The organism is Roseomonas acroporae, assembly GCF_023223525.1.
GTDB classification, from domain to species: Bacteria; Pseudomonadota; Alphaproteobacteria; order Acetobacterales; family Acetobacteraceae; genus Roseomonas_E; species Roseomonas_E acroporae.
This window is the reverse complement of sequence record NZ_JALPRX010000029.1, coordinates 1-57307: the sequence shown is the minus strand read 5'-3', so window position 1 is coordinate 57307 and position 57307 is coordinate 1. Positions and strand designations below refer to the sequence as shown.

General features: G+C 72.0%; 48 protein-coding genes (1 of these 48 cut by a window edge). 29 read left to right on the top strand and 19 right to left on the bottom strand.

What is annotated here, in order from left to right; translation table 11 throughout:
- On the bottom strand, positions 1-758 hold the 5' portion of the coding sequence (locus tag M0638_RS07905; RefSeq protein WP_248666426.1) for an FAD-dependent monooxygenase. The gene continues 391 nt to the left of window position 1, outside the view; the window shows 758 of its 1149 coding nt (coding positions 1-758); it begins with the start codon at positions 756-758; its stop codon lies beyond the left edge, outside the window.
- A 344-nt stretch (positions 759-1102) separates the two neighbouring features.
- Between M0638_RS07905 and M0638_RS07900 the strand changes: the two genes are divergently transcribed.
- Positions 1103-2155 carry a M29 family metallopeptidase gene (locus M0638_RS07900; RefSeq protein WP_248666425.1) on the top strand — a complete coding sequence of 351 codons (1053 nt, stop codon included), beginning with the start codon at positions 1103-1105 and terminating at the stop codon, positions 2153-2155.
- Between the two features lie 192 nt (positions 2156-2347).
- Complete coding sequence (locus tag M0638_RS07895; protein WP_248666424.1) at positions 2348-2908, top strand: MarR family winged helix-turn-helix transcriptional regulator; 561 nt, start codon at positions 2348-2350, stop codon at positions 2906-2908.
- A gap of 280 nt (positions 2909-3188) precedes the next feature.
- Here M0638_RS07895 and M0638_RS07890 read toward each other — a convergent pair whose 3' ends face one another.
- Positions 3189-8321 carry an Ig-like domain-containing protein gene (locus M0638_RS07890; RefSeq protein ID WP_248666423.1) on the bottom strand — a complete coding sequence of 1711 codons (5133 nt, stop codon included), beginning with the start codon at positions 8319-8321 and terminating at the stop codon, positions 3189-3191.
- Between the two features lie 1320 nt (positions 8322-9641).
- On the opposite strand from M0638_RS07890, the gene M0638_RS07885 reads away from it, so the two are divergent.
- The 5 genes from M0638_RS07885 (at position 9642) to M0638_RS07865 (ending at position 16051) form a co-directional block, all read left to right on the top strand.
- The gene (locus M0638_RS07885; RefSeq protein WP_248666422.1) at positions 9642-11027 is read left to right on the top strand and encodes a M20/M25/M40 family metallo-hydrolase; all 1386 of its coding nucleotides are present in this window, start codon (positions 9642-9644) and stop codon (positions 11025-11027) included.
- On the top strand, positions 11027-12610 hold the full coding sequence (locus M0638_RS07880; protein WP_248666421.1) for an AbgT family transporter: 1584 nt from the start codon (positions 11027-11029) through the stop codon (positions 12608-12610). The genes M0638_RS07885 and M0638_RS07880 overlap by 1 nt, the downstream gene beginning before the upstream one ends.
- Before the next feature lie 326 nt (positions 12611-12936).
- The gene (locus tag M0638_RS07875) at positions 12937-14769 is read left to right on the top strand and encodes an SLC13 family permease (RefSeq protein ID WP_248666420.1); all 1833 of its coding nucleotides are present in this window, start codon (positions 12937-12939) and stop codon (positions 14767-14769) included.
- A gap of 84 nt (positions 14770-14853) precedes the next feature.
- Entirely contained in the window at positions 14854-15318 is a 465-nt protein-coding gene (locus M0638_RS07870; protein ID WP_248666419.1) for a hypothetical protein, read from the top strand.
- Between the two features lie 49 nt (positions 15319-15367).
- Complete coding sequence (locus M0638_RS07865) at positions 15368-16051, top strand: MarC family protein (RefSeq protein WP_248666418.1); 684 nt, start codon at positions 15368-15370, stop codon at positions 16049-16051.
- Between the two features lie 331 nt (positions 16052-16382).
- On the opposite strand, the gene M0638_RS07860 is transcribed toward M0638_RS07865, so the two are convergent.
- On the bottom strand, positions 16383-17798 hold the full coding sequence (locus M0638_RS07860; RefSeq protein ID WP_248666417.1) for an FAD/NAD(P)-binding protein: 1416 nt from the start codon (positions 17796-17798) through the stop codon (positions 16383-16385).
- A gap of 1300 nt (positions 17799-19098) precedes the next feature.
- Between M0638_RS07860 and M0638_RS07855 the strand changes: the two genes are divergently transcribed.
- The 6 genes from M0638_RS07855 (at position 19099) to M0638_RS07830 (ending at position 25711) form a co-directional block, all read left to right on the top strand.
- Positions 19099-20166 (top strand): Bug family tripartite tricarboxylate transporter substrate binding protein, encoded by a 1068-nt coding sequence (locus M0638_RS07855; RefSeq protein ID WP_248666416.1) that lies wholly within the window; start codon positions 19099-19101, stop codon positions 20164-20166.
- Positions 20167-20203: 37 nt separating this feature from the next.
- Complete coding sequence (locus M0638_RS07850) at positions 20204-21304, top strand: LLM class flavin-dependent oxidoreductase (protein ID WP_248666415.1); 1101 nt, start codon at positions 20204-20206, stop codon at positions 21302-21304.
- Positions 21305-21315: 11 nt separating this feature from the next.
- Positions 21316-22272 (top strand): ABC transporter substrate-binding protein, encoded by a 957-nt coding sequence (locus M0638_RS07845; RefSeq protein WP_248666414.1) that lies wholly within the window; start codon positions 21316-21318, stop codon positions 22270-22272.
- Positions 22273-22280: 8 nt separating this feature from the next.
- Positions 22281-23246 carry an ABC transporter substrate-binding protein gene (locus M0638_RS07840; protein WP_248666413.1) on the top strand — a complete coding sequence of 322 codons (966 nt, stop codon included), beginning with the start codon at positions 22281-22283 and terminating at the stop codon, positions 23244-23246.
- Between the two features lie 14 nt (positions 23247-23260).
- The gene (locus tag M0638_RS07835) at positions 23261-24571 is read left to right on the top strand and encodes an O-acetylhomoserine aminocarboxypropyltransferase/cysteine synthase family protein (RefSeq protein ID WP_248666412.1); all 1311 of its coding nucleotides are present in this window, start codon (positions 23261-23263) and stop codon (positions 24569-24571) included.
- A 123-nt stretch (positions 24572-24694) separates the two neighbouring features.
- Positions 24695-25711 carry an isopenicillin N synthase family dioxygenase gene (locus M0638_RS07830; protein ID WP_248666411.1) on the top strand — a complete coding sequence of 339 codons (1017 nt, stop codon included), beginning with the start codon at positions 24695-24697 and terminating at the stop codon, positions 25709-25711.
- A gap of 188 nt (positions 25712-25899) precedes the next feature.
- Here the strand turns inward: M0638_RS07830 and M0638_RS07825 are convergent, their stop codons facing one another.
- The 5 genes from M0638_RS07825 to M0638_RS07805 all read right to left on the bottom strand — a co-directional run bounded on the left by M0638_RS07825 (position 25900) and on the right by M0638_RS07805 (position 31156).
- Positions 25900-26787: an efflux RND transporter periplasmic adaptor subunit gene (locus tag M0638_RS07825; RefSeq protein ID WP_248666410.1), complete on the bottom strand. Its 888-nt coding sequence runs from the start codon at positions 26785-26787 to the stop codon at positions 25900-25902.
- On the bottom strand, positions 26784-26993 hold the full coding sequence (locus M0638_RS07820) for a DUF1656 domain-containing protein (RefSeq protein ID WP_248666409.1): 210 nt from the start codon (positions 26991-26993) through the stop codon (positions 26784-26786). Before M0638_RS07820 ends, M0638_RS07825 begins: the two co-directional genes overlap by 4 nt.
- On the bottom strand, positions 26990-29041 hold the full coding sequence (locus tag M0638_RS07815) for an FUSC family protein (RefSeq protein WP_248666408.1): 2052 nt from the start codon (positions 29039-29041) through the stop codon (positions 26990-26992). The genes M0638_RS07820 and M0638_RS07815 overlap by 4 nt, the downstream gene beginning before the upstream one ends.
- A complete protein-coding gene (locus tag M0638_RS07810) occupies positions 29041-29502 on the bottom strand; it encodes a MarR family winged helix-turn-helix transcriptional regulator (RefSeq protein ID WP_248666407.1) in 462 nt (153 codons plus the stop codon). The genes M0638_RS07815 and M0638_RS07810 overlap by 1 nt, the downstream gene beginning before the upstream one ends.
- A gap of 391 nt (positions 29503-29893) precedes the next feature.
- Positions 29894-31156 (bottom strand): flavin-dependent oxidoreductase, encoded by a 1263-nt coding sequence (locus M0638_RS07805; protein WP_248666406.1) that lies wholly within the window; start codon positions 31154-31156, stop codon positions 29894-29896.
- Between the two features lie 86 nt (positions 31157-31242).
- On the opposite strand from M0638_RS07805, the gene M0638_RS28785 reads away from it, so the two are divergent.
- Complete coding sequence (locus M0638_RS28785; RefSeq protein ID WP_282571903.1) at positions 31243-31764, top strand: MarR family winged helix-turn-helix transcriptional regulator; 522 nt, start codon at positions 31243-31245, stop codon at positions 31762-31764.
- 268 nt (positions 31765-32032) lie between these two features.
- On the opposite strand, the gene M0638_RS07795 is transcribed toward M0638_RS28785, so the two are convergent.
- Complete coding sequence (locus M0638_RS07795; protein ID WP_248666405.1) at positions 32033-32659, bottom strand: TetR/AcrR family transcriptional regulator; 627 nt, start codon at positions 32657-32659, stop codon at positions 32033-32035.
- A 110-nt stretch (positions 32660-32769) separates the two neighbouring features.
- On the opposite strand from M0638_RS07795, the gene M0638_RS07790 reads away from it, so the two are divergent.
- From M0638_RS07790 to M0638_RS07775, 4 genes are all read left to right on the top strand, one after another.
- Positions 32770-33855, top strand: a complete 1086-nt coding sequence (locus tag M0638_RS07790) for a catalase family protein (RefSeq protein ID WP_248666404.1) — start codon at positions 32770-32772, stop codon at positions 33853-33855.
- A gap of 10 nt (positions 33856-33865) precedes the next feature.
- A complete protein-coding gene (locus tag M0638_RS07785) occupies positions 33866-34561 on the top strand; it encodes a hypothetical protein (RefSeq protein WP_248666403.1) in 696 nt (231 codons plus the stop codon).
- A 1-nt stretch (position 34562) separates the two neighbouring features.
- Positions 34563-35939: a Dyp-type peroxidase gene (locus tag M0638_RS07780; RefSeq protein ID WP_248666402.1), complete on the top strand. Its 1377-nt coding sequence runs from the start codon at positions 34563-34565 to the stop codon at positions 35937-35939.
- Between the two features lie 130 nt (positions 35940-36069).
- Complete coding sequence (locus M0638_RS07775; RefSeq protein ID WP_248666401.1) at positions 36070-37095, top strand: Bug family tripartite tricarboxylate transporter substrate binding protein; 1026 nt, start codon at positions 36070-36072, stop codon at positions 37093-37095.
- Positions 37096-37206: 111 nt separating this feature from the next.
- On the opposite strand, the gene M0638_RS07770 is transcribed toward M0638_RS07775, so the two are convergent.
- From M0638_RS07770 to M0638_RS07735, 8 genes are all read right to left on the bottom strand, one after another.
- Positions 37207-37668 carry a DUF3237 domain-containing protein gene (locus M0638_RS07770; protein ID WP_248666400.1) on the bottom strand — a complete coding sequence of 154 codons (462 nt, stop codon included), beginning with the start codon at positions 37666-37668 and terminating at the stop codon, positions 37207-37209.
- Positions 37669-38142: 474 nt separating this feature from the next.
- Positions 38143-38760, bottom strand: coding sequence for a helix-turn-helix domain-containing protein (locus tag M0638_RS07765; protein ID WP_248666399.1), 618 nt, complete (start codon positions 38758-38760; stop codon positions 38143-38145).
- Positions 38761-39062: 302 nt separating this feature from the next.
- Positions 39063-40142: an ABC transporter ATP-binding protein gene (locus M0638_RS07760; protein ID WP_248666398.1), complete on the bottom strand. Its 1080-nt coding sequence runs from the start codon at positions 40140-40142 to the stop codon at positions 39063-39065.
- A 9-nt stretch (positions 40143-40151) separates the two neighbouring features.
- On the bottom strand, positions 40152-40946 hold the full coding sequence (locus M0638_RS07755) for an ABC transporter permease (RefSeq protein ID WP_248666397.1): 795 nt from the start codon (positions 40944-40946) through the stop codon (positions 40152-40154).
- On the bottom strand, positions 40943-41890 hold the full coding sequence (locus M0638_RS07750; RefSeq protein WP_248666396.1) for an ABC transporter permease: 948 nt from the start codon (positions 41888-41890) through the stop codon (positions 40943-40945). The genes M0638_RS07755 and M0638_RS07750 overlap by 4 nt, the downstream gene beginning before the upstream one ends.
- Entirely contained in the window at positions 41887-43071 is a 1185-nt protein-coding gene (locus M0638_RS07745; protein ID WP_248666395.1) for a cysteine hydrolase family protein, read from the bottom strand. Before M0638_RS07745 ends, M0638_RS07750 begins: the two co-directional genes overlap by 4 nt.
- A 44-nt stretch (positions 43072-43115) precedes the next feature.
- The gene (locus tag M0638_RS07740) at positions 43116-44189 is read right to left on the bottom strand and encodes an ABC transporter substrate-binding protein (protein WP_248666394.1); all 1074 of its coding nucleotides are present in this window, start codon (positions 44187-44189) and stop codon (positions 43116-43118) included.
- Between the two features lie 50 nt (positions 44190-44239).
- Positions 44240-45250, bottom strand: a complete 1011-nt coding sequence (locus tag M0638_RS07735) for a Bug family tripartite tricarboxylate transporter substrate binding protein (RefSeq protein WP_248666393.1) — start codon at positions 45248-45250, stop codon at positions 44240-44242.
- Between the two features lie 505 nt (positions 45251-45755).
- Here M0638_RS07735 and M0638_RS07730 point away from each other — a divergent pair.
- The 5 genes from M0638_RS07730 to M0638_RS07710 all read left to right on the top strand — a co-directional run bounded on the left by M0638_RS07730 (position 45756) and on the right by M0638_RS07710 (position 51445).
- Entirely contained in the window at positions 45756-47066 is a 1311-nt protein-coding gene (locus M0638_RS07730) for an LLM class flavin-dependent oxidoreductase (protein WP_248666392.1), read from the top strand.
- 66 nt (positions 47067-47132) lie between these two features.
- A complete protein-coding gene (locus M0638_RS07725) occupies positions 47133-47285 on the top strand; it encodes a hypothetical protein (RefSeq protein WP_248666391.1) in 153 nt (50 codons plus the stop codon).
- Between the two features lie 199 nt (positions 47286-47484).
- Positions 47485-48906, top strand: a complete 1422-nt coding sequence (locus M0638_RS07720) for a tyrosine-type recombinase/integrase (RefSeq protein WP_248666390.1) — start codon at positions 47485-47487, stop codon at positions 48904-48906.
- 1535 nt (positions 48907-50441) lie between these two features.
- A complete protein-coding gene (locus M0638_RS07715; protein ID WP_248666389.1) occupies positions 50442-50996 on the top strand; it encodes a recombinase family protein in 555 nt (184 codons plus the stop codon).
- A gap of 71 nt (positions 50997-51067) precedes the next feature.
- Positions 51068-51445, top strand: coding sequence for an antA/AntB antirepressor family protein (locus tag M0638_RS07710; RefSeq protein WP_248666388.1), 378 nt, complete (start codon positions 51068-51070; stop codon positions 51443-51445).
- Here M0638_RS07710 and M0638_RS07705 read toward each other — a convergent pair.
- A complete protein-coding gene (locus M0638_RS07705) occupies positions 51434-52081 on the bottom strand; it encodes a YkgJ family cysteine cluster protein (protein WP_248666387.1) in 648 nt (215 codons plus the stop codon). The two genes, M0638_RS07710 and M0638_RS07705, sit on opposite strands and share 12 nt — an antisense overlap.
- Positions 52082-52086: 5 nt before the next feature.
- Entirely contained in the window at positions 52087-52482 is a 396-nt protein-coding gene (locus tag M0638_RS07700; RefSeq protein WP_248666386.1) for a hypothetical protein, read from the bottom strand.
- A 348-nt stretch (positions 52483-52830) separates the two neighbouring features.
- Here M0638_RS07700 and M0638_RS07695 point away from each other — a divergent pair, with 348 nt between their 5' ends.
- The 6 genes from M0638_RS07695 to M0638_RS07670 all read left to right on the top strand — a co-directional run.
- Entirely contained in the window at positions 52831-53247 is a 417-nt protein-coding gene (locus tag M0638_RS07695) for a hypothetical protein (RefSeq protein ID WP_248666385.1), read from the top strand.
- A 295-nt stretch (positions 53248-53542) separates the two neighbouring features.
- Positions 53543-53875 (top strand): hypothetical protein, encoded by a 333-nt coding sequence (locus M0638_RS07690; protein WP_248666384.1) that lies wholly within the window; start codon positions 53543-53545, stop codon positions 53873-53875.
- Between the two features lie 296 nt (positions 53876-54171).
- Positions 54172-54531, top strand: a complete 360-nt coding sequence (locus M0638_RS07685) for a hypothetical protein (RefSeq protein WP_248666383.1) — start codon at positions 54172-54174, stop codon at positions 54529-54531.
- Positions 54532-54651: 120 nt separating this feature from the next.
- Complete coding sequence (locus M0638_RS07680; protein ID WP_248666382.1) at positions 54652-55359, top strand: hypothetical protein; 708 nt, start codon at positions 54652-54654, stop codon at positions 55357-55359.
- Positions 55359-56081 (top strand): hypothetical protein, encoded by a 723-nt coding sequence (locus M0638_RS07675; RefSeq protein WP_248666381.1) that lies wholly within the window; start codon positions 55359-55361, stop codon positions 56079-56081. The genes M0638_RS07680 and M0638_RS07675 overlap by 1 nt, the downstream gene beginning before the upstream one ends.
- Positions 56082-56330: 249 nt before the next feature.
- A partial coding sequence (locus M0638_RS07670; RefSeq protein ID WP_248666380.1) for a DUF2067 domain-containing protein occupies positions 56331-57307 on the top strand: 977 nt, incomplete at its 3' end.

Genomic DNA, 57307 nt, shown 5'->3' with positions numbered 1-57307 from the left:
AAGGCCTCGCGCATCTCCTCGCGGCTGGAGGGGACGGAGTTGCCGTCGAAGTCCCAGGCCGGGTGCGGCACGCCGGTGACGTAGTAGTACTCGGCCCGGCCGCCGGTCGTGTAGTAGACCATCATGTGGCGGTCGTCGGACCACCACTTGACGCAGTCCTCGAAGATGTCGGCGTGCTCGCGCAGCTTCTCGCCGCGGATCAGCGCGCGGTGCGCCACCCAGCCGCTGTAGTGCGGCTTCTCCGGGCCGAGCAGCACCTCGCGGATGCGCGAGTTGATGCCGTCCGCGCCGACCACGATCGCCGCCTCGGCAGTGGTGCCGTCCGTGAAGGAGAGCAGCACGCCGTCCTCGCGCTCCTCGACCGTGGCGAGCTGCTTGCCGAAATGCACGCGGGCAGGGTCGAGCGTGCCCATCTGCAGCTCGTGCATGTCGCCGCGGTGCACGGTGACGTAGGGCGCGCCGTACTCGCGCACCGCGAAGGCCCCGAGCGGGATGCGCGAGAGGTACTCGCCGGTGGCGCCGTCGCGGCTGAACCAGAAGTCGGGGTGCGAGCTGACCGCGGCCAGCCGGTCCTCGATGCCGAGGCGGCGGAAGATCTTCATGACGTTGGGGCCGACATGGATGCCGGCGCCGAGGCGGGAGAAGCCCTCCGCCTGCTCGTACACGTCCACCGCGAAGCCGGCCTCGCGGAGCAGGGCCGCCGTGGCCGCGCCCCCGAGCCCGGCGCCCACCACCGCGACGTTCTGCTGCCTCGCCATCCCCCTGCCTCCTGCTGCCAACCACGCAATTGTAGCGTACACGCTGCAAATCAGGAAGGCGGAAATCCGGCCCGCGAGCCCGCACCGGGCATTCGGCTGCCGCTTTCGTGGGCTTGTGCGCGCCCTGCCGGCACGTTTCGTGGCGCTTCTGCCCGGCGGTGGCGCAATCGCCTTGAAGCTGGGCGATCAACCGGGTACACGCTGGGGCGGGGTGCCGCCCCTATCCCGCCCCGCCGCCGATCGCGGACCTGCCGCCGCAACCCCGCCGCGGCGCGCCGGGAGCCTTCCCGGCATCCGCCCCGGTATCCACGGTGGGGCCGCAACCCCTGGCCAAGGAAGCACCGATGCCCGTCAGCGACACCGAGCTCACGCAGATGTTCGAGCACGTGCTGCGCCTGTCCAAGGTCGACGAGACGCAGAGCGTGGCGGTGCTGAGCAGCCACTACTCGAACCAGCGCACCGTGCGCGCGGCGATGGCGGCCGCGCAGCGCCTCGGCGCCCGGGTGTTCGGCGTCGAGCTGCCCTCCTTCAACCACCCGCGCGCCATGGGCAACGACCTCACCGGCTATTGCGGCGACACGGCGCTGACCGGCCACAAGGCGGCGCAGCGCGCGCTGGAATGCGCCGACCTGATCGTGGACACGATGATGCTGCTCCACTCGCCCGAGCAGGAGCAGATCCTGAAGACCGGCACCCGCATGCTGCTCGCCGTCGAGCCGCCGGAGCTGCTGGCGCGCATGCTGCCCACCATGCAGGACAAGGAGCGCGTCGAGGCCGCCGCCGCGGTGCTGCAGAAGGCGCGCTCGATCTCGGTGACGTCGAAGGCCGGCAGCGACTTCCGCGCCACCCTCGGCCAGTACCCGACGGTCACGGAATACGGCTTCGCCGACGCCCCCGGCCGCTGGGACCACTGGCCGAGCGGCTTCCTGTTCACCTGGCCGAACGAGGAGACCGCCGAGGGCACCCTGGTGATCGACGTCGGCGACATCCTGCTGCCCTTCAAGACCTATGCGCGCGAGCGGATCACGCTGGAGATCCAGGGCGGCTTCGTGCGCGGCATCCATGGCGGCTTCGAGGCCGAGTACCTGCGCGACTACATGGCCTACTTCAAGGATCCCGAGGTGTACGGCATCTCCCACCTCGGCTGGGGCCTGCAGGACCGCGCGCAGTGGACCGCGCTCGGCCTGCACGACAAGAACGACGGCATCGGCATGGATGCCCGTGCCTACGCCGGCAATTTCCTGTTCTCCACCGGCCCCAACACCGAGGTCGGCGGCAGCCGCAAGACGCCCTGCCACATGGACATCCCCCTGCGCGGCTGCGACGTGGCGCTGGACGGCGAGCTGGTGGTGGCTGGCGGCAAGGTGGTGGCCCCGGCGGCCTCGCTGCCGCGCTGAGGCGGCGGGCGCCTCATGGCGCGACCATGAGGGGGATGACCATGAGGGGGACGCTCATGGGAGGGACGCCCGCTAGGGGGGCGGTCGCGAGGCGGCCAGGGCGGGGCGGGGACGGCCGATCATCCGTCGCCGCGCCGCCCGCATCGTGCCGGTCTTGTCCGGCCGGCCGCCTTCGCGCATAGCCGGCGCGCCATGGCACGATCGACCACCAGACACCGGACGGCGATCCGGCAGCCCACGGGCGACCAGCCCGGCAGCGGCGACCCGGTCGGGATGGCGACCCGGCCGCCGGCGGCGGTGCCGGAGGGCGCCGCGGCGCTGGAGGGATACGACTTCGCGCAGCAGATCGGCTACCTGCTGCGCCGCGCCTACCAGCGCCACCTCGCCATCTTCCAGCGCCTGAGCGCCGACCCGCACCTCACCTCGGTGCAGTTCGTGACCCTGTGCGCCCTGCACGACCTCGGGCCCGGCACGCAGACCGATCTGATCCGCGCCACCGGCATCGACCAGGCGACCATCCGCGGCATCATCGAGCGTCTGCGCCGTCGCGGCCTGCTGGCGGCGCTCGCCGATGCCGGCGACCGGCGCAAGGTGATCCTGAGCCTGACGCCGGCCGGGCGGGCGCTGCTCTCGGCGATGATCCCGAGCGTCCGGCGCATCACCGAGGAGACGCTGGGCCCGCTCAACCCGGCCGAGCGCATGGCGGCGCTCTACACGTTGCGCCGGATGATCGAGGCGGGCGGGGAGGGTTGAGCAGGCCTCCGGAGGTTCGTGCCCGGACGGATGGCCGGGGGGCAGGCTCGCATGGTGTCCCGCCGCCCTGACGGCGCCGACCGGCCTGGCCGGCGCCGGCCGATCTCGAGCGTGGCCGATTAGAAGGGGCGGGCCGCACCGTGTGTGGCCCGCCCCGATCCCGCCGCCGGCGCTCTGCTGGCCCGGTCGGCGTTCATGCCGTTCCGCGTGGGGGCCGACTTGCCGCCGCCTGCCGGTGGCGAGGCGGCGGCGCGTCAGCGGCGGATCGGACGCCGGCCCGTCACACGATGCTCCAGTCGGAGCCGATGTGCCCGGCGGCGCCGATCTGGGCGAGCTGCTGGTTGGCGAAGGTCCAGATGGCGAGGTTGCCGCCGGCGTCGCGGAGGATGAGGTCGGCGGTGCCGTTGCCGTCGTAGTCGCCGGTGGCCTGGAGGGTCCAGCCGGTGGGCAGCTGGCCGGGGCGGTAGCCCGCGGTGATCTCGTGGCCGTTCATGGTGAACAGGGCGAGGTTGCCCTGGGCGTCCTGCCAGAGCATGTCGTCGTGGCCGGTGCCGGCGAAGTCGGCGGCGGCCTTGAAGGTCCAGTCGTCGCCGATCATGGCGACGAGGCCGCCCCCGCTGACCTGGCCGTTGGCGACCTGCCACTCGGCGACGGTGCCGTCGCTGTTGCGCAGCAGGATGTCGCTGCGGCCGTTGCCGTCGAAGTCGCCGGTGCCGAGCACCGTCCAGCTCGGGTCGAGGTGGCTGAGCAGGGCGCCGCCGGTGATGGCGGCGCCGTTCATGGCGAACATGACGACGTCGCCGCTCTCGTGCTGGAGCAGGATGTCGCTGCGGCCGTCGCCGTCGAGGTCGCCGGTGCCGGCCACGCGCCAGCTGTTCTCGAGCGGGGCGACAAGGTTGCTGGCCTGGAGCTGGCCGTTCTGCAGCGTCCACTCGACCAGCGAGCCGTCGGGCTGGCGCAGCAGCAGGTCGGCCTGGCCGTTGCCGTCGAAGTCGGCCATGGCCACGGCGTGCCAGCCCTCGCCCGGGGCGCCGGTGAAGGTGCCGCTGGTGACGTGGTTGGCGTCCATGGTGAAGAACACGACGTTGCTGGTGCCCGCCTGCTGCACCAGGAGGTCGGTGCGCCCGTCGCCGTCGCCGTCGGAGGCGGTGTGGGCGGCGGGGGTGAGGACGTGCACCGCCTCGGGCATGGTGGCGGCCGAGAGGTTGCCGGCCGCGTCGACGGCGCGGGCGGTGAGGCTGTGCGTACCGAAGGCGAGCGGCGTGCCGGCGAGGTCGAGCTGCCAGTGGCCGGCATTGTCCACCGTGGCGGTGCCGAGGGTGGTGTTGCCGTCCTGGACCAGCACCTGGGTGCCGAGGCTGCCGCTGCCCTCGAGCAGCAGGCCGCCACCACGCACCGAGCCGTCGGCGCGCAGGCCGGCGATGGGGTCGAAGGTGGGCAGGCCGGGGGCGGTGGTGTCGACCGTGACGGTGTAGGCTGCCGAGAGGGCGGAGACGTTGCCCGCCGCGTCCAGCGCCACCGCGGTCAGGCCGTGGCTGCCCTCGGCGAGCGGGGCGGCGAGCGTCAGGCTCCAGTGGCCGTCCTGGCCGGTCTGGGCCGGGCCGAGATAGACCAGCCCTTCGTAGACGGCGACCGTGCTGCCGGCCTCGGCGGTGCCGTGGACGGTGACGGCGCCGGTGCTGGTCAGCCCGTCATGGGCGGAGACGCCGTTGTCGGGGGTGATGCCGAGCAGCACCGGGGCGCCGGGGGCGGTCTGGTCGACCACCACCGTGCGGCCGCTGGCGGCCGATTCGTTGCCGGCGGCGTCCCGGGCGGTGACGCTCAGCGCGTGGCTGCCCTCGGCGAGCGGGGTGGCGAGGGTGTAGTGCCACTGGCCGGCCTGGTCGGCGACGGCGGTGCCGAGCTGGGTGTTGCCGTCGCGCAGCACGACGGTGATGCCCGCCTCGGCGGTGCCCGAGAGGGTCAGCGCGCCGTTGTGGACGATGCCGTCGGTCGGCAGCAGGCCGTCATCGGGCGCGATGCCGATGGCGCCCGGCGCGGCCGGCGGGGTGAGGTCGATGGTGAAGTCGGTGTTGACGGCAGTGCCGGCGGTGTTGCCGTAGAGGTCCATCGCCACGGCGCCGAGGCTGTGGCTGCCCTCGCCGAGCGGGGAGTCGAGCGTCAGGGTCCAGTGGCCGCTGCCGTCTGCGGTGGCGGTGCCGAGCTCGGTGCCGCCGTTGGCGACGGCGACGTGGCTGCCCGCCGGCGCGGTGCCGCTGATCTGCGACAGCGCCTGGTTGCCGAGGGCGGGGATGCTGTCGATGGCGGGCGCGGCGATCGTGGTGGCGAGGACGTCCACGGCGTAGGTGGCCGAGGCGGCGGAGACGTTGCCGGCCGCGTCGGTGGCCGTGGCGGTCAGCGCGTGGAGGCCGTTGCCGAGCGGGGCGCCGGCGAGGCTGTAGCTCCAGCCGCCGCTGCTGTCGGCGGTGACGCTGCCGATGACGCCGGCACCGTCGCGCAGGATGACGGTGGCGTCGGCCTCGGCGGTGCCGGAGAGGGTGCCGTTGCCGAGGCGCGTCTGGCCGTCGATGGCGGAGAAGCCCTCGTCGTTGGTCAGGCCGGTGATCTGCGGGCTGGCCGGGGCGGTGAGGTCCACCGTCACGTCGGCGGCGGCGGCGGTGGAGACGTTGCCGGCCGTGTCGGTGGCCGTGGCGGTCAGGCTGTGGCTGCCCTCGGCCAGGGTGGTGGCGATGGACCAGTGGCCGCCCGTGGCGGTGGCGCTGCCGAGCAGCGTCTGACCTTCGTAGACCTTGACCGTGCTGCCGGCCTCGGCGGTGCCGGAGAGCGTCACGGCGCCGGTGTTGGTGATGCCGTCGCTGGCCGAGGCGCCGCTGTCGGGGCTGATCGCGGTGACGACCGGCTCGGCGGGGTTGGTCAGGTCGATCACCAGCATGCCGACCGGGTTGCCGCCGGAGACGTTGCCGGCCACGTCGGTGGCTGTCGCGCTCAGGTTGTGGCTGCCCTCGGCCAGGGTCAGGTCCAGCGACCAGACGCCCTGGGTGTCGGTGGTGGCGCTGCCGAGCAGCGTCTGGCCTTCGTAGACCCTGACCGTGCTGCCGGACTCGGCGGTGCCCTGGATGCTCACCGCGCCGGTGCTAGTGATGCCGTCATGGTCGGAGAGGCCGGTATCGGGCAGCAGCGCGGTGCCGACCGGGGCGGCGGGGGCGACGGTGTCGATCGTCACCGTGGTGGTGGCGGAGAGGCCGGAGTAGTTGCCGGCCCCGTCGGTGGCGCCGGCACGGATGTTGTGCGTGCCCAGGCTCAGCGGATGGGTGGCGAGGCTGAGCGACCAGTTGCCGCTGCTGTCGGCGAAGGTGGTGCCGAGGCTGGTGCTGCCGTCGAAGACGATGACCTTGCTGCCGGCCTCGGCGGTGCCGGTGATGTGCGGCGTGGTGGTGTTGGTGATCCGGTCCGTGGCGGAAAGGCCGTTGTCGGGCGTGACGCCGCCGATCACGGGCAGCGCCGGGGCGACGGTGTCGACGACGACGGTCCTGGTGGCGGAGATGTCGGAGTAGTTGCCGGCCGCGTCGGAGGCGGTGGCGCTCAGGCCATGGCTGCCCTCGGCGAGCGGGTGTGCGGCCAGGCTGATGCTCCAGTTGCCGCCATTGTCGGCAACGGCCTGGCCGATGTAGTTGTCGCCGTCGTAGAGCACGACGGTGCTGTTGGCCTCGGCCGTGCCGTGCACCGTGACCGCGCCCGTGGCGGTCTGGCCGTCGCCGACGGTACCGGTGTCGGGGGTGATCGAGGCCACGACCGGGGCGGCGGGGGCGGTGCTGTCGAGGACGAAGCTGCGGCTGGCGCCGGCGGAGGTGTTGCCCCACGGGTCCATCGCCGTCGCGGTCAGGGTCTGGTTGCCGTCGGGGACGGCGCCCGGGGCGAGGTCGATGTGCCAGGTGCCGTCCTGCTGCACCGTGGTGGTGAGGGGCTGGGCGAGGCCGCCGCCGCTGAGGATGATCTGCGTGCCGGCGATGCCGGTGCCGGAGACGCCGGGCAGCGCGTTGACCAGGGCGTCGACGCTGTCGAGCGTGGGGGTGGCGACGCTGGCGGTGTGCACCTCCACGTCGAAGACGGCCGAGGCGGTGCTTTCGTTGCCGGCGTCGTCGAACTCGCGCGCGGTCAGGCTGTGCGTGCCCTGCGAGAAGGCGGTGCCGGGGGCGTAGCTCCACTCGCCGTTGGGGCCGGCGATGGCGGTGCCGAGCAGCGTGGTTCCGTCATAGACGTGGACCCAGGCGCCCGAGGTGGCCGTGCCGTAGACCGTCACCGCGCCGGTGCTGGTCATGCCGTCGCTGCCGTCGAAGCCCCCGTCCGGGGAAATATGGGTGATCGTCGGCACGCCCGTGGGCGGCGTCGTGTCGATGGTGATGGGCCAGGGGCCGTCCAGGAGCGGCATCGGCGCGATGGCGAGCACCGCGGCGTTGCCGTTGGCGTCGACCAGGGTCGCGCCGCCGTCGAGGCTCAGTCCGATGGCGTCGATGGAGGGGGCGTCCTGCCCGTCGGCGACGGTGTAGTGGAAGACCAGCTGGTCGTTGCCGACGCCCGACACGCTGCCCGCGGTCACCACCGCGCCGTTCGACAGGATCAGCGTGGCGACGCCGCCGTTCAGCGTCACGGCCTCCGACATGGTGACGGTGATGTCGATCGTGTCGCCGGCGTTGAAGTAGGCCGGCCACTGCTCGCCGCTCGTGTTGGTGACGGAGACCCCGCTCACCCGCGGCAGCGCGTCCACCACCGCCGTCGGCGTGCTGGCGATGCTCTCCGCCGTGCCGCCATCGTCGATGTAGCTGGCCACCGCCCGCACCTGGTGCCCGGCATCCGCCTGCGACAGCGTGTAGGTGCCGTCCGTCGCACCGCCGATGGCCGTCCAGCCGCCCTGCCCGTCGTCGCGCTCCCACTGGTAGCCGACCGCGCCCGGCGAGATCCCGTCCGCATCCGCGATGCCGGTTGCATCCGCCGTCAGAATCTGGCCCTCGGTCGCGTTGCCGAGGAGCGTCGGCCCGCTCGTGGGAACGCTGTTGGCCAGCGTGAGGGAAATATTGTCGATGTCAGTGTAATAAGAATTCGCGAGACTGTTTTGAAAGCTCAGCACATCCCCGGCTCCGAGAGTCAGGGGGGTCGAGAAGGAAAACATGACGCCATAGGCAGTGGTTACCGGCGCGCCATTGATCAGCACATCCACTGCATCTGATGGCAAGTAAGTAAACAAATCGAAACTAAGGGTGTAAGTCCCGGCATTCGCGATGGGGGTGTTGTAGGTCAGCGATCCGCCCATGTTGAACTCGACATAGTAGCCCGGGATGTAGGTCGCCCCGGCCCCCAGGCTCCAGCCGCTGGTGTCGGTGCTGAAATCGCCGTTCGTGATGATGTTGGCGCTCATGGTCTGCCGTGCTCCTGGTGGGTTCGGGGAATGGGTCGTTCAGGGGCGTCCACCCCGCCTTCGGCGAGGGCGACGTGTGGAAAGGCGTTCGGCCCGGCGCGTTACGGTTGGCGCCCTGGCCTTTTCGCGGATGGGGATGAGCAAGAGCGGCGGAGATCACCTGGCCGGTTCGGGAAGGCGTGCCGCCGCGATTGGCCGTTGGACATATTCGGATGGCGGTTGAGCCGGAGGCCGGCCGTGTAGCTGCCGGCGCTGGCAATCAGTCGCGCGTCATCCGTGCACCGGTTGCTGGATGGCCGAACGTATCCATCCGCGTCGCAACGATGGCTTCCGTTCCAGAGGCCGGGCCCATCCGGGAGGGAGTGATGGCCAGTCGGCGCGGTATGGGCGCAGGCTGCATCTCGGCGCGCACCGGCCATTTCCCGACAGGCAGGCGATTGCCAGTTCCGGCGGGTTTTCACAGCGGCGCCCGCCCTACCGAAGGGTCCCGGATCGACAAGACCTGTCATCCTCGCTTTCTGTCGGCGGCCAGATTGCCTGCCAGACGTCAAGCGTCGGTAAATCGGGGATCATCTCCCCGTCGCAGCCCGGTTTGCCGTGCCGGGGAAACCATGCCTCCGTTCGGCTCTGGCCGATCAGGCGGCGCGGCGGAGGGCATGGGTGATGGCGCCACGGAGGGCCGGTGCGGGTTTCATACGGGGCCGCACGAGTGCGGAGCCGCATGATTCGTCGGTTCTGCGCCCGGCCGCCCCACCGATCCCACGCGCGATACCGGTCCGCACGAGTCGGGACCCGCGCGGGCCGGTATCACATGCTCGCCCGTGGTCGCGGCCGTGAGGAAACCCTGCTCGCGCCGGATCTGGCGTCGGACGGTGGCGAGGGTGCCGGAGAAGGCGGGTCGCGCCTGTGGTACCGGGCGATGGCCGGCCCGCGGCGCCGTGCCGGCTGCCCGAGTCGGGCGACGGGCAGGGCCACGATCGGGAACAGGCCGGGCAGGCAGGGCGTGGCGCGGGCGATGGCCCAGGGCATGGGCGTGCCATGCGCAGGACGCGGAACGTTCCGTGCCTTGGGACGGCGGGCACAGCCGCGGCATGCCCGGCCCATGCCAGCACCGCCCGGCCCGGATATCCTGGCCCGGCCCGCCGCGGCAGCGACGGCGGGGACCGTGGCGGCAGGCCGGGCGCTGGCGCGCCGCCGGGTACGGGAGGAGGGCGCCGGCGGAACGACCGGGCGCGCCGGACAGGCGCCGGCCGGGCCGCCGCCACCTGCCCGCGCCACCCCGCTGCCGGCATGCCGGGGCATCCCGGACGCGGAGTTCCCATGGACAAGCTCGACCAGGTGCTGGCGCGCATCGACACCGACCTCGAGGCCGCGCTCGGCCGACTCTTCGCCCTGCTGCGGATCCGCTCCATCTCGACCGATCCGGCCTACGCCGCCGAGTGCCGGGCCTGCGCGGACTGGCATGTCGCGGACCTGAAGACCATCGGCTTCGACGCGGTGTCGCATGCGACGCCCGGCCATCCGATCGTGGTCGGCCATGCGCGCGGCGGCGGCGGGCCGCGGGCGCTGTTCTACGGCCACTACGACGTGCAGCCGGTCGACCCGCTGGAGCTGTGGGACCGCGACCCGTTCGACCCGGTGATCGAGACCCTGCCGGACGGCACGAAGGTGCTGCGCGGCCGCGGCACCTCGGACGACAAGGGCCAGGTGATGACCTTCGTCGAGGCCTGCCGGGCCTGGAAGGCCGTCACCGGCGCCCTGCCCATCCCCATGACCATCCTGCTGGAGGGCGAGGAGGAATCGGGCGGCGTGAACCTGCCGCCCTTCCTGAAGTCCCACGCGGCCGAGCTGCGGGCCGATATCGGGCTGATCTGCGACACCACCATGTGGGACCCGTCGACGCCCGCGATCCAGACCATGCTGCGCGGCCTCTGCGGCGAGGAGGTGTTCATCCACGCCGCCGACCGCGACCTGCATTCGGGCTTCTACGGCTCGGCCGCGGCGAACCCGAACCACGTGCTCGCCCGCATCATCGCCGATCTGCACGACGCCGAGGGGCGCGTCACCCTGCCCGGCTTCTACGACGGCGTGCCGGAGCTGCCCGAGGCGCTGCGCCGGCAGTGGGATTCGCTGAACTTCGACGCCGCCGCCTTCCTCGGCGCGGTCGGCCTCTTCGTGCCGGCCGGCGAGAAGGGACGCAGCGTGCTGGAGATGGTCTGGTCGCGCCCGACCTGCGAGGTGAACGGCATGGGCGGCGGCTACCAGGGCGCGGGCTTCAAGACCGTGATCCCCGCCACCGCCTCGGCCAAGGTCTCCTTCCGGCTGGTCTTCGACCAGGACCCGCACGCCATCCGCGCGGCGTTCCGCGAATTCGTCAGCAGCCGGCTGCCGGCGGACTGCCGGGCGACGTTCGCCGAGCACGGCTCGGGCCGCGCCATCCGCTTCCCGATCGACGACCCCGCCTTCGCCCGCGCGCGCGAGGCGCTGACCGAGGAGTGGGGGAAGCCGGCCGTGTTCGTGGGAGGCGGCGGCTCGATCCCGGTGACGCACGAGCTGAAGCAGGCGCTCGGCATGGACGTGATCCTGGCCGGCTTCGCGCTGGAGGACGACCGCATCCACAGCCCGAACGAGAAGTACAACCTGGAGAGCTTCCGCCGGGGCATCCGCTCCTGGGCGCGCATCCTCGACGCGCTGGCGAGGGGCTGATGGCGACGGCCACGACCCCGGAAGCGGGGCAGGAGAAGGACCCGGCGCGCGGGGCCGCCACCGGGCACAGGACGGCGATGCAGAAGGTCCTCGACGTGGTCGAGCGGGTCGGCAACCGCGTGCCGCACCCGGTGATGATCTTCGTGATCCTGATCGCCGTCGTGATCGTGCTGTCGCAGATCCTCGCCATGCTCGGCGCGCGGGTCTCGTACCAGACCATCGACATCGAGACCGACCAGCTCGTCGACCATACCACCATGGCGCGCAGCCTGCTGACCGTCGACGGCATCCGCTTCATGTTCACGGGGTTCATCCAGAACTTCATGAACTTCAACGCCGTCGGCGTCATCATCGTGGCGATGACCGGCGTCGGCGTGGCCGAGGAATCGGGCCTGATCCAGACGCTGATCCGCAAGCTGGTGATCGTGGCGCCGCCGGCGGCGCTGACCTACATCCTCACCTTCGTCGGCATCGTCTCCTCGATCGCGGCGGATGCCGGCTACCTCGTGCTGATCCCGCTCGCGGCGGCGGCCTTCATCAGCGTCGGCCGGCACCCGCTCGCCGGCCTCGGCCTCGCCTTCGCCGCCGTGGCCTCGGCCTTCCTGGTCAACATCCTGATCGTGCCGACCGACGGCATCCTGACCGAGATCACCAACGACGCCATCCACCTGGTGAACCCGAACCTCTCCATCGACCTCGCCGCCAACGTCTGGTTCTCGATCGGCTCGGTCGTGATGCTCACCATCGTCATCTCCCTCATCAACGATCGGATGATCGAGCCGCGCCTCGGCCCCTACACCGGCGAGTACGAGGCGCCGGCGGATTCGGGTATCTCCGAGGACGAATCGCGCGGCCTGCGCTACGCGCTCTGGGGCCTGGTCGGCGTGGCCGTCCTGCTCGCCGCGCTGACGCTGCCGCCGGGCGCGCCGCTGCGCCACCCGGCGACGGGCGCCATCATCGGCAACTCGCCCTTCATGACCAGCCTGATCGTCTCGATCGCCCTGCTGTTCCTGGTCTGCGGCGCGGCCTACGGGATCGGCGCGCGGACCATGAAGGGCACGAACGACGTCATCGCCGCGATGCAGAAGGCGATCGCCAGCCTGGCCGGGCTGATCCTGCTGCTGCTCGTCATCAGCCAGTTCATCGCCTACTTCAACTACACCAACATGGCGACGCTGGCCGCCGTCTCGCTCGCCGACATCCTCAAGCGCGCCAACCTCGACGCGCTCTGGCTGCTGGTCGGCTTCATCGTCGTCACCTTCGTGCTCGACCTCATCCTCACCGGCGCGATCGCGAAGTGGGCGCTGTTCGCGCCGATCTTCGTGCCGCTGCTGATGCGCCTGCACGTGGACCCGGAGGCCGTGCTGGCCGCCTACCGGGTAGGCGATTCACCGATCAACTCCATCACCCCGCTCAATCCCTACTTCGCGATGATCGTGGTGTTCTGCCAGCGCTACCAGCAGGATGCGGGCATCGGCACGGTGATCGCCCTCATGCTCCCCTACGTGGCGGTGCTCTGCGTCGTCTGGACGCTGTTCTTCGCCGGCTGGTTCCTGCTGGGGCTGCCCTGGGGGCTGGGCTGAGGCAGCCAGGGTCGGCCGCCGCGCCCGCGCCGGGAAGGGGAGCGGCGCCACGACCGCCGCCCCCTCCCCCGGCCTTCTTCTCGGCCTTCTTCTCAGCCTTCCCCGTGGCTTTCCCCCAGACTTCTCGGCTTGCCCCCTCGGGCTCTCGCCCTGTCCCTCGCGCGTTCCTTTCTCCTGCGCCGCATGGCAGCCGACGCCTGCGCGCCTACCTCCGCTGCCGCCCCTCTGTTATGGGGGCATCCGCCGGCTTCCCGACGGTTCGCCGGCGCGTCTCCTCCTTCCGTCACGGGCGCCGCGTCGCGCCCCCTCTGCCGCGCGGAACCGCCATGTCGACGTCGCTGCTGATCGTCCTGCTCCTGCTCGCCGCCGCGGTCGTGATGTTCGTCGTCAACCGCCCGCGCATGGACGCGGTGGCGCTGATCATGATCGTGGCCATGCCCTTCACCGGCGTCGTCACCATCGGCGAGGCGCTGGCCGGCTTCAGCGATCCCAGCATCGTCCTGATCGCGGCGCTGTTCGTGATCGGCGAGGGGCTGGTGCGCACCGGCGTCGCGCGCCACCTCGGCGACTGGCTCGACGCGAAGGCGCGCGGCAGCGAGGTGCGGCTGCTCGTGCTGCTGATGCTGGTCGTCGCCGGCCTCGGCGCCTTCATGAGCTCGACCGCGGTGGTCGCGATCTTCATCCCCGTGGTGCTGCGCATCTGCCAGAACACCGGCACCCCGCCGCGCCGCCTGATGATGCCGCTCAGCGTGGCCGCGCTGATCAGCGGCATGATGACCCTGGTCGCGACCGCTCCCAACCTCGTCGTCGACGCCGAGCTGCGGCGCCAGGGCGCCGCGGGCTTCCAGTTCTTCAGCTTCACCCCCTTCGGCGTGCCGATCCTGATCCTCGGCATCCTCTACATGCTGCTCGCCCGCCGCCTGCTGGCGGGCGGCGCGGACCGGGCCGGGGCGGCGCGGCGGCAGGCGAGCCTGCGCGACTGGATCGGCCAGTACGGGCTGGCCGGACGCGAGCACCGGGTGCGGGTCATGCCGGGCTCGCCGCTGATCGGCCGGCGCGTCGGGGACTATTCGGACCGCCTCGCCGGGGTGAACCTGCTGGCGATCGAGCGCGGCCACCGCTTCCGCCACGAGGTCGTCCGCCCCACGCCGCGCACCGAGTTCCAGGTGCACGACATCCTGCTGGTCGACGTCATGGACACCGGGCTCGGGATCGAGGCGCTGCAGCGCGAGTACGGCGTCGCGCCGCTGGCGCTCTCCGACGGCGCCTGGTTCGCCGACAAGGCGCAGGAGATCGGGCTGGTCGAGGTGATCCTGCCCACCGGCTCCTCGCTGGCAGGGCAGACCGTGCCGCAGGCGCGGGTCCGCGCCGATTACGGGCTGACCGCGATCGGCCTGCGCCGGGGGCAGACGGTGTTCGGCGCCGAGCTGCGCGAGGAGAAGCTGAAGGTCGGCGACACGCTGCTGCTGGCCGGCTTCTGGCCCGACATACGCCGCCTGCAATCCGATACCGCCGACTTCGTCGTGCTCGCCCTGCCGGCCGAGATGCAGGAGGTGCTGCCCGCCGCAAGCCGCGCGCCGCAGGCGGTGGCGGTGCTGGTGCTGACCGTGGGGTTGATGGTCAGCGGCGTCGTCGCCAACGTCCACGCCGCGCTGATCGGCTGCCTGCTGATGGGCCTGTTCCGCTGCGTCGACCTCAACAGCGCCTACCGCGCGATCAACTGGCAGAGCCTGGTCCTGATCGTCGGCATGCTTCCCTTCTCGCTGGCGCTGCAGCGCACCGGCGGCGTCGACCTCGCGGCGGAGGCGCTGCTCGCCGCCGCCGGCAACGCCTCGCCGCGCACGATGCTGGCGATCCTGTTCGTGATCACCGCGTCGCTCGGCCTGTTCATCTCCAACACCGCGACGGCCGTGCTGATGGCGCCGGTGGCGCTGGCGGTGGCCAAGGATCTCGGCGCCTCGCCCTATCCCTTCGCCATGATCGTGGCGCTCGCGGCCTCCACGGCCTTCATGACGCCCATCTCCTCGCCGGTGAACACGCTGGTGGTCGGGCCGGGCAACTACGCCTTCGCCGACTTCGTCAGGGTCGGCGTCCCGTTCTCCATCATCGTGATGGCCGCCTCCCTGGTGCTGGTGCCCTGGCTCATGCCCTTCCACTGAGAGAGCGCAGGCGCCCGCCGGGGACAGGCCCCGGCACATGCGCTATACGGCCCGGCGGAACCATGGCTGCCCCGGAGGATGAGCGTGAAGGGACCTTTCCGTGCCGTGATGCCGGCGCTCCTGGCGGGGATGCTCGTCGCCGTCCTGGCGCTGGGCGTCGCGGCGCAGGAGGGCCGTCCGGCCCGTACCCCCGACGCCACGCTGGAGATCGAGCAGCTCCGGGTCGGGCTGCTCGCCGCCGGTGCCTCGCTGGGCGGCGGCCGGCTGCATTTCCAGGACCGCGAATACCCCTTCACCGTGCAGGGCATCGAGTTCACCGGCGCCGGCATCGCCACCCTGTCGGTAAGGGGCGACGTCTTCGGCCTCGCCCGCATCGAGGATTTCCCCGGCCGCTACCGGCCGGAGCCCGCCGAGGCGGGGGAGTCACCGACCCGGTCCAGCCAGTGGCTGTTCCGCAACGACCACGGGGTGGAGGTCCGCCTCCGCTCCGAGCGCAGCAGCGGCTCGCTGCGGATCAGCGACACCGGGCTGCTCGTCGAGTTGCGCTGAGCCGGGCGCCGGGAATCCGGCACAGGGGCGGACACGGGAGCGGGCACGCATGATCCTCGACGGCTTTCTGGTCGCCAAGCTGGTGACCCACTGGCTGTTCGGCATCTCGACGATGCTCAGCATCATCAACCCGATCGGCCTCGCCTTCGTCTTCCACGACATGACACGCTGGCTGACCGCCAGGGAGCGCGCCCGCCTCGCGCGCCGGATCGCGCTCAACGCCTTCATCGTGCTGATCGTGGCGCTGTTCCTCGGCGCCCGCGTGCTGAACTTCTTCGGCATCTCGCTGGAGGCGCTGCGCATCGCGGGCGGCCTCGCCGTCGCCGCCTCGGGCTGGCGCATGCTGGCGGCGGAACCGGCACGGGCCACCGAGCCGCCGAGTGCCATGGACACGGCGCCGGTGGACCGCATGGCCTTCTTCCCCCTCACCCTGCCGCTCACCACGGGGCCGGGCTCCATCGCCGCCGCCATCGCCCTCGGCGCCGAGCGCGACACCGAGGCGAGCGGGGCGCTGCTGGTCGCCGTGCTGTCCGCGGTGCTGGTCTCCCTTACCGTCGCGGCGCTGATCTGGGTTGCCTATGCCAATGCCGAGGCGGTGGCGCGACGGGTCGGGCCACAGGGCACCGTGGTTGCGACCAAGCTGACCGCCTTCCTGCTGCTCTGCATCGGCGCCCAGATCATCCTGACCGGCGTGACGGACGCGCTGCGACCGCTGCTCGCGGGCATGTCCTGAGCGCCCGGCTCTGATGAGACCGGTGCGCGGATGCGCCCGATCCGGCGCGGACTGGGCCGCGTGCCATGCGCCGGCCCGGCCGGGCCAGGGCAGGGCCGCAGGTGCGGCTCGCCGCGATCGCCTGCGACCTGCGCCGGAGCCTCGGCCTGCCGATTGGGCGGCGGGCGTGACCACGCGTCCGGGCCCGGATCCCGTCGGGATGGCGGCCCGCGGGACATTCGGCATCGGGGAAAAGCCGTCCGGGTAGCCTCCCCGCGCAAACCTGCCCGACAACCACCCCCGGCCCCGCCGCGCCCGCGCCCGCGCCTGAGGGCAAGCCGCGCACAGGTCCTCAACAGCCGGCCCGGGGCGCGGCGGCAGCCAGCCCCCGTGCCAGGGTGGCCAGATGCTCGGCCAGCGTCTCGCACTGGCGGCGCAGGTCGGGCACGGCCGTCATCTCCCAGAAGCGCCCCTTCGTCACCGGACCGACGGCGAACAGGTCGCGCGCCATGGCGCCGTCGCGGCCGAGCAGGGCGCAGGTATCGGTGACGTCGAGCCCCAGGCGGCAGGGATCCGGCCGCGCCAGCCCGTCGAGCAGCAGCCCGCGCAGGAGCGGATGCGGGATGCGATCGTAGTCACAGCCGGGGCCGGCAGCGTTGATCACCCGGCACACGCTCAGCCGCTCCGGCGTCGCCGCCCGCCAGGGACGGAAGATCACGACCGCCCGGTCCGGCCCCTCCGGCTCGATGCGCAGCAGCCGGCCGCGATGCAGGCGCAACTGGCCGGCCCGCCGCGTCGCCTCCACCCGGTCGGCCACGGCCGGCGGCATGCGGTGGCGATGCACGTCCCACCAGGGCCGCAGATGCCGCAGGAAGCGGGCCCGGTCCACCGCCGACAGGGCCTGCCAGAGATCCTGGGTGAAGGGCCGCAGCGCATCGATCACCGGCTGCCAGTTGCTGCCGGCCCGTTCGGCGGCCGCCGCCTCGCGCCGCAGCGTCCGCAGCAGGGACAGCAGCGTGGTCGGCAGGGCGAAGAGCTGCGCCGGCGGCGGCACGGCCGGCGCGGCATGCCGCCGCGGCAACAGACCGCGGCGGGAGATCGCGTGGATCGGGCCGCGATGCCCCCGATCCAGCAGCGACACCACGCTGTCGACCGTGGTCAGGCCGGTGCCGATCAACAGCACCGGTGCCTCGGGGTCGAGATCGGCGAAGGCCTCGGGCGCCCAGGGATCGGGGCGGAACAGCGGGCCGTTGAGCAGCGTGGCCGTCGCCGCCGCCGGCGGCTCGGGCGGGAAATTGCCGGTCGCCAGCACGACGAGATCGGCCCGCAACTCCCGCTCGCGATCGAGCCGCAGCGTCAGACCGGCCCGATCCCGCCGGAGCTCGAGAACGTCGCCGCGCAGCAGCTCCAGCCGCCCATCGGCTTCGGGGCGCTTCAGCTCCTCGTTCAGCAGGTGCCGGACATAGGCGCCGAACTGCCGGCGCGGCACGAAGCCGTGCTCGGTCGGCGCCGCGTCGGCCTCGCAGGGCTGCGTCCGCAGCCAACGCAGGAAATCGAGCGGCCGGTCGTGGAACGCGCTCATCCGGCCCGCCGGCACGTTCAGCAGATGGTTGGGATTGCCGGTCGCATAGGCCTGGCCGCGGCCGAACTGGCTGCTGCGCTCGATCAGCCGCACGCAGGTCGAGGGCGGACATCGGCGCAGCGCATGCAGCGCGAGAAGGGTGCCGCTGAACCCCGCGCCGACGATGGTCAGCGATACGTCAGTCATGCCGGCTCCGCAGGAACGTCATGCGACATCGCCCTGGTAGCGGACGGGCCGAAGGTCGTCGGCGCCGCGCCTTACGTCCGCCGGCCAGCCACCCGCTCGTCTGTCCCCGGCGCCGGCCCACGCCAGGGCCCGGATGTTGGCGTCGGGCCGATCCGATCGGCAAGGGGATTGTCGGCCGGCCGGGAGCCGCGACGCAACGCACTTCGCCGCTCCTCTGCATGCCCGTCTCCGGAGCCGGATGGGGGCGGACCGGCACCGGCACTGGCACCGTCGGCGGCATCGGTGCCGGAGCGGCGAGGGCGCGGGCCGACACCGCGCCGCCCTGCCGTCCGCGCCGATCGATCGGAAGCGAGGTGGCATTCGCCACCGGCGGCGAACGGCCGTCGGCCGGCCCGCGGGCGACATGCTGGATGCCGACCGGGCCCGGTTCCCGGCCAGGACGGGCTGCCCGAGCCGTGGTGACAACTCCCGGCTGATGGCGCGGGCGAGGATGTCGGCCGGCTCGCCAGCCGGGCAGGGACGACGAGCCGGGTCGGCCGCTCCGGCCCGCCTGGCGTGGCCGGGGTCCCGGTTCGCGCGACGCCGCCACCGGCAGCGGTCAGCGGCGGCAGGGACAGAGGCCCGGCAGGCACAGGCTGCCCCGGCGCGTCCGTGGCAACGGGGTGGGTCTTCCCGGCCATGGCGGTGCGCTGGCGGCCGGCAGGGCATGAACCACGACCGCGATCGTGCGCGGCGGCAATAACGATCGAATATCGGATAATTTGTCCCCCGCGCTGTCCGTGGCGGGGATGATTCGGTCACTGGCCGGGATCAAGGCTCGTCCTGCCCGACGGACAGCGTCGGCGGGAACGACGGGCGGGATGGAAGACCGCCTCGAATGCCGCGGCGCGAACACGCAATCCGTTGATCGGACGATGGAGTTGGCCGGCCACTCGATCATGGCGCCGGACGCCGGCGCATCGCCGCGCCGGCCACGAAAATAGCGAAATTCAATCGTTGAACTTGATAAACACTATTGACTGACGCTAAATTATGCGCGCGGATGCGGCTCTCGGTGTCGTCAGGCGCCGAGCCCGAGAGGTTCGATCCATGGCTGGCCCATCGCTGTCACGAGCATCCCTGCTGTCCCCCTGCCCGTCGGGCGGTGCCGACCGGTGCTGTCGGCAGGGGCAGGCGCCGGGACCGGTTTCCGGCCGTCCAGGCAGCCCGCCACGCTGAACCGGCTTGCCGGACCGCTTCCGATCCGACGTCGCACGCGGCGCGCCCGAACTGGCGCGCCATTCCGGGAAGACCTGACACCATGCGCTTTCCTCGCCTGTCCGTGCCTGCCGCCGGCGCCGCCGATCCCGGCCGGAAGCCGGACCTGCCGCCGGCCTCGCCTCGCCTGACGCGACGCGTCCTGATGTTCGGCGCCGCGGCCCCGTGGCCCGCCGCCGCACGCGCCCAGCCGGAGGCGGGCCAGCCTGCCGCGTTCGACCATACCCTTCGCTTCGTCGTCTCGGCGGCGGCCGGGGCCAGCCTGGACATCCTCGCCCGCACCCTGGCGCCAGCGCTCGGCGCCCGCCTCGGCCAGAGCGTGGTGGTGGAGAACCTGGGCGGGGGCGGCGGCGTGATCGCCATCAACCAGGTGGCGCGTGCCCCGGCCGACGGCCACACGCTGCTGGTGACGGGCGACTCCATCGTGCTGGCGGAGGCGCTGCTGCCGAATGCCGGCTACGCCGTCCGCACCTCCTTCGCGCCGGTCACGCAGGCGATCCGTGCGTCGCAGATCCTGGTGACGCATCCCGGCACCGGCATCCGCACCGTGCAGGACTACGTGGCGCGCGTGCGGGACCAGCCGGGGCGGCTGAATCTCGGCCTGCCGGGCTGGGGCGGCATCGCGCACGTCATCAGCGAGATGCTGAACCGCCAGCTCGGCGGGCTGCGGGTGGAGTACATCCCCTATCGCGGCGGCGCGCCGGCGGCGCTGGACCTGCTGGCCGGTCAGCTCGACGCCGTCATCATCACCCTGCCGGCCGTGACCGAGTACGTGCGGCAGGGCCGCCTCGTGCCGCTCGCCGTGACGACGGCCGCGCGCGATGCCGCACTGCCCGAAGTGCCGACCCTCGCCGAGACGGTGGCGCCGGGCTTCGACGTCGACAGCTGGCAGGGGCTGCTGGCGCCCGCCGGGACGCCGCAGCCGGTGCTGGACCGGCTCCACGCGGAGATCGCGGCCGCGCTGCGCAGCCCCGCCGTGCGGGATCGGCTGGTCGACCTCGGCTACGAAATCGTCGCGGCGCCGCCCGAGGTGTTCGCGGCCCGCCTGAACGCCGCCAGCCAGCGCTTCGGCGAGACCATCCGCTCGGCCGGCATCACGGCGCGCGGCTGAATCCCGCTCCATCCTTCATCTCAGCGAGGTTTCTCCCATGTCCCTGCACATCACGGGCATGATCTGGGCGCGCCCGACCTCCGACCTGGAGCCACCCTCCGGCGAGGCCTTCCAGCCCGACTTCATCGAGGCGATCACCCGCGCCCACGAGGATGCCGGCTTCGATCGCGTGCTGGCCGGCTACTGGACCAACGCCGCCGACGGCTTCCTCGTGCTCGCCCACGCGGCCGCGGTGGCGAAGCGGATCGGCTTCCTGCTGGCGCACCGCCCCGGCTTCGTCTCGCCGACCCTGGCGGCGCGCAAGCTCGCCACCCTGGACCGACTGACCGGCGGCCGGCTCGCCCTGCACGTCATCTCGGGCGGCGAGGATGCCGACCAGCGCAAGGATGGCGACCACGCCGACCATGCGGCGCGCTATCGCCGCACCGACGAGTTCCTCGACGTCGTCCGCCGGGTCTGGTCGGCGGCGGCCCCCGTCAGCCACCGGGGCGAATTCTACCATGTCGAGAACGCCTGGTCGGACATCCGCCCGGTCCATGGCAGCCTGCCGATCTTCTTCGGCGGCGCCTCGGAGGCGGCCCTCGGCGTGGCGGCGCGGCATGCCGACGTCTACGCCCTGTTCGGCGAGCCGCTGGCCGACACCGCGGCGGTGCTGGACCGCGTGCGCGCGGCGGCGCAGGGCCGGCCGATCGCCTTCTCCTGGTCCAACCGGCCGATCCTCGGCGCCACCGAGAAGCAGGCCTGGGACCGCGCGCACCACATCCGCGAGCGCGCCCTGGCGAAGCTGCGCGGCGCCGGCGAGGCGGGGCTGATCGCGGCCGGGCAGGCGGTGAATTCGCAGCGCCTGATCGGCCTGTCCCGGCGTGGCGAGGTGCTGGACGAGCGGCTGTGGACCGCCATGGCCGGCGTGCTGGGCGGGCGCGGCAACAGCACGGCCCTGGTCGGCACGCCGGAGCAGGTGGCGCGCGCCATGCTGCGCTACCGCGCCATCAGCGTCTCCCACTGCATCCTGCGCGGCTGGGACCCGCTGCCGGACGCCGCCGAGTACGGCCGCGAGCTGATCCCGCTGCTGCGCGCGCTGGATGCGGACGCGGGCGCCGGGCGCGTCAGCGTCGCGGCCCGGCCGGTGGCGGCGTGAGGCGGCCGGCCATGCGCCTTCCGCGTCGCACCGCCCTCCTCGCCGCCGGCGCGCTGCTGGCGGCACCGGCCATCGCCCGCGCCGCGCCGCCGGTGCTGCGGGTCGGCAACCAGCGCGGCGGGCTGCGCTCGCTGCTCGACGTCTCCGGCGTCGCGCAGGACCTGACCTACCGCATCGAATGGAGCGAATTCCCCGCCGCCCAGCCGCTGCTGGAGGCGCTGAACGCCGACGCGGTGGATCTCGGCTCGATGGGCGACCTGAACTTCTTCAGCGTCTACGCCTCCGGCGCGCCGATCAAGGCGATCGCGGCGCAGCGTTCCGACGGCGCCAGCCAGGCGATCGTGGTGCGCGGCGCCCCCGGGGGCGACGGGCCGATTCGCACCCTGGCCGACCTGCGCGGCAAGCGCGTCGCCGCCGCGCGGGGCGGCTGGACGCACTACTCGCTGCTGGCGATCCTGCGCAACGCCGGCATCGACCCGGCGGAGGTCCGCATCGCCTGGATGCTGCCGGCCGACGCGGCGCTGGCCTTCCGCGCCGGCGAGGTGGATGCCTGGTCGATCTGGGAGCCCTACACCTCGCTGGAGGTGCTGCAATTCGGTGGCCGCGTGCTGGCCGACGCGCACGGGCTGACGCCGAGCGCCAGCCTGATCGCCGTCAACCGGTCGGCGCTGCGGGAGAAGCGGCCGCTGCTCGCCGACTTCGTCCGCCGCCACGCCGCCGGCTGGGCCTGGGCGCGCGGCCACCTCCCGGAATACGCCCGCTCCACCGCGCAGCTCATCCGGCTGCCCGTGCCGGTGCTGGAGCGCGCCTACCGCGTCAACGATGCCCGGGCGATCCCGCTCGACGACGCGCTGATCCGCGAATTCCAGACCGCCGTGGACCGTGCCACCGAGTACGGCGTGATCGCGCGCCGCATCAATGTCGCCGAGGCCGTGGACACCAGCTTCCCGCCCGGCCTGGAAGGCTGAGACCGACGATGACCGACCATGCCGCCGCCCCGCGCCTCGCGCGACGGGGTCTGCTGCTCGCCACCGCCGGCACCCTCGCGGCGCCCGGTCTGCTCCGCGCGGCCGAGCCGGTGCTGCGCATCGGCAACCAGAAGGGCGGGCTGCGCTCGCTGCTGGAGGCCTCCGGTGTCGCGAAGGACCTGCCCTACCGCCTCGAATGGAGCGAATTCCCCGCCGCCGCGCCGCTGCTGGAGGCGCTGAACGCCGGGGCGCTGGATCTCGGCTACCAGGGCGACCTCGCCTACCTCACCGCCTTCGCCGCCGGGGCGCCGCTGAAGGCGATCGGCGTCGGCCGGCCCTCGCCGGCCGGCCAGGGCATCCTGGTGCGCGGCGACGGGCCGATCCGCACCGTGGCGGAGCTGCGCGGCAGGCGCATCGCCGGCAATCGCGGCGGCTGGGGCCAGTACCTGATCCGCGCCGCGCTGAAGCGCGAGGGCATCCGGCCGGACGAGGCGGCCATCACCTTCCTGCCGCCCACCGACGCCTCGCTCGCCTTCCGCTCCGGCCAGGTGGATGCCTGGGCGATCTGGGACCCGTACATCTCGCTTGAGGTGCTGCAATTCGGCGCCCGCGTGCTGGTGGACGGGCGCGGCCTGACGCCCTCGATCATGTTCGTCTCCGCGCACGAGGCGGCGATCCGCGACAAGCGGCCGCTGCTGGAGGACTTCCTGCGCCGCTTCCGCGACGGCTGGGGCTGGGCCAACGCGCACGTTCCGGAATACGCGCGCTACAACTCGGCGCTGACGCGCATCCCCGTGCCGGTGCTGGAGCGCGCCTACGCGAACGAGCGCACGCAGCCCGGCGTGCTGGACCGGGCGATCGCCACGGAGTTCCAGGCGGCGGCGGACCAGGCGGTGGAATTCGGCCTGCTGCAACGCCCCGTGGACGTGACGCGGGCGCTCGACTTCAGCTTCGCCCAGGCGCTGGCCGGCTGAACGGGAGACGGACGATGAGCGAGCAAGGGCAACGCCCCGAGACCCTGGCGCTGCATGCGGGCTGGCGGGCCGATCCGGCCACCGGTGCCGTGGCGGTGCCGATCTACCAGACCACCTCCTACCAGTTCGCCGATGCCGAGCACGCACGCAGCCTGTTCGCGCAGGAGCAGCTCGGCTACGCCTACACGCGCACCGGCAACCCGACCAGCAACGTGCTGGAACAGCGGGTGGCGGCGCTGGAGGGGGGCATCGGCGCGCTGGCCGTGGCCTCCGGGCAGGCGGCCTCGGCCTTCTCGCTGCTCGGGCTGGCGGAGGCGGGCGACAACGTCGTCTCCTCCACCGACCTCTATGGCGGCACCTGGAACCTGCTCGCCAACACGCTGCGGCGGCAGGGCATCGAGGTTCGCTTCGTCGATCCGGCGGACCCGGAGGGCTTCCGCCGCGCCACCGACGACCGCACCCGCGCCTACTACGCCGAGACCCTGCCCAACCCGAAGCTGGAGGTGTTCCCGATCGCCGAGGTGGCGGCGATCGGCCGGCCGCTCGGCATCCCGCTGATCGTGGACAACACGGCGGCGCCGGTGCTGGCGCGGCCGCTCGACCACGGCGCGGCGGTGGTGGTGTACTCGGCCACCAAGTATCTCGGCGGGCACGGCACCTCGATCGGCGGCCTCATCGTCGATGGCGGCAATTTCGACTGGGCCGCCTTCCCGGCGCGGCAGCCGGTGCTGAACCGCCCCGACCCCTCCTATCACGGCGCGGTCTGGGTGGAGCACGCGCCGCGCCTCGGCCTCGGCCCCTACATCGCGGCGGTGCGGTCGACCCTGCAGCGCGACCTCGGCGCGCCGCTCTCGCCCTTCAACGCCTTCCAGATCCTCCAGGGCATCGAGACGCTGCCGCTGCGCATCGAGCGGCATTCGGCCAACGCCGCCACCGTCGCCGCCTGGCTGTCGCACCACCCGGAGGTGCGCCGCGTCATCCATCCCTCGCTGCAGATCGGCGAGGCACGGCTGCGGGCGGAGCGGGTGCTGCGCGGCGGCTTCGGCGGCCTCGTCGGGTTCGAGCTGCGCGGCGGTGCGGCGGCGGGGGCGCGCTTCATCGACGCGCTGCGCCTGCTCTACCACGTCGCGAACATCGGCGATGCGCGCTCGCTCGCCATCCACCCGGCGACGACCACGCATTCGCAGCTTTCCCCGGCGGAGCAGGCGGCCACGGGCGTGACACCCGGCTATGTGCGTCTCTCCATCGGCATCGAGCACATCGACGACATCCTGGCCGATCTGGATCAGGCGCTGGATGCCGCCCGCCTCGCCGAGGCGGCCTGAACGCAAACGCCGGCGGAGGTCCAGGAACCTGAGGTTCCTGGCGGGAGGATCCAAGGAGGGCAGCGCCCTCCTTGGGCGTTTCCACCACCTCCCCGCCGATCGCGACCCACACGGACGAACCCCATGAGCCTCACCTTGAGCAAGCCCGCCCTGCCGGTCCTCGATCTCGATGACCTGACCGCCGACCGCGCCGACTTCCTGCGCCGGCTGCGCGCCACGGCGCGCGACATCGGCTTCTTCTACCTCGCCGGCCACGGCATCGATCGCGACGAGATGGACACGGTGCTCGCCATCTCCCGCCGCTTCTTCGCGCTGCCGGAGGCGGAGAAGCGCAAGGTGCAGATGATCCACTCGCCGCACTTCCGCGGCTACAACCAGGCCGGGCTGGAGCTGACGCGCGGCCGCGAGGACTGGCGCGAGCAGTTCGACATCCACTCGGAGCGCGAGGCGTTGCCGCGCACGCCGGACGCGCCGGCCTGGACCCGGCTGCAGGGCCCGAACCTCTGGCCCGAGGCGCTGCCCGAGCTGCGGCCGGTGCTGCTGCGCTGGCAGGCGCGGCTGACCGAGGTGGCGACGCGGGTCGTCTCGGCGCTGGTGGAATCGCTGGAACAGCCGGCCGAGGCCCTGGCCGCGATCTACGCCGACCGGCCGAACCAGACCATGAAGCTGATCCGCTATCCCGGCGTGGAGGGCGCGCGCTCCGACCAGGGCGTCGGCGCGCACAAGGACAGCGGGCTGCTGACGCTGCTGCTGCAGGACGAGCACCGGGGCCTGCAGGTGCAGGCGGAGGACGGGTGCTGGATCGAGGCCGATCCGATCCCCGGCACCTTCGTGGTGAACATCGGCGAGCTGCTGGAACTGGCCTCGAACGGCTATCTGCGTGCCACCATCCACCGCGTGGTCAGCCCGGCCCCGGGCACGGAACGGCTGTCCGTCGCCTTCTTCCTCGGCGCGCGGCTGGATGCGACGGTGCCGCTGCTGCAATTGCCGCCGGCGCTCGCGGCCGAGGCGAAGGGGCCGGCGAGCGACCCGGAGAACCCGCTGTTCCGCGAGGTCGGGCAGAACTACCTCAAGGGCCGGCTGCGCTCGCACCCGGACGTGGCGCAACGCTACCACGCCGACCTGCTGGCGCCGCGCTGAGGCAAGGGAGAAGCGCCCCCGCGCGCCTCTCCCTCTCCGGCCGCCCCGCCAGCCGCGCGCGCGATGCCGGCCCGCGCCGGTCAGGAGGGTGCCGGGCGGCAAACCCGGGCGCCTGGGAAATCCGCGCCGCGCGTCGCCTTTCCAGCCCCGGGAGACAGCTTCCGTCGGCGGGAAGTCCTATCGGGCGATCACGGCGCCCGTGGCGGCGACGTGCCGAGGATCTCCACCGTGACGGTGCGGCCGGCGATCAGACGGCCATCCGCCCGGTCGCCGGCGAGCGAGATGCGCACCGGCACGCGCTGCGCGAGGCGGACCCAGCTGAAGGTCGGCGTGACATTGGCGAGCAGGCTGGCCGTGTCCGCGCGTTCGCGGTCCTCGATGCCGCCGGCGATGCCCGCAACCCTGCCCTCGATCGTGCCGTCCTCGCCCATGATGGTGATGCGCGCCGGATCGCCCACATGGATCCGGCCGAGCTTGGTCTCCTCGAAATAGCCGAGGACGTGGAAGCTTTCCTGATCGACCAGGGCCGTGACCGCCCCGCCCGCCGCGACGTAGTCGCCCCGGCGGAGGTGGAGATTGGTGATCTTGCCGCCGACCGGGGCCCTGACGGTCGCCCGCTCGAGGTTGAGCCGTGCCACGTCGCGGTCGGCCAGCGCCCGCTCATAGGCCGCCTGCGCCTGCGTCACCGACGTCTCCGCCCGCTCGCGCCCCTGCTGGCTGACCGCGACGTTCATCAATTGCCGGGCACGGTCGCGGTCGCGCAGCGCCATCTCCAGGGCGGCGCGCCGGTCGACGAGGCTGGATTCCGCCTGCCGCAGCGCGAGCTCGAAGCGCCGCGGATCGATCCGGAACAGTACGTCGCCCGCCTGCACGCGCTGGTTGTCCTCGACCAGCACCTCGCCCACGAGGCCGGAAACGTCGGGGGCGAGGCGGACGACCTCGGCGCGCACCCGGCCGTCGCGGGTCCAGGGCGCCTCCATGTAGTATTCCCACATGTGGCGGCCGAACAGGAACGCGCAGCCGACCATGGTCGCGGTCAGCAGCAGACGGCCGGACGACGCGGCGAGACGCTTCATCGTGGCACTCCCCGCGCCAGCATGACCAGCGCACCGAGCAGGCAGGTGTAGAGGGCGAGGTTGAACAGCGGCGGATGCCAGACGAGGCGGTAGAACCCGACGGCGTGCAGGAGCCGGCGCAGCGCCGCGAGCGCCATGAACGCCGCGAGGGCGAGCACGCCGAAGGTCGGGATGAAGACGCCGTGGAGGTCGATCTCCTGCATCATGCCGCCTGCCTCCCCGCGAGGGCCTCGCGGTACCGCGGCGCCGGCGCTGCCGGGTCGAGCGCCTGCCGCAGCCCCGCCAGCGTGAGGACCGCTTCCCGCGCGGGCCTGCCGGCATGCGCCGCGACGGCCGCGAGGCAGGCGTCGACGGCCTCCACGAGCTCGGCCAGGCCGGCGCCGGTCACCGCCCTGGCGCCGCGATAGTGGTCGGCGAGCTGCGCGAGCAGCGCGTCGATGCGGGCGCCCGGCGGGCCGGGAAGCTGCCGCCGCTCGCGCTGCAGCGTCGTGATGTTGAGGCCGGCCCTGAGATCGCGCAGGAGGTCGCTGGCCAGGAGATCGGATTCCCGCGTGGCGGCGGCGAGGCGGGGCGCGAGGAGGCCGAGCGTATCGAGCAGCCGCTGCTGCAACCGGGCATGGTCGGGTGGCCGCCGGCGGGAGGCGGCCTCGGCGATCCGGGCCCAGCCGACATGCAGCAGCCGCCGCGCGCTCGCCGCCGCCCCCACCGAACGCACCAGCGAGGCGGTGAGCATGGCGAGCATGATCGCCAGGACGAGCGCGATGTTGCCGTTGAGGAAGGCGGCGGCGTCCAGGGTCAGGCGGGATTGCAGCGTCAGCATGAACGGCACGTTGACGCATATGCTCATGCCGACGAGGTAGCGCGCCGGGATGGCGAGGAGCACGCCGGCCGGGATCAGCAGCACGCCGAGCGAGGCCGCGAGCGGCAGGAAGCTGTCCACCATGGGGAAGACCGCGAACTGGTAGACGAAGGAGACCGCCGCCGCCAGGAGCACGAACACCATGAATTTGCGCATCGCCGGCACCGGGTCGTCCATGCCCGCCAGCAGGCAGCAGAAGACGCCGGCGATCTGGGGCACCGTGACGCCGTCGGCCCAGCCGGTCGCGATCCAGAGGACGCAGCCGATGAGGACCGCCAGCGTGGTGGCGAAGCCGGAAAGCGCCGCCATGCCGACATCGAGATGCAGGTCCGGCCTGCCCGTTGCCGCGACGGCGCGCCGGGCGCGCGGCGAGCGCATCGCGCCGCTGGCGAGGTCGGCGCGCAGGGCGCGGCAGTCCTGCCAGAGCGCGACGAGGTCGCGCAGCCGGCGCGCCAGGTTGGCCAGCAGCAGCCCGGCCCAGGCCGGGTGCGCCGCCCCGGCCGCCTCCAGGCGGTCGATCGACCCTTGCAGCCGCTCCGCCGCCGCCTCGGAAGCCTCCCCGGCCGCCAGCCAGTCGGCGGCTTCCCGCAGCACCGCGAGCGTCGCCGCGTCCAGCGCGCCGTCCCGCCGCAGGCCCGCGACATGATCCTCGATCGCCGAGACCAGCGGCAGCAGCAGGATCATCCGCTGCTGCAGGGCCCGCAGCAGATCGGCCATCGCGGGGCTGCCGGCGGTGTCGTAGCCGACATGGGTGGCGAAGGCGCGCATGTCGACCGCGTCCGCCGCGAGGCGCCGCCGCTCGCGGACCGCGTCGCCGGCCTGCCGCTCGCCGAGCAGCGCGTCCCGGGCCAGCCGCGCCGCGTTGCCGAGCCAGCCATCGACCCGCGCCGTGAGCACCGGCCCGGCATGCCGCGGGAACACGACGCGGCTGACCAGCGCGGCGCAGATGATGCCCAGCCCGATCTCCTCGACGCGCGAGACGGCGGTGTCGAAGGCGTTCTCCGGCGCGGTGACGAGCGGCAGGCCGGCGAGCAGCACGGTGTAGCCGCCGAGCAGGAAGACGTAGCTGCGCGGCGTCCGGTCGAGCAGGCTGACGAAGACGCAGAGCCCGACCCAGGCGGCGATGGCGAAGGAAAGCAGCTCCGGCGCGTTCACGAGGTTGGGCACCAGGATGACGGTCATGACGCCGCCGATGACGGTGCCGAGCAGCCGGTAGACCGCCTTCGAGGTGATCGCCCCCGCCAGCGGGTGCGCGATGATGTAGACGGTCCCGACCGCCCAGAACGGCCGTGACAGATCGAAGCGGAGCGCGATCCAGTAGGCGAGCATCGCCGCGACGAAGGTCTTCACCGAGAAGACGATGTCGGCGGCGCTCGGCCCCGCTTGCCCGCCCATCAGCCCTTCCGCCGTTCCAGCCGCACCGCCAGCGTTCCGGTGAGGATCCCGAGGACGCGCATCGTCGCCTCGAGATCGGCCGGCTGCGCCTCCGCCAGCAGCTCCCGGCGCAGCGCGGCGAAGGTGTTCTGCGTGCGGCGCGCGAGCCTGCGGCCGTCCTCGGTCAGGAAGACCTGCTTCGCCCGGCGGTCGCGCGGGTCCTCCTGCCGGTGGATCAGCCCATCGCGTTCCAGATTGTCGAGCACGCGCACCACCGAGGTGCCTTCGAGCCCCAGGCGCTCGGCGAGCTCGCCCTGGCGGATGCCGTCCCCCTCGCGCAGCAGCAGCGCGAGCGGCAGGGCCGACGCGTCCGACAGGCCCTCATCCGCCAGCGCCTGCGCGATCACCCGTCGCCAGGACTGGGCGACGGCCATCAGCTTGGGCCCGAGATCGGCCCAGGGATTCGGCGGAAACCGGTGCATGACCATTAGATCGCATATCATCTATCATGGCGCAAGCCCGTTCTCGTCGCCCGTTCTCGCCGCCAGCGCATGGCCGTCCTCCTCGACGCCGAGGGCGTCGAGCAGGCGCGCGCAGCGCGGCGAATTCGGCGCCGGCACGGCGGCGCGGCCGTTCCGGCGGGATCGCCACCTCGGTGGCGATGCGGCCGGCCTCCGGCACCACGGCAGCACCACTGCGGTTCGCTGCAGCTCGTTGTTCCCGGCGCGGATTCACGCCGCCGGGCGTGTCCGCCCGCCGGCGATCCGCACTAGAGCCGATCCAGCCTGACTGTATCAGGCCGGAACGGCTCTAGCCTTTTGATTTTTCGCATTTTCCGAGCCGCTGAGCGAGGACGCTCAGCTTGAAAATGCTCTAGCCGGCCGTGGAACGCAGCCGCGCCGAAAGGCTCTCCCGCGCGTTGAGCAGCGCCGGGTCGAACCCCGCCTTGCGCTTGTAGCCTTGCGAGATCGCCGTCAGTTCCGCCAGCGGCAACACCGCCTCGCGCCCGCCCAGGGCGGCGAAGCCGTCCGGTGCACGCTGCGCGGCCAGGTCCAGCACCAGGTCCGGCCCCTGCGCCCGCGCCGCCTGCACCAGCGCCGAGGTCGCCGGCCGCCGTGCCGCCTCGTAGGCCCGCAGCCCCGCCACGGCCTCGCCCTCGGTCGCCAGGTGGAAGGCGAGGGTCCGCGCGTCCAGGATGCCCTGCGAGGCGCCGTTCGAGCCGATCGGGTACATCGGATGCGCCGCATCCCCCAGCAGCGTCACCCGCCCGCGCTTCCAGGCCGGCAGCGGGTCGCGGTCGACCATCGGGAACTCGTACACCGCCTCCGTCGCCCGGATCAGCGAGGGGACGGAAAGCCAGCCCCATTCCCAGCCGGCGAAGTCCGGCAGGAAATCCTCGATCCGCCCGCGCCGGTTCCAGTCTTCCCGCGCCCAGTGCATCCCCTCGGGCATGCGCTTCTCGGCGATCCAGTTGACCAGCGCCGGCCGCTCCGCCGTCGCCTCGCGGATCGGGTAGCAGACGAATTTCAGGTCGCTCCGGCCCGCCTGCACCATGGTCCGCCCGGTCAGGTAGCCGGGATGTTCGGAAACGGCGCGCCACATCAGGTTGCCGTTCCAGCGCGGCGCGCCCTCCGCCGGGTGCCAGGCGGCGCGGATCGCGCTGTGGATGCCGTCCGCCGCCACCACCACGTCGCCGCGCGCCTCCCCGCCGCCTTCCAGCCGCAGCGTCGCGCCCTGCGCATCGGATTCCGCCCCGATCCCGCGCGAGCCGAGCCGGATCGCATTCCCCAACCGCTCCCGCGCCGCCTCCAGCAGCAGCATGAACAGCACGCCGCGATGGATGCTCACCTGCGGCCAGCGATAGCCGGCGGCGAGGCCGCGATCCTCGCGCCACACCTCCTCGCCCCGCTTCGTGGCGTAGAGCAGCTCGCGCGTCGGCACGCCGGCGGCCAGCACCCGCTCGCCCAGCCCCAGCTCCGTCAGCTCGCGCACCGCATGGGGCAGCAGGTTGATGCCGACGCCGAGCGGCTTCGGCACCGCCACCGCCTCGTGCACCTCAACCCCGATCCCCGCCTGGTGCAGGGCGAGCGCCAGGGTCAGCCCGCCGATCCCGCCGCCCGACACGATCACCTGCATGGACGCCTCCCGCCGCCTGACGCCCCGCGGCTTGCCGCGGCGCGATTTTGCCGAACAATGCCCACGTGTCCCGAAATGTTCAATCGTTGAACGATTCCGACGGCCCGCCCATGGACCCCGCCGGGGACCCCGCCAGGGAGCCCCGCACCGGATCGGACGCCGCCGATCCGGCCGCGGCCGCGCCGATCGGCCATGGCCCGCTCGCCGGCACCGTGTCCTATGGCCTCAAGCGCGCCTATCGCCGCATGATCCGCGACCTGGAGGCGGCGCTGCTGCCGCACGGCTTCACCCCGCCGCTGCTGGCCGCCCTGTCCATCGCCGCCGCCAATCCCGGCATCGCCCCGAGCCGGCTGGCCGAGGCAATGGGGCATGGCCGCTCCCGCGCCGCGCCGCTGCTCGACCTGCTGGCGGCGAAGGGCCTGCTGGAGCGCCGCCCCGGGCCGGACCGGCGCAGCCTCGGCCTGTGGGCGACGCCGGCCGGGGCGGCGGCGCTGGCGACGCTGCGGCCGGTGCTTCTCGCGCATGAGCGGCGGATCACCGCCGGCCTGTCGCCGGCCCAGACGCAGGGCCTCGCCGACACGCTGGAGGCGCTGGCGCCGGAGGGCTGATCCGCCTCCCCCGGCCCTCCCGACACGGACCGGCCGCGCCCACCGGCCCGGGGCGGCAGGTCCCTACAGCGAACCGCGGTCCGGTTGGGACTGCGGTTCGCTGTCGCGCGTTGTTCCCGGCGCGAATTCACGCCGCCGGGCGTGTCCGCCCGACGGCGATCCGCCTAGAGCATTTTCAAGCTGGGTGTACTCACCCAGCGACCCGGAAAATGCGAAAGACCAGAAGGTTAGACCCGTTCCGGCCTGATACAGTCAGGCCGGAACGGGTCTAGCCCGCCGCCGGTTCCAGCATCCGGCGCAGCACCGCGACGAAGACCGCCTCCGGCATCGCGTCCCCGCCATCGCGCAGCACCACCGCGTACCACAGGCCGAGCAGCGTCTCCGCCAGGGTCGTCGCCGGCAGGGCAGGCCGCAACCCCAGCCGGTCCGCCAGCCCCTCCAGAAGCCCGGCGAAGCCGGCCGTGACCCGCGCCTCCGCGACCCGCAGCCGCGCCGCGAAGGCCGGGTCGCGCTGGGCATGCAGACGCAGTTCCAGCGCCAGCGTCGCCCATTCGCGCCGGGCGCCGAGATCCCGCAGCCAGCCGGCGAGGGTGGCGAAGCTGCGTTCGGCATCCGCGTCGCGCAGCGAGGCCGCGACCGCCGCCAGATCGGCCTGCTGCGCCGCCAGGTGCCGCTCCATCACCTCCAGCAGCAGCGCCTCCTTACCCGCGAAGTTCGAGTAGAAGGCCCCCTGGGTGAAGCCGGCTTCCACGCAGAGCCGGCGCAGCGAGAGGCCGGGGATCGATTCCGTCACGATCAGGCGCGCGGCGGCGGCGAGAAGCCGCTCCCGCGTCGCCGCCTGGCTTTCCGCCCGCGTCCGGTATGCCGCCGCCTCGGCTCTGTTCGCACTGTCCATCGGGAACCTTCCAACCGGATATCACTTGATATCCCGACCGCCCGCCTGCCCGGGCGGACGCCACAACGCGGCGCGCGCCGCATCGAGCCGGCAACATCGAGGCGAGCGACGTGGAGCCGATCCGTTTCCATCCCGATATCGAACGCATCCCCGAGGACGAGGCACGCCTCACGGACGAGATCGTCGCGCGGATGGGGGCGGCCAGCCGGTGCGCCTTCGAGCGGCACCGTCATGCCATCCGCGATGCCCACGCGAAATCCCACGCGGTGCTGAAGGGCACGTTGACCGTGCATGACGGCCTGCCGCCCGCGCTGCGCCAGGGCCTGTTCGCGGCGCCGGCGACCTATGAGGTGGCCGCCCGCCTCTCCTCCGCGCCCGGCGACATCCATTCCGATGCCATCCCGGCGCCGCGCGGCTTCGCGATCAAGGTGCTCGGCGTGCCCGGGGAGCGTCTCTCGCCGGAGATCGGCGGCGCGAACCAGGACTTCCTGATGGTCAACTTCCCGACCCTCGCCTTCGGCACGGTTGCCCGGTACCAGGTGCTGCTCGGCGTGCTGGAGGCGAATTCGCACGCCCCGGACATCGTCCAGCGCCTCGTCGCCGGCGTCGCGCGCGGCGCGAAGGAGGCGGTGGAGGCGCTGGGCGGCACCCCGGGCGCCACGCTGGACGGGCTGGCGCGCGACAACCACCACCCGCTGGGCGAGACCTACCACACCCAGGGCGCGCTGCGCTTCGGCGAGCACGTCGCCAAGCTGTCCCTGGCCCCGGCCTCGCCGGAGGTCCGGGCGCTGACCGGCCAGCCGGTCGAGGATGTCCGCCACTCGACCATGCGCGACGCGATCGGCGCCTTCTTCGAGCGGCACGGCGCCGCGTACACGCTGCGGGCGCAGCTCTGCGTCGATGCCGATGCGATGCCGGTCGAGGACGCGGCCGTGCCCTGGGACGAGGCGCTGTCGCCGCACCGCCCGGTCGCCACGCTGCGCTTCGGGCCGCAGGCGGCCTACACGCCGGGGCGGCAGGTCTGCGGCGACGACCTGCTCTCCTTCAACCCCTGGAACGGCATCGCGGCGCACCGGCCGCTGGGCGGCATCATGCGCATCCGCCGCGCGGCCTACGACCGGTCGAGCCGCTTCCGCCACGCCATGAACGACCGACCCAGGGCCGAGCCGAGCCGGCTCGACGAGATTCCCGATTGAGGAGCGCGCCATGACCCAGTCGAAGGACCCGAGGCTCGCCGACGAGACCCGGCTGGCGGAGATCCGCCGCCGCGTCGCCGAGCTGGCGCAGGACGTGCCGCAGCTCGCGAGGATCGCGCTGGAGGCGATGGTCCGCGACCACAACCCGGACTACAAGGGCAGCGCACGCAAGGCCGGGCGCGCCGGCAAGCAGTCCGGCAACGTCTCCGAGCTGACCGCGATCGCGACGCTCAAGCCCGGCGGCGCGGACCGGCTGCGCCGCATCTTCGACCTGACCGACGGCAACATGGACGGCGCCCAGCGCGTCTCCACCCTGCACGACATGCGCTTCGTCTTCTTCGACGACGACACGCGCATCCTGTTCGCCACCACCTATGACGGCGACTGGGACACCTACATCAACGACTTCGCGACCAAGATCCCCGGGCTGATGGACCTGCTCTTCGCGAATGTGGAGGGCTGGCCCGGGATCGGCAGCCCGACGGTGAAGGACTTCATCGCCGGCCACCAGATCGACGCCGCCGGCTGGTTCGTCGCCAACCCGCAGGTGACGGTGGTGGACGTGCGCCGCTACCAGCGGACGGAGAAGGCACTGAACGCCTTCCTCGACGCGATGGCCGCCAACGCCGCGATGGACCCGGCGACGCGCGCCGCGCTGGAGACGCTGAGCCGCGCGATCGCGCAGCCCGAGGGCGTGGACTACTGAGATGGGCATCCTCTCCGACCTCGCCGCGCGCTTCCGCCGCGACCGGGCGACGCTGGCGCTGGACGACATCCAGGCGCTGATCCTGCGCTCGCGCCCCGAGCCCTATGTCGGCCTCCACGCCATGCTGCACGTGGACGAGGCGGCGGGCGGGCGCGACCTGGTCCGCCGCCTCGCGCCGCACATCCCCGCCGCCGCCGACTGGACCGGCGAGCTGGAGGCCTGGACCGGCGTCGCCATCAGCCATACCGGCCTCGCGGCGCTGGGCGTGCCCGAAGCCTCGCTCGCGAGCTTCCCGGTCGCCTTCCGCCAGGGCATGGCCGGCCGCGCCGAGCAACTGCGCGATGTCGGCGAGAACGCGCCGGCGCACTGGGAGGATGCCTTCCGCCCCGGCACCTGCCACATCGCGCTGACCATCTACGCGCGCGACGACGCGGCGCTCGACGCGGCGATCGGCCGGGCGATGGGGGAGTTCGACCGCTCGCACGGCGTCACCCTGGTCGGCACGCACCGCTTCGGCGCCGACGTGGACGCGAAGAACCCCTTCGGCTTCCGCGATTCCATCTCGCAGCCGACGGTCGCGGGCAGCGGCGTCGAGCCACAGCCGGGGCAGGAGCGCGCCATCGCCGCCGGCGAGTTCATCCTCGGCGAGAACAGCGAGACCGGCGCGCCGCTCGCCATGCCGGAGCCGGCCGCGCTCGGCCGCAACGGCTCCTTCGTGGTGCTGCGCAAGTACCAGAGCCGCGTCGGCGCCTTCAACGACTTCGTCCGCGCCCACGCCCCGGAGCCGGCGGCGCAGGAGAGGCTGGCGGCGCAGATGGTCGGCCGCTGGCGCAGCGGCGCGCCGCTCCCCCTCGCGCCCGAGCACGACGATCCCGCGCTCGGCGGCGATCCGCGGCGCAACAACGCCTTCGACTTCGCCGGCGACCCGCGCGGCCTGGTCTGCCCGCACGCCTCGCACATGCGCCGGCTCAACCCGCGCGACGGCCAGCTCACCATCCTGACCGACGTCAACATCCACCGCATCATCCGCCGCTCCTCGACCTTCGGGCCGAAATGGAGCGCGGACGTCACCGCCGACGACGACGCGGCGGCGGATCGCGGCATCTACTTCATCTTCATCAGCGCCCGCGCCTACGACACGATCGAGTTCCTCCAGCAGGAATGGATCAACCGCGGCAATTTCATCGACCTCGGCGAGGAGCGCGATCCCGTCGTCGGCCTGCACGAGGCGCCGGGCACCTTCACCATCCCCGCCAGCCCGGTCCGGCGCCGGGTGGACGGGGTGACGACCTTCAACCGGCTGCGCGGCGGCGAATACATGTTCATGCCCTCGCTCTCCGCCCTGCGCTGGATCGGCGACGCCGGCTGGCAGGGCTGAACGCCCGTCCGAGCGGCGCCGGCCTCCGGGAACGGGGGAGGGAAGAGGGCGGCGAACGGTGCTATGTCCCGCGCAACGACGCGATTCCGGCCCGCTCGCCGGGCCGACGTCACGAGGGACAGGAAACGCCATGCCGCCACCCGCGCCGCTACTGCCCGCGATGCCTTCGGCGCCGCGGCGCCCGGGCGGGCCGCCCCGGCGCCTCGCCCGCCGCGCCCTGCTCGCGACCGCCCTCCTGCCGGTCGCCGCCCGCGCCGCCGTGCCGGACCACCCGACCCGCCTCGTCCTCGGCTTCCCGCCCGGCAGCGGCCCGGACGTGGTGGGCCGCATCCTCGCCGACGCGCTGCGCGAGGCGCTGCCGGCCGGCGTGGTGGTGGACAACCGGCCCGGCGCCGCCGGGGCGCTCGCGGCGCAGGAGGTGGCGCGCGCCGCGCCCGACGGCGCCGCCCTGCTGTTCGGCGAGGTCGGGCAGCTCGCCATGGCCCCCAGCACCTATGCCCGGCTGCCCTACGACCCCGCGCGCGACTTCGCCCCGGTCGCCGAGGTCGCGGCCGCCGACTTCGCCTTCGTGGTGCCGCCCTCCACCCCCGCCGCCACCCTGGCCGAGTATCTCGCCTGGGCGCGGGAGCGGCAGCAGGTCTTCCTCGGCACCTTCGGCGCCGGCGCGCCCGGCCATTTCGGCGCCGCGATCCTGGCGGCCGAGGCCGGCTTCCCCGTCGAGGCGGTGCATTTCCGCGCCACCGGCGATGCCATGTCGGCGATCCTCACCGGCAACGTGCAGGGCATGTTCGGCACCGTCGCCCTGGTCGCGCCGCACGTGAAGGCGGGCCGGCTGAAGGCCCTCGCCGTCACCGGACCGGCCCGCTCGCCGCTGCTGCCCGAGGTGCCGACCACCACCGAGCTGGGCCAGCCCGCCCTGGCCTTCGAGGCCTGGTTCGGCCTCGTCGCCCCCGCCGCGACGCCGCCCGCGACGCTCGACACGCTGTCGGCGGCGGTGCTGCGCGCCCTCGCCGCGCCGGCGGCACGGGGGAGGATGGAGGAGGCCGGCTTCCGCGCCGCGCCACAGGGGCGGGAGGCGTTCGGCGCCATGATCCGGGCCGAGACGGCGCGCTGGGCCGAGGTGGTGCGGCGCACCGGCTTCCGCGCGATCGAGTGATGCGACGGGCGGGGCCTGCCTCGGGGCGCTGCCCCGGCCCCCGCGAAGGGGCGAAGTCCCCTTCGAGACCCCCGATTCATGAAGACGGGTCGAACGATCCCGCCGTGCGTGTCAGACCTCGACGACGCGGATCACCACGCTGTCCGGTCGCCGCTCCCCGTAGCCGAGGAACAGGCTGCGGCCGAGCCACGCATGCGCCGGCGCGGCCGTCTCGAAGACCGGCGCGGTGCGGAAGTAGACGCGCTCCGGCGGCACCCGCTCGCCGCGCAGCAGCCGGGCCATGTCCTCCGGCGCGGCATGGCGCAGCCCGCGGTTCACGACGTAGACCAGCGTGCCATCAGCGAGGCGCAGCGTGTAGCGCGCCTCGATCTCGGCCACCCCGTCCGGCCGGATGAGCTGGAAGTCCGCCCCGCCGGCCAGGATCTCGCCCCGCAGGCGCGGCCCGGACACCGTGCCGCCAAGGATCGGGATGACCCGCCGTTCGCCCGACGGGCCGGGCCCGACGATCACCGGCGCCCCGACCGCCACCTCGAGCGTTGCGACCGGCCGCGCGGCCGGCGTTTCGTCGTGCATCGTTCCCGTCTCCCGGTTCCGCGGAACCCGTCGCCCCGCCTCGCCCTCGGGCATCCTCGGCCCGGCCGCACCCGCTCGGCCGGAAAAGGCTCCCGTGCCCTGGCGCCGAGGTCCGAACGACCTCGGCCCCAGGATACTGGCCCCAGGATACTGGCCACAGGATACTGGCCACAGGGTACCAATGGTTTGATCGACGTTGATGATTGTTTGATGGACGGATCGGTGAACCGCGCGACCGATGGCCCCGGCGGGGAAACGATAGCCAAGGCAGGTTGCGGGGCCGCACGTCGTCCAGCGAGCCCGACCCAGTCGGCCGTTTCGGAAACGCCTCGCCAATCTGGCAATGCCGGTCAGCCACACACCCGAAACCGTGATGCCGGGCGATCCCTGGCGCGAGTCCTGGCAGATCCCCCGATCATACCGTCGCTTTCCACCGCCCATCGCTGCACCGCACTCCGGACCCGTGCAATGCCGTCATTCCTGCCCCTTCCGGATGTTCAGCCAGAGCGCCCTGGCCGTCTCCGGCTCGGTGTTGACCACGCGGTGCGGCTCGTCGGAACGATAGGAGATCAGGTCTCCCTCGTTCAGCGTGTAGGTCCGCGACCCCAGCATCACCTCGATGCGGCCCGCCAGGACGACGCCGAATTCGTGCCCCTCATGCGTCATCTGGTCGTCGGCGCCGGACGGGCCCGGCGCGTAGTCGATCAGCGACACCTCGATGCCGAGGGAGTCGTCGTCCTTCAGGACCCGCCGGCGGACACCGTTGCCGTCCACGAAGACGCGCTGATCCGCGCGCCGCGACACCGGCCCCTCGCCCCGCGCCGCCGGCGGCGCCAGCAGCTCCCCCATCTGGGTGCCGAGCGCCGAGGCGACGACGACCAGGGTGCTGATGGAAGGCCCCGTCCGGCCTCGCTCCAGCAGGCTCAGCATCGACACGCTGAGAGCGGTCCGCTCGGCGAGCTCCTGAAGCGTCAGCGCCCTGGCCAAGCGCAGCGCGCGGATGCGCTGCCCGATTCCGGCCAGCACCGCCGCCGTCTCCGCTGCCGCGGCTTCCGTGGCCGCCGGCGCGGCCGGCCGGTCGGTTTCCGTCACCGCCGGGGCCTTCCGGCGTGGGGCCAGCGCCGCTGCGCCGGCAGGCGGGCCCTGTGGCCGCATCGGCCGGGCGCGCGCCACCACCGCGTTCCGCCCACCACCCGCCCGTTTTTCGGCCATCGCGTCCGAGGTCTCCTGTCCGTCACGCCATGCCGGTCGTCTCGCCGGTGCGCCTGCCGGCCGTTCTACAGCGGATCGCCATGCCATGGAGGCCGCGATGCGCCCCGGCGCAGCGGCGCCTCGGAAGGTCCTAGCCGGCTCCGATCCGTCCACGGGCCGTCTTGCCGGCACCGGCGCCCGGCTCAGATCAGGGTGGCCGCCCCGGCCTCCCACGCCGCCAGCACCGGCTGCCCGACGGCGAAGAGCGGGGCCTCCTGACCCTCTTCCTGGCCATTCGGCCGCACCGCCGTCAGCGTGCCCCCCGACGGCAGCGCGATGCGGTAGCTGGAATTGCTGCCGTGGTAGATCGCCTCCACCACCTCGCCGGCCAGCGCCCCCTCGGCCGGGCCGGGACCGGCCGCCGGGCGCAGCGCGATCCGCTCGGGGCGGATGCCGAGCCGCACCGGGGCGCCGTCCGGCAGCGCGCAGCCCGGCGGCGCCGGCAGCAGCGCCCCGGCCGCCGCGATCCGGCCGGCCTCGTTCCCGGCGACGAAGCGCCCCTCCAGGATGTTGGTCACACCCATGAAATCGGCCACGAAGGGCGTCGCCGGCCGCTCGAACACCTCGCGCGGCGTGCCGCACTGCTCGATGCGGCCGCCGTTCATCACCGCGATCAGGTCGCTCAGCAGCAGCGCCTCCTCCTGGTCGTGGGTGACGAACAGGCTGGTGATGCCGAGCTCGCGCGTGATGCGGCGCAGCTCCACCTGCATCGCCTCGCGCAGCTTGCGGTCGAGCGCGCCGAAGGGCTCGTCCAGGATCAGGATGCTGGGCTCGATCACCAGGGCGCGGGCCAGCGCCACGCGCTGCTGCTGCCCGCCGGAAAGCTGGCTCGGGTAGCGTTCGGCCAGATGGCCGAGCCGCACCACCTCCAGCATGCGGCGCACCCGCCCCGCCGCCTCGCCGGCCGCCACGCGGCGCATGCGCAGGCCGAAGGCGACGTTCTGCGCCACCGTCATGTGCGGGAACAGCGCCAGGCTCTGGAACACCATGCCGATGCCGCGCTGCGCCGCGCCGAGCCGGGTGACGTCCCGCCCGTCCAGCAGCACGCGGCCGGTGCTCGGCTCGACGAGGCCGGCGACGATGCGCAGCGTGGTGGTCTTGCCGCAGCCGCTGGGGCCGAGCAGGGTCAGGAACTCGCCCGGCCCGGCCTCGATCGAGACGGAATCCACGGCCTGGAAGTGGCCGTAGCGCCGGCCGATGCCGTCGAGCTGGAGATGGGCCATGGGTTTGCCTCAGCCGGCGAGCAGCCGCTTCAGCCCGAAGCCGCGCTCGAGCAGCACGGCGAGGCCCAGCGTGACCGCGATGAGCATGGAGGAGATCGCCGCGACCGAGGGGTCGAAGCTGTATTCGAGGTAGGACATGATGGCGAGCGGCAGGGTGTTGGTGCGCGCATCGGCCAGGAACAGCGAGACCGAGACGTCGTCGAAGGAGAGGATCAGCCCGAACACCAGCCCGGCCAGGATGCCCGGCCGGATCAGCGGCAGCGTCACGTGCCGGAAGCGCGCCCAGCCGCCGGCGCCGAGCGTCTCCGCCGCCTCGTCCAGCGCCGGGTCGAGCCGCGCCAGCGAGGCCAGAACGGTGCGCACGCCGTAGGGCAGGATGGCGACGGTGTGGCCGATCAGCAGCCGCAGCGGCGCCTCGCGCACGTCCAGCGCCGCGAGCGCGATCAGCAGCGAGATGCCGATGACGATCCCCGGCACGACGAGCGGCGCCAGCAGCAACGCCTCCAGCGCCGGCCGGCCGCGCCAGCGGCTGCGGTGCAGGCCGAGCGCCGCCGCCACCGCGAGCGGCGTCGCGATCAACGCCGCGCCGCAGGCCAGCAGCGTGGAGACGAGCAGGCCGCCGCGGAAGCTCTCCTGCGCCCAGGCATGCGCGTACCAGCGCAGCGACCAGGAGGCGGGCGGGAAGCTCTGCACCGCCTCGCCGTTGAACGAGACCAGCACGACGCAGGCGAGCGGCGCCAGCAGGAACAGGTAGGTGGCGCCGACCAGCGCGCGGAAGGCGCCGCGCTGCAGCATCCGGATCATCGTGGCGCGCTCCCCGGCCGCGTCATCCAGGCCCGCGTGCGCCGCGCGTTGTGGTACAGCACGGCGCCCAGCAGCAGCAGCGTGCTGGCCAGCAGCACCGCCACCAGCGCGGCGGCGAAGTGCCAGTCGTAGGTGACGACGAGCTGCTGGTAGATCAGCGTGGTCAGCACCCCCGCGCCGCTGCCGCCCATCAGCGCCGGCGTGACGTAGGAGGACATGGCGAGGCTGAACACGATGGTCACGCCGGCGGCGATGCCGGGGTTGAGCAGCGGCAGGATGGTCTCGCGGAACACGGTGAAGGGGCCGGCGCCGAGCGTGCCCGCCGCCTCCGGGATGGCCGGGTCGATGCGGTCGTAGGCGGCGAGCACCGAGAGCACCATGAAGGGCAGGAAGACATGGACGAGGCCGACGATCACCGCACCCTGGGTGAACATCAGGTGCAGCGGCGCCTCGACCAGCCCGAGGCGCAGCAGCACCGCGTTGACCAGCCCCTGGTCGCCGAGCAGCAGCATCCAGCCGAAGGTGCGGGCGACGATGCTGACCAGCAGCGGCGCCAGCACCACCACGACGAGCAGCCCGCGCCGGTGCGGCGGCGTGCGCCAGAGCGAATGCGCCACCGCCACCCCCAGCACGGTGCTGATCGCCGTGGTGACGGCCGAGACCCAGAGCGTGCGCAGCAGCACCGAGAAGTAGAACCAGTCGAGCAGGCGCGCGTAGTTGCGCAGCGTCAGCTCGCCGGCCAGGGCCACCTCGCCGGTGACCGGCGGGTTCAGGCTGAGCGCCAGCAGGTAGAGGATGGGCAGCAGCAGCCCGGCCGCGACGGCCACGCAGGCGGGCAGCAGCAGCAGGGCGGCCGGGTGCCGCAGGGCGGCGGCCAGCGCCGGGCGGCCCTTCGCCACGGGCACGGCCTCGCCCGGCAGGCTGCCGGCGGCGGCCACGGTCATGCCTGCCTCCCATCCGCGCGGAGCGCCGCGGGAGCCGCATCGGCGCGGAGCGCAGCGGCATCCGCATCGGTGCCGGGCGCCGCGAATTCCCCGTCCGCGCGGGGCGCCGGGAGCCCCCAGGCCGCCCGCAGCGCCGTCAGCGGCCGCACATTGGCAAAGTAGAGACTCATCTCCTCCAGCGACGCCCGGTGCAGGTCGGCCAGCCGGTCCTTGAGCGCCACGCAATCCGAGACGACCACCGTGTAGAGGTCGCGCATTGCCGCCTCGCGCACCGTGGACTCGACGCAGCAATTGGTGGTCACGCCGCCCATCACCACGGTGCGGATGCCGTTGGCGCGCAGCAGCACGTCGAGCCCGGTGTCGCGGAAGGCGCTGTAGCGATGCTTCGTGATCACCGCCTCGCCCGCGACCGGCGCCATGCCCTCGACGAATTCAGCGCCCCAACTGCCGGCGAGGCATACCTCCACCGCGTCCGGCGCGAAGCCGTCGCCGGCGCCGGGCTCGGCGGCCGAGGCGGTCCACACCGCCGGCTCGCGCCGGCCCCGCACCGGGAAGCGGAAGGGCGAGCCGACATGGCGGAAGGTGGGGCCGTACTCGGCGCGCACATGCACCACCATCGCGCCGGCCGCGCGCGCCGCGCCGAGCAGGGCGCGCAGGCGCGGCACCGTCTCCTCCAGCAGCGCGATGCCCTCGCCGCCGCGCCCGACGGCGCCGTCGCGGTGGCAGAAATCGTTCTGCACGTCGATCAGCACCAGCGCGGTGTGCGAGGGCGCCACGCGCGCGGCGAGGTCGGGCAGCAGCGCCGCCGTCTTCACCGGGGCGTGCCAGCCGCGCGGCCCGTCGCCCGCCGCGCGCCAGCCGGCGAGGATGGCGTCGAGCGCCGCCGCGTCGGGCGGCAAGGCCACCGCGTAGCCGAGCAGGCGCAGTTGCGTGGCCACGTTGGCGCGGAATTCCGCCGACAGGTCGGGGGCCAGCACCACCGCCGCGATGCCGTTCGAGCGCAGCGGCAGGTCGATGCGGGCGCAGAGGAAGGCCCCCGCCGCATCGCCCCGGATCGCCACCGCGTCCGGCGCCAGCGTCTCGGCGCCCCAGTCCAGTCCCACGCGGCCGGGCCCCGCGCGGCCCTCCGCCGTCACGGCAACGACGCGGAACACGCCGGCCGCCACGGCCGCCGCCGGCATCGCCGCCGCGATCAGCGCGGCGCGCGCCGGATCGGCGGGCGGGCTCAGAACGCCACCTCGCGGTTCCAGCGTTCGGTCAGCGCCGGCATCTGCGGCACCACCTTGAACCAGTCGAACAATTGCAGCCGGTCCAGCGTCGGCACCCGCTCGCGCGTGCGCTCGGCGATCACCGCCTTCGTGTTGGTCGGACCGGCGACGAGGCCGTTGCACACCGCCTCCTGCACCGGGCGCGAGAGGGCGAAGTTGATGAATCGCTTGCACAGCTCGGCGTTCCGGCTGTTGCGGGCGATGTGGTAGGAGACGGCGCCCACCATGCCGCCCTCCTCCGGGATCACGTACCGCACCGGCTTGCCGGCGTCGATCAGCGCGTAGGGCGGGATGTGCGTCGTCATGCCGACCACCGCCGCCTCGCCCGAGGAGAGCATGTTGGTGATGTCGGTGCCGCCGCGGAAGAACTGGCGGACGCTGCCACGCAGCGCCTTCAGCGCCGGGAAGGCGGGGGCGAGGTTCTCCTCGCTGCCGCCGTGCAGGCGGGCGGCCAGCACGATCATCTCCCAGGAGCCGAACACGCCGATGTTGGGCAGCGTGACCTTGCCGCGCAGGGCCGGGTCCCAGAGGTCCTTCCAGGAGGTGATCGGCTTCGGCACCAGGTCCTCGCGATAGGCGATGCCGTAGGAGACGTAGTCGAGCCCGACCGCCTGCCCGCGCCACTGCTCCAGCCAGACCGGCGCCACCTCGGCGATGTTCGGGATCTCGGCCGCGCTCAGCGGCAGCCCGACATTCTCCAGCACGGCGCGGATGTTGTCGGGGTAGGGGAGCAGCAGCAGGTCGATCTCGGGGTTGCGGCGGTTCACCAGCGAGCTGGTCAGCCACTCCGCCGAGGAGCCGAGCTTGAGCTGGGTGCGGATGCCGGTCTCGCGCTCGAAGGGCTCGACGATCGCCTTGCGGTACTCGCGCTCGTAGACGCCGCCGAACACGGTGGAGACGAGGCTGCCGCCCTGCGCCGTGGCGGGCGCCGCCAGCCCGATCGTCAGCGCGGCGCCGCCACCCGCGAGCAGGGTGCGCCGCGCGAGGCGAGGCGATGGCAGGGCGGGGGTGGCAAGGCGGCTGCCGGTCATGCCGGGCTCCTCTGCTGCGGGGCGCGCGGCGGGCTGCGTCACCGGCCGGCTCAATTCAGGCGCACCTGGGCGGCGCGGACGACCTCGCCCCAGCGCGCGTGCTCGTCGCGCACGTGTTCCATGAGCTGCGGCGGCGTGCTGCTGCGCGGCACGCCGCCCAGCGCCGCCAGCGCCTGCCGCGTCCCGGCATCGGCCAGCGTCGCCGCCACCGCGCGCTGCAGCACGGCGACGCGCTCGGGCGGCGTGCCGGCCGGGGCGAAGACGCCGTACCAGCCCTCGCACACCACGCCCTCGACGCCCGCCTCGGCCACGGTCGGCACCTCGGGCAGCGCGTCGATCCGCCGCGCCGCGGCCAGGGCCAGCGGCCTGAACTCGCCGGTGCGCACATGCGGCATCACCACCGGGATGTCGACCAGCAGCATGTCGATCTCGCCCGCCAGCAGCGCCGTCACCGCCGGCGCGCCGCCGCGATAGGGCACGTGCAGCAGGTCGATGCCGGCCTTCAGCCGGAACAGCTCGCCCGCCAGGTGCAGCGTGCTGCCATGGCCGGTGGAACCGAAGGTGAGCTTTCCCGGCCGTGCCCTGGCCAGCGCCACCAGCTCCGCCACGCTGCCCGCCGGCACGTGCTTGCCGACGACGAGGAGCTGCGGCGTCGAGACGACGTGCGAGACCGGCGCGAAGTCGCGCAGCGGGTCGTAGGGCATGCCCGGCAGCAGGTGCGGCATCACGACGAGCGCGCCGGCCGAGCCGAGGACGATGCTGTGCCCGTCGGGCCGGGCGCGCGCCAGCCCCTCCATCGCGACCAGCCCGGCGGCGCCGGGGCGGGTGTCGATCACCACCGGCTGGCCGAGCTGCGCCGAGAGCGGCGGCGCGATGAGCCGGCCGATCGTGTCCACCGTGCCGCCGGGCGGGAAGCCGATGATCATCTTCACCGGCTGGTCGGGGAAGCCCTGCGCGCGGGCGGAGCGTGTGGCCCAGGGGGCTGCCAGGGGGGCCGCCAGGGGGGCCGCGAGCCCCGCCATGCCTCCCGCCAGCCGCGTCAGCGTGCGTCGCCTGCTCAACATCCGGCCAGAACCCCGCCCCCGCGCGGACCGTCCGCCGCCCGGCTCTCGCCGCGCGGCAGCCCGCAAGCCTGCCTGATGCCGTGACCGAGACAGGGGCGACCGCCCGGGCACGGCGATTGCATCGCCGCTGCCGACGGGGGCGGTTCGCCCGTCACTGTCTGGCTGGCGCGACCGTGCCGCGCCGGGACCGGGCATTACCGCCCGGCCTCCCCTCCGGCCGGGACGCTACCGCTCTATCGAGTGTGGCTCAATATCTTTCTGACGACCGACCGAAATCAGGGATGTTCACTCGCCGCCCCCGGCGAAAATTTCATTCAAACTAGAATTCCCATTGCCATGAGCGGCCCATCGGCCCTCGAATGCGGCCGTCGGGCGGCACCGGGCGCGGCGGCCTGCGGGCCGCGCCATCCACGCCCGGCCCCATCCCCGGGCACGGCCCGCCCCGCCACCGGCCGCCGCCCCTCCCGCCCCGCCTCTTCCGTCCTGCGTTCAGGAGCAGCCCTTGGACCCGTCCGCGCCCCGCCAGATGCATCTCGGCGTCTTCATCCTCGGTGCCGGCCACCACATCGCCGGCTGGCGCATGCCGGACGCGGCGGGCACCTCCGAGGATCTCGCCATGATCGCGCGCATCGCCCGCACGGCGGAGCGCGGCAAGTTCGACCTGCTCTTCCTGGCCGACGCGGTGAACACGCGCCCGGACATGCACCCCTCGATGGTGCTGCGGCTGGAGCCGCTGACGCTGCTGGCCGCGCTGGCGATGGCGACGCAGCGCATCGGCCTCGCCGCCACCGCCTCCACCACCTATACCGAGCCCTACAACCTCGCGCGCTACCTCGGCTCGATCGACCACATGAGCGGCGGTCGCTGCGGCTGGAACATCGTCACCGGCGCCTTCGCCGACGCGGCGCTGAACTTCAGCCGCGGCCAGCACCCGGCGCATGACGAGCGCTACGCCATCGCCGCCGAATTCGTCGAGGTGGTCAAGGGGCTGCTCGACAGCTGCGAGGACGGCATCTGGCAGCTCGACAAGCGGGCCGGCCGCTTCATCGACCCGGCGCGCATGCACGCGCTGAACCACGAGGGGAAGTACTTCCGGGTGAAGGGGCCGCTCAACATGTCGCGGCCGCCGCAGGGATATCCGGTGATGATCCAGGCGGGCGCCTCCGAGGCGGGGCGCGACCTCGCCGGGCAGGTGGCGGAGATCGTCTACGCCGTTCACCAGGACATCGGCGCGGCCAGGGAGTTCTCCGCCGACCTCAAGCGGCGCGCGCGGCAATTCGGCCGCTCGCCGGACCACATCAAGATCATGCCGGGCGTCAGCGCCATCATCGGCGGCACCGAGGCCGAGGCGAAGGCGAAGCTCGCCGAGCTCGGCGAATGCGCCGACCCGGTCGTGGCACTGCAGGTGCTGGCCGAGCGCCTCGGCCACGACCTCTCCGGCTTCGACCTCGACGCGCCGGTGCCGGAGTTGCCGCCCTCGGGCGTCATGCGCGGCCATGCGGAGACGCTGACGGCGCTGGCGCGGCGCGAGAGGCTGACGCTGCGGCAGCTGCGCAACGTGGTGGCGGCCAGCATGGGCCACCGCCTGCTGGTCGGCACGCCGGAGCAGATCGCGGACGGGCTGCAGGAATGGTTCGAGGCCGGCGCGGCCGACGGCTTCAACGTCATGCCGCCCTGGTTCCCCGGCCCCTTCGACGACTTCGTCGAGCAGGTGGTGCCGATCCTGCAGCGGCGCGGCCTGTTCCGGCGCGAGTACGAGGGCACGACGCTGCGCGAGCATCTGGGGCTGCCACGCCCGGCATGGCGGGCGTGAAAGTGGACTTTCCCCCCTGGGGGTGGAGGGTTCGGTAAGGAACCCGGGCATCCGAAGGGGGACGGCATGGCCGAGGCCGGATGCAGCGTCCACGAGATCGCCGCCGTCACCGGACACACCACGCTGTCCGAGGTGCAGCGGCACACGAAAGCCGCCGAACAGGGCCGACTGGCCGAGGCGGCGATCGCACGGATCGGAAAGGTGCCGGCCGAACCGTGAACGAGCGTTGGCAACCCGGCTGCAACTCGGTTTGCCAACAAGGCAACTAACTGTTTGGAAAGACTACGCTATGTCGATACGGATGGTGGAGCTGAGGGGAGGCTCCACATAGGGTGCCCTAACCTACTGAACTCCTTGCAGATCAACTACTTAAACCAATAGTGTGAGGGGTGGAACGTGAGGGGTGGCGTGAGGGGTCATGGGGCGCGTACCGGGTTCGATTGAGCGGCGTCGGCGGGGCCTCTATGCCGTGCTGGAGGTGCCGATCCCCCTCCGGGCGGCCCTCGGCACCAAGCGGCTGCGGAAGACCCTGGGCACCCGGGACACCGAGGTTGCCCGCGCCCGGCTTCCCCGGGTGCTGGCGGAACTCCATGAGCGGGTTCAGGCGGCGCAGAAGAAGGTGGCCGATCCCCGGGCAGCGGAGGCGCTGGAACTCCGGGAGCAACTGACCCGGGCGCGTTCCGGGGAGAGCTTCGGGTGGGCGCAGACGGCAGGCGCGGCGGACGATACGGCCGCCCCCACCGAGGAGGAGGCTATCCGCGACCACGTAGCCGAGCGCGCCCAGGCGATTGAGGAAGCGGCGCTGCGGGAAGGACGGCTAGAAGACGAAGCATTCCGCGAGGCGAAGGGGTTCATGGACCTCGCCACCGGCGCCACCACGCCGCTCGACATGCACACCGAGGATTGGCTTTCGGAGCCTGGGCGGCGAGGCGCCTACCCGCCGCGCACGAAGCTGGACCGACGCCGGGCCGTGGCAGAGTTGAAGGAATGGCTGGGGAAGCAGCACCTTCCGGCGACCATCGAAGCGGTCACCCGCAAGGCGGCTGGCCGGTTCGTGACCCAGCACCTCCTCTCCTCCGGGCGCGCCACCGTTCGTGTCACCTCCATCGTGTCGCAGCTATCCAGCTATTGGGCATGGATGATCCGGCGCGGGGTGACCGAAGGGCCGAACCCCTGGGAGAAGCAGGCACCCCGCAAGGAATCCCGCAGCGCCCTCGGGGTCGAAGACGAGCGCCCCTATACGGATGCCGAGGTGGTCACCCTCCTCACTGGCCCGGCGGAACCCGTGCTGAAGGAGTTCATGCTGGTCGCCGCCCTCTCCGGGATGCGCCGGGAGGAGATCGGCAGGTTGACCGTGAAAGACTGCCAGAAGGGTGTCTTCGCGATCCCCAAGGCGAAATCCAAGGCCGGCGAACGTGTCGTGCCGATCCACCCGGAGCTTGCTGCCATCGTCGCGCGGCGGCTGAAGGAGAAGGAGGCGGCGGACTTCCTGTTCCACGAGTTGGGCACGAAGGGGAAGGTGAACGACCGCACCGACCCCATCGGGAAGCGGTTCAAGACCTACCGGGAGGGCCTTGGTGTGGACGAGAAGGAGGAGGGCCGACGCCGGTCGCGGGTCAACTTCCACTCATGGCGCCGCTGGTTCATCACGGCGGCACTGCAAGCTGGGCAGCAGCCGCATGTGGTGGAGCAGGTGGTGGGCCACGCGATGCAGGGGATGACCCTCGGGGCGTACTTTGGGGGCGACCGGGAGGCCGCGTTGAGAGCGTGCGTGGAGGCGGTGAGGTTGCCACACATAAGGAGGCAGTCGGACAGCCAGAGTGACCTCTCAGCGCCTTAAATTGTCCAAGTCAGGTTGACACATTAGCGGCCAAGAATCACACTGGATGTGATAGGTGGTGTCGCCGCCACCCGTCGCGCTACCCGCCCGCTAGAACGGTAGCTCGTACTGCTTCGGGAGGGACCGCCAATGAGCGCGCACACGCTCATGGCGGCCCAACCGAAACCGCGTGTATGCATTTACATGCACCACCTTCGGCCCTGCCACAGTATTCTCCGTGCCTTTGGTGGAACTGAGTCCACCGCTCCGAAGCGCCCCACGCGCCCCGGCGCAAAGAGCGCGTTCGAGGCAAGGATCGGAGTGGCCAGAGAAGAAATGGCGGCGACACCATGGGCAACATGCAGACCAGATTTGCGCCGGTCAAGCCGATTGGCGGTCTCCTGGGGGCCTGAGCGCCAAAAAAGGTGTCCGATACCGCCAAATAGGTGAAACCCGCCTACAGGCCCCATAATGGTTGTTAGACCCTACTTGATGTTTGTTCTTTCTGTGTTCACGGGTTTAGCTCGCGAAATAGAACGCATAATGAACATTATGGGCCTTTAGGCGAACGCTGGTGCGTAAAGGATTGAAATCAAGGGGCATAGCGAATTTTGTCGAGTAAAGGGCGCTGCGAACCACGTTGGGCCTACGTGGCCCGATTCGCTGGCTCGGCGTGACACAACAACTAGCCCGTGCGAACCCATCCACCTTCACCTTCCCCGCGACCGGCCAGATGATTCGCAAGGATGGGGCGTATGTCATGGGGGAGGAGAAGGTGGCCTCGGGCTATCATCCGGTTACTCGGCGGCCCGCCTGCGCTCTACGGCCTCTTGTTCGTCCAACTGGCGTAGCATTTCGCGGCGGCGCATTGCGTGTCCTGCATCCGCGCCGCATACGATCTGCCACCAGTCAGTTACTTCAGGGACGCAGGCTTCTATCCGGCCAGTGCGCGTTTCGATCCGTGTGAGCATTCCGGCTTGGCTGACGACAAGTTGGTAAGTGGGGGAGACAGCGAATGTGCTGTCCGACGCGCGAACCAAAGGTGCCCCCAGATGCGCCACAAGCGCCCCTAAGGCGACGCCGAGGAGAACCGAGGGCCACTTGAGCATGGATCGCCACCACAGGTTGATTTGCTCCTGAAGTTTTACCACGCATATGCCTGACGGGGATTACGGGAAGCGGCCGGCGCGCTATCCCCCCGTGCCCCCCAGACGCACCCACAGGGCACCAGGGGGCGTCCTTGTGCGCCCCGTCCGGTGGCGTGTGGGCGGCGTGGCGGGTGCGTCCCCGGGTGACCCGCAGGAGATGGCGGTGACGGGGAAGCGTGGTGCCTGGGCGAAGATGCCAGCGCCACGCCCGGCACGGCGGACAGCATCCGCATACTGGCAGTGGCGGGGGTCGATGGTGCGAGAGCAGGCCATGCCCGCCGCATCTCGTTTGGGTATACCCCAACAGTACAACGCTACGAGACACCAGCGGCGCCTCATTTGGGTTGCTTTCAGCATTCCGAGACGGTATCGGTTGAAGGTCTAGACCCAAACGAGACGGAGTGGACCATGGCAGCCTATGGCTACGCGCGGGTATCCACCGAAGACCAAGACGCCGGCATTCAGGTGGAGGCCCTACGCGCCGCCGGGTGCGAGTGCATCCGGGAAGAGAAGCGGTCGGGCACCAGCCGCGAGGGCCGCACCGAGCTTGAGACGCTGATGGCCTTCCTCCGGAAAGGCGACGTGCTGATGGTCACCCGCATCGACCGGCTGGCCCGATCCATCGGGGACTTGCAGGACATTGTGCGCGCCCTGAAGGCCAAGGGGGTTGCCCTGCGCGCCACGGAGCAGCCCATCGACACCAGCACCGCCGCCGGCAAAGCCTTCCTCGACATGCTGGGCGTGTTCGCGGAGTTCGAGACGAACCTGCGGCGGGAGCGGCAGATGGAGGGCATCGCCAAAGCGAAGGCGGCGGGGGTCTATAAGGGGCGCCCGGCGACCATCCAGGGGGATGAGGTGCGCGCCCTGAAGGCCCAGGGCTTGGGGGCGACGGAGATTGCCGCCCGCCTGGGGATCGGTCGGGCCAGCGTGTACCGCATCCTGGGCGGGCAGGAGGCGGCATAGGGCAGCCCAGGCCCCCGCCACCTACCATCCCCATCCGCCCCGCCACCATCGCCGGCGAAGCCGTCAAGACGGTGAACGCCAGGGAGCTTCATGGCTTCCTGGGCGTCGGCAAGCGGTTCACGACGTGGATACAAGACCGGATCGCGCAGTACGGCTTCGTCGCCGGCGTGGACTTCACGACTGCCGCCGGGGTGAGCCTCCCGGAACCGGGAAGCGCAAAGGCGCGTGCGCAGACCACTTCCGAGTACCACCTGACCCTCGACATGGCGAAAGAGCTTGCCATGGTGGAGCGCAACGACGCCGGCAAGCGCGCCCGGCAGTACTTCATCGAGTGCGAGAGGCGCGCGAAGGCTGCCATGATAGCGCCCACCTCGCCCCTCGAAGTCATCTCGGAGGTCGGCACGGTGCGCGTGGTGGCCGGGCCGAACCGAGCGCCGCTAATCCGGTAGGAGGGGCTGGCCCGCTCGCCATCTCCTCTCCGCTTCCGGTAGGCCCATCTTCCCCACCGCTGCCAATGTCGGGGCCAGGACGTAGATGCGGCTGTCGAACCCACGATCTTCGAGCGCCAGGATATGGCCGGCGCCACGGCAGGCGACAAGCTCGCTGGCCTCGCTGAACCTCCCGGGCACCTTGGGATCACTCAAAGCCGCCTTGCAGATACCCGCGTCGAACGAATCAGCAGCACGGCACATCGCCGGCCGTACCGGGTAGATGGAGCACCGGCCGTCTGGCCCGAGTGCCGGGCACGCCAAGCGGTTCTCGTGGTCAGCCACGCGGTCCCAGAATGCTTCCATGCCGGCATCTTCAAGCGCCAGGGTGGCGAGCGCGACCACCAGAACCTCCCCTGCCGAGACCTCAACCGGCTGATGGCAGCACCATGAACAGCCGGCCTTGCAGGCAACGCGCTGGCCCTCGTTCTCCTCGGCGCTGGCACGCACCATCGCGGCCACATCCTCTGCGGCATGCAGGAAGTTGACGGTGACCCGGAAGAAGTCGGCGGTGGTCGCCAGGATGGCCGTGGTGCTCTCGTACTGCTCCGTCTCGTACTCGACACAGAGTTCGTCGTCTTCCGGTTCGTCATCCATGGCCGCTATCCCGCCTGCCTGACCAACGCCGGGCGCACCCTGCGCTCCTGGCCGTCATCCCCTTTGACCAGCACATAGAGGCCCTTCGGGGTGTCGTAGAGGCGCACGAAGGTCCCCTTGCGCTCCGGGGAATGGCCCATGCGTCCCGATGTTTGGAAGATTACCGGGGCGCCCACCTCATAGTTCTTCGAGGCACCGTGCGTGTGGGTCATCGTCTCCGGGCTCTCCGGGATCGCCGCCGGCACCTCCGCCGGTATTGGCTCCATGGCTGGCAACGGAGGCATCGGCGGCGTGACCGCAGGCAGCCACATGACTTCGATGCCGCCCAGGACGACATGCCACTGACCGGGGAGCGCGCCCTGGCGGACGGAGACCAATCCATCGGTGGCCCGCAGCGCCACCATAAGCTCCCCCACGGATGGCTCCACGTAGATGCGGGACCAGCCCCGGGGGCCAGATGAAGGACAGATAGGCAAGGTGGCGCTGACCATGTGCTGAACCCCAAAAACCGAGGGGCGACATAGTGCTCTTGCGCCGGTTGGATCAAATCAGTAATAGAGAAATACTATATTGGTTCCAAGTATATCGCTCCGATACAGGAGCAAACATTCTCAGCGCGCTTGTCGTTTTTATCTTCCGTCCGTTATCTGGTTGAGTATTATCGGGAGGCCAACAACCAGCGGTTGGCGGCCGAGTGAGGTGCTACCAACACCGCCACCCGGCCTGACCCCGAGCAACGGAAGAACCCGATGCCCAAGGCTATCGCGAAGTCTGCCATGACCGCCAAGGTTGCGCATCCTGCCGCCGCGACCGACTACGGTCCTGGCCCCGATGCCGCCCTGTGCGCCCTCTGCCGCCGCGCCAACGAACTCCGGACCACCATAGAGGGCACCGACAACTACCCGGGGACTTTCGATGACAGGGACCTAGGGGATGCCATGGCGGAGTGGGATCGCACCCTCAAGGCCATCGAAGCGACCCCCGCGCGGACGGCGGCCGGGATGCGTCTGAAGCTCGCCACCGCCGCCGGCATGGTGGAGATGGAGGCCATGATCGAAAGCGGGAGGGGAAAGCTTGGCGACGGAAAGGCGCATGAGGTGTTCGCCGTGAGGATGCTGCGCGAGGCGCAGACGTTCATGGCCCAGGCGGCGATGCAGCAGCCGTAAGTCGGCTGCCGGGTTCAGGCTCACCATCAGTTTTCCTTATCGTTTCGGGTTTAGCGATAAGTCCGCCGAATACCCCGCACCTACGCACAGCAGCGACCTCCGAGGCCCTTCCGGTTCACCCCGGGAGGGCTTCTTCGTTTCCGGGCCGCTGCATCCGCCGGGAGCCGAGCAACCCTTTTTCGCAGATCAGCGAAGAACGGGGGCGATTACCCCCTACCTACGCAGAGGCACGCCCGCGCTGTCGCCGGCTGCCCCGCCCTGGCCTGCTGCCACCCCAACATCCCCAAGGTCCCCCATGAAGACACCCAAGGCGCCCATGCTGCGCCATCATCTCGGCATCGCGTGGCCCGGCAATGACGATCCCGACCAAGCCATGCTGGAAGTGTACGAGAATGCCGGTCTCACCGAAGGCGCGGACTTCACGATCCATCCGACCTTCGGCGCCCTGCTGACCGAGGCTGGCAAGGTCAGGTTCCACGAACGCTTCCCGTGGCTGAACCAGAAGGCGCCCTCCATCGCGGAACTGCGGGAGACGGAGGAAGGGCGGATGCTCCTCCTCCAAGCCGGCATCCACGAGGAGCGTGACTACTCCAAGCGCAAGCGCACCCCGCGCAAGCCGAAACCGTGAACTAGCCCGGCATCGCCGGGGCTGATGGTCGCCGCACGGATTTTCGTGCGCGTGCGGGCGCGGGGGTGGGTGCTGAAGCCCCGGAACACCTGCCCCGCCAATCTCTCCATGCGCCTCTGCCCGCTGAGGCTGGAAGCCAACGCCGCAGGTCCCCGGTAGGGCACCACCGGCCACCCGTGGAAGCCGCTGGCGGCGAGCATGCGCCACCCCTGCGGTGTGATCCCTTCAGCGTCGCCATCGTCGCCACCATCGCGACTGTCACCACGTGGCACCTCCCCGACAACCAAAGGACCACCATGGTTCTCCTTCAGATCACCACCAGCGCCATCAAGCATGGCGCGGGCGGCGACGTGTGCCGCTTCGCGCACGGCGACCGCATCCTCTCCGTCACCCACCGCTCCGACGCGCTGCGCCGCTTGCTCCGCGAGATGGTCGCCTTGGGTTACTCCGGGGCCGCCGAGGTGCGCGGCGAGGATGGCACGCTCCGTCTCGTCATCCGCAGCATCGAACGGGCAACGCGGTTCATCCTGAAAGAAGACGAGCGGCGAGGCTTCAGCCTGTCCCGCCATCAGCCGCATCCCAACGCTGTTGCCCGTGCGGCCACTGCTGAGCGGCTTCCGGCTCCGGCCGCTGGGGCAGTACCGGCGAGCGCGTAGAACGCTCCCACGGCGAGCACGCGCCACCCGGAAACGTAATCCTCCGGGGCACCCTGGGCGCTCCCTTGGCGTCCCCTCGACACCACCTCCCTCTCCACACAATCGAAGGACTACCCTCGCATGTCGCACCTCTGCGCCGTGCCCGGTTGCGCGCGCCCTGTCGGCGGCGGTCGCCGGGCTTCCCGTGCCTGGAGCATCTACTGCAACAAGCATCGCTCCCACGAACGCCGCCACGGCCACGCCGAGCAGCGGCAGGTGAACCTCAAGGAACTCGCGCCGTACCTCAAGATCACCGACAGGCGCCTGAAGGTGACCCCCGAGGCGCGCGCGTGGGATGCCGCCGATGAACGCTTTCGTGCCCTGGCCGACGCTGCCGCCACCGACCTCGCGGCGTGGAACAGAGGGCAGCCCATGTCGGGCATCCAGCGCCTCTGCGCCGAGGAAATCGACAAGCTCGCCCGCGTCGCCAAGCCCCGGGAGGTGTGGCGCCTGGTCGCCGCCGTGATCCTGATGGAGCGCCGGGAGCCGGGACGCTTCAAGTCGGACGATGCCTTCTTCGTCCAGATGGCCCGGGTGGTCCGGCGCCTGCGGGACGTGAACGCCTATGAATGGTGGGACCACAAGGCGCGGCGGACGCGCCGTGGCTACCGCGACCCGAACAAGCGGGTGATGGTCGAGATGGGCCGCGTGCTCTCCGTCAGCCTGGGCATGGTCGGGACCACCCTGGCGCGCATGGAGGACGCCGAGGAAGCCCGGCAGGACAAGGTCAAGGCGGAACTCGTGGGGGCGCTGGGGGAGCTTGAGGCGGGCGTGAAGGAGGCCGCGTGATGGCCGGTGGTGCCGCCCAGGGTGCGCCTTCGGTGCCCACGGAGACCCGCACGCTGGCGCTGGCGGACATTCTCGTTGATCCCGCCTACCAAATCCGCAGCGCGTTGGATGAGGCGACGGTGGCCCGGTATGTCGGCGTCCTCCGCGCCGATGGCGAGATGCCGCCGCTGAAGGTCGGGTGCATCGCCGGCGCCCTTGTCCTCCTCGACGGCTTCCATCGGGTCTCGGCCTACCGCGAGCGCGGCATCCTCATGGTGGAGGCCGAGGTGGTCGCGACCACCACGAAGGAGGCGCGATGGATCGCCGCCGAGGCGAACATGCGCCACGGGCTGCCGCTGAAGCCGAAGGAGAAGCAGGAGGCGTTCCGCGCCTTCGTCCGCGCGGGGAACCTCAAGGATCACCGGGGGCACCTTCGAACGCTCCGGGAGGTGGCCCAGCGGTTCGGACTTGTCGGGCACACCACGATCCTCCGCTGGCTCCGGAAGGATTTCCCGCAGGTGGCCCGGCAGTACGCGGGAGGCGATGGGGGCGGCATGGCACCGGATGTGCGGTCGCGCCTGCCGAGCTTCCACGATACCGCCGCCGAGTGCATCGCCCAGGCCGTCGCGGCGGCACGCGGGGTGGACTGTAGGCACCAGCGGGGGAAGCTCGTGGTGGCCCTGCGGGGGGCTCTGGAGGAGGTGGAACGGGCGGCCCCCTTCGAGATCAACGAGGACTTCTAGTGGTCCCGGAAAGCGCAATCGGAACAGGCGCTTACCTCTAATCCTGTTCCACTGCACCAGAGCAGTGGACAGCGCGGGCCAGAAGCCCATGCGCCGACACGGCTTTTCGTCACCCTGTGCGCTACGGCTGCTCACGCGCAGCGCGTCACCAGCAACCAATCCACCGCTGCACCGCAGGTCCCCCGCCGTTCCCCCGATGGGCACGCGGGTGCCTGTGCGTGCGCGCATGCTCCTCCTCGAAGGAACCCGATGACCGACAACCTCGAACCCACCACCGTCTCCGCGCTCTCCAACGAAGACCCCAACTCGGAACTCCTGAACCGCCGCCGGCAGATGCTCCTCCAGCTTATCGAGCAAGAGGAAGCCGAGGGCCTTGGCCCCGATGGCTGGCCGCAGCAGCCTTCCCCGAACCAGCCGCAGCGCCGGGGCTTCTTCGACCACCTCCGCGATGGCGCCTTCGCGCTCGCCACGCTGCCCCTCGAAATCCCCCGGCGTGCCCTGTCGGCCGTCAATGATCTTGAGCAGGGCATCAACGGGGCCATCACCCAGGCCACCGATGCCATCGGCCTGACGAACCCGAACCGCCGCGCGCAGCGTGTCCCCGATGCGGTGGACCAAGTCCTGAACACCCGCGCCCTGGAACCCAGCACCGGCACCGGCGAGATCGTACAGGAGGTCGGCTCCTTCCTCGGCGGTGCTGCACTCCTCGGCGCCGGTGGGGCCTTCCAGTACGCTTCCCGGGCCACCTCGCTCCTCGGCACGGTGCTGCGCGGTGCCGCCGTGGGTGCCCCGCTCGACTTCGCCCTGACCGACACGCACGACGACAACCTCTCCGCCGTCCTCCGGGAAGCCGGGGTGCCCATCCCGTCCATCCTGGCGACCGCTGCGGATGACAGCGGGATAGAGCGGCGCATCAAGTCGATGGCCGAGGGTGCCGGGCTGGGCGTGGTCGCGGATACCGTTCTCACGCCGCTGGCCCGCTCCGCCGCCCGCATCTACCGCGCGGTGCGCGGCACGGCCGCCCAGGGTCTCCCCGAGGCAGCCCGAGGTGAAATCGAGGCCGCTGCCCGGGAACTGGCGGTCCGCCGCAACGTCATGGACAACCTCGAAAGGGGCCTGTCCGAAGGGCACACCGTCGAAGGTCTCGCCACCAACGCCAGCGAGCGGCTGGCCGGTGCCCGTGCTATCAAGCGACATCCGGAACTGGACGGTTTCGCCACGGAGAA

Bases quoted from the DNA above. Each gene is read 5' to 3' on its own strand.
- M0638_RS07885 (WP_248666422.1), top strand. From the start codon at position 9,642: ATGGACAAGCTCGACCAGGTGCTGGCGCGCATCGACACCGACCTCGAG.
- M0638_RS07805 (WP_248666406.1), bottom strand. From the start codon at position 31,156: ATGCAGGTGATCGTGTCGGGCGGCGGGATCGGCGGGCTGACCCTGGCG.
- M0638_RS07900 (WP_248666425.1), top strand. From the start codon at position 1,103: ATGCCCGTCAGCGACACCGAGCTCACGCAGATGTTCGAGCACGTGCTG.
- M0638_RS07760 (WP_248666398.1), bottom strand. From the start codon at position 40,142: ATGGCCCATCTCCAGCTCGACGGCATCGGCCGGCGCTACGGCCACTTC.
- M0638_RS07720 (WP_248666390.1), top strand. From the start codon at position 47,485: ATGGGGCGCGTACCGGGTTCGATTGAGCGGCGTCGGCGGGGCCTCTAT.
- M0638_RS07750 (WP_248666396.1), bottom strand. From the start codon at position 41,890: ATGACCGTGGCCGCCGCCGGCAGCCTGCCGGGCGAGGCCGTGCCCGTG.
- M0638_RS07770 (WP_248666400.1), bottom strand. From the start codon at position 37,668: ATGCACGACGAAACGCCGGCCGCGCGGCCGGTCGCAACGCTCGAGGTG.
- M0638_RS07865 (WP_248666418.1), top strand. From the start codon at position 15,368: ATGATCCTCGACGGCTTTCTGGTCGCCAAGCTGGTGACCCACTGGCTG.
- M0638_RS07850 (WP_248666415.1), top strand. From the start codon at position 20,204: ATGTCCCTGCACATCACGGGCATGATCTGGGCGCGCCCGACCTCCGAC.
- M0638_RS07680 (WP_248666382.1), top strand. From the start codon at position 54,652: ATGTCGCACCTCTGCGCCGTGCCCGGTTGCGCGCGCCCTGTCGGCGGC.
- M0638_RS07895 (WP_248666424.1), top strand. From the start codon at position 2,348: ATGGCACGATCGACCACCAGACACCGGACGGCGATCCGGCAGCCCACG.
- M0638_RS07690 (WP_248666384.1), top strand. From the start codon at position 53,543: ATGAAGACACCCAAGGCGCCCATGCTGCGCCATCATCTCGGCATCGCG.
- M0638_RS07845 (WP_248666414.1), top strand. From the start codon at position 21,316: ATGCGCCTTCCGCGTCGCACCGCCCTCCTCGCCGCCGGCGCGCTGCTG.
- M0638_RS07875 (WP_248666420.1), top strand. From the start codon at position 12,937: ATGTCGACGTCGCTGCTGATCGTCCTGCTCCTGCTCGCCGCCGCGGTC.
- M0638_RS07815 (WP_248666408.1), bottom strand. From the start codon at position 29,041: ATGGGCGGGCAAGCGGGGCCGAGCGCCGCCGACATCGTCTTCTCGGTG.
- M0638_RS07775 (WP_248666401.1), top strand. From the start codon at position 36,070: ATGCCGCCACCCGCGCCGCTACTGCCCGCGATGCCTTCGGCGCCGCGG.
- M0638_RS07745 (WP_248666395.1), bottom strand. From the start codon at position 43,071: ATGCCGGCGGCGGCCGTGGCGGCCGGCGTGTTCCGCGTCGTTGCCGTG.
- M0638_RS07840 (WP_248666413.1), top strand. From the start codon at position 22,281: ATGACCGACCATGCCGCCGCCCCGCGCCTCGCGCGACGGGGTCTGCTG.
- M0638_RS07725 (WP_248666391.1), top strand. From the start codon at position 47,133: ATGGCCGAGGCCGGATGCAGCGTCCACGAGATCGCCGCCGTCACCGGA.
- M0638_RS07835 (WP_248666412.1), top strand. From the start codon at position 23,261: ATGAGCGAGCAAGGGCAACGCCCCGAGACCCTGGCGCTGCATGCGGGC.
- M0638_RS07740 (WP_248666394.1), bottom strand. From the start codon at position 44,189: ATGACCGGCAGCCGCCTTGCCACCCCCGCCCTGCCATCGCCTCGCCTC.
- M0638_RS07820 (WP_248666409.1), bottom strand. From the start codon at position 26,993: ATGATGCAGGAGATCGACCTCCACGGCGTCTTCATCCCGACCTTCGGC.
- M0638_RS07860 (WP_248666417.1), bottom strand. From the start codon at position 17,798: ATGACTGACGTATCGCTGACCATCGTCGGCGCGGGGTTCAGCGGCACC.
- M0638_RS07755 (WP_248666397.1), bottom strand. From the start codon at position 40,946: ATGATCCGGATGCTGCAGCGCGGCGCCTTCCGCGCGCTGGTCGGCGCC.
- M0638_RS07780 (WP_248666402.1), top strand. From the start codon at position 34,563: ATGGGCATCCTCTCCGACCTCGCCGCGCGCTTCCGCCGCGACCGGGCG.
- M0638_RS07675 (WP_248666381.1), top strand. From the start codon at position 55,359: ATGGCCGGTGGTGCCGCCCAGGGTGCGCCTTCGGTGCCCACGGAGACC.
- M0638_RS07890 (WP_248666423.1), bottom strand. From the start codon at position 8,321: ATGAGCGCCAACATCATCACGAACGGCGATTTCAGCACCGACACCAGC.
- M0638_RS07695 (WP_248666385.1), top strand. From the start codon at position 52,831: ATGCCCAAGGCTATCGCGAAGTCTGCCATGACCGCCAAGGTTGCGCAT.
- M0638_RS07705 (WP_248666387.1), bottom strand. From the start codon at position 52,081: ATGGATGACGAACCGGAAGACGACGAACTCTGTGTCGAGTACGAGACG.
- M0638_RS07795 (WP_248666405.1), bottom strand. From the start codon at position 32,659: ATGGACAGTGCGAACAGAGCCGAGGCGGCGGCATACCGGACGCGGGCG.
- M0638_RS07880 (WP_248666421.1), top strand. From the start codon at position 11,027: ATGGCGACGGCCACGACCCCGGAAGCGGGGCAGGAGAAGGACCCGGCG.
- M0638_RS07855 (WP_248666416.1), top strand. From the start codon at position 19,099: ATGCGCTTTCCTCGCCTGTCCGTGCCTGCCGCCGGCGCCGCCGATCCC.
- M0638_RS07810 (WP_248666407.1), bottom strand. From the start codon at position 29,502: ATGCACCGGTTTCCGCCGAATCCCTGGGCCGATCTCGGGCCCAAGCTG.
- M0638_RS07825 (WP_248666410.1), bottom strand. From the start codon at position 26,787: ATGAAGCGTCTCGCCGCGTCGTCCGGCCGTCTGCTGCTGACCGCGACC.
- M0638_RS07785 (WP_248666403.1), top strand. From the start codon at position 33,866: ATGACCCAGTCGAAGGACCCGAGGCTCGCCGACGAGACCCGGCTGGCG.
- M0638_RS07830 (WP_248666411.1), top strand. From the start codon at position 24,695: ATGAGCCTCACCTTGAGCAAGCCCGCCCTGCCGGTCCTCGATCTCGAT.
- M0638_RS07685 (WP_248666383.1), top strand. From the start codon at position 54,172: ATGGTTCTCCTTCAGATCACCACCAGCGCCATCAAGCATGGCGCGGGC.
- M0638_RS07715 (WP_248666389.1), top strand. From the start codon at position 50,442: ATGGCAGCCTATGGCTACGCGCGGGTATCCACCGAAGACCAAGACGCC.